Source organism: Pseudoxanthomonas suwonensis, from assembly GCF_010093235.1.
GTDB classification, from domain to species: Bacteria; Pseudomonadota; Gammaproteobacteria; order Xanthomonadales; family Xanthomonadaceae; genus Pseudoxanthomonas; species Pseudoxanthomonas suwonensis.
This window is the reverse complement of record NZ_PDWP01000012.1, coordinates 1-56709: the sequence shown is the minus strand read 5'-3', so window position 1 is coordinate 56709 and position 56709 is coordinate 1. Positions and strand designations below refer to the sequence as shown.

Below are 56709 nucleotides of genomic sequence, written 5' to 3'. Positions count from 1 at the left end.
CATCTACGAGCGCCGCGGCGATCCGCGGATCAAGGGCTACGAATCCGGCCGCTCGATCAACCTCGCCCTGGCCGAACGCGGCCGCCACGCCCTGCGCGCGGCCGGCGTGGAGGAGGCGGTGATGCGCCAGGCGGTGATGATGCGCGGGCGCATGGTCCATGCCCTCGACGGCAGCACCACCCTGCACCGCTACGGCCGCGACGATTCGGAGGTGATCTGGTCGGTGCACCGCGCGGACCTCAACATGACCCTGCTGGAAGCGGCAGAGCGCGCCGGCGCCACCATCCACTTCCACCGCCGCCTGCACACCGTGGACTTCGATGCCGGCTACGCCCGCCTGATCGACGACCGCGACGACCAGCCTCACGACATCCGCTTCGACACCCTGATCGGCACCGACGGGGCCGGCTCGGCCCTGCGCGCGGAGATGGTGCACCGGGCGGGCATCGGCGAACGCACCGAGTTCCTGGACCACTCGTACAAGGAGCTGACCATCCCGCCGGCGCCGGATGGGGGCTTCATGATCGAGCCGCATGCGCTGCACATCTGGCCGCGCGGGCGCTACATGTGCATCGCCCTGCCCAACGACGAACGCACCTTCACCGTCACCCTGTTCCTCCCCAACCAGGCCGCGCCGGGCAGCGGCGACCCCTGCTTCGCCAGCGTGCGCAGCGGCGCCGAGGTGCGCGCCCTGTTCGCGCGCGACTTCCCGGACGCGCTGCCGCTGATCCCGGACCTGGAGCGCGACTGGGAGAACCACCCGCCGGGCCTGCTCGGTACGCTGTACCTCGATACCTGGCACATGGGCGGCCGCGCGGTGGTCCTGGGCGACGCCGCGCATGCCATGGTCCCGTTCCATGGCCAGGGCATGAACTGCGCCTTCGAGGACTGCGTGGCCCTGGCCGATGCAATGGACCGCCACGGCTCGCTGGCCGAGGCCTTCGCCGCGTTCGAGGCCGAGCGCAAGCCCAATGCCGCCGCGATCCAGGCCATGGCGCTGGAGAACTACATCGAGATGCGCGACCTGGTCGACGACCCGGACTTCCTGCTGCAGCGCGAACTGGAGCAGGCGCTGCAGGCGCGGCATCCGACCCGCTTCGTGCCCCACTACACCATGGTGACCTTCATGCGCGTGCCGTACGCGGTCGCGCACGAACGCAGCCAGGTGCAGCGGCGCATCCTGGTCGACGCCACCCGCGACCGCAGCGACCTGTCCTGCATCGACTGGGATTCGCTGGCGCGGCGCATCCACGCCGAGCTGGACGAACTGGAAGGCGCGCATTGAACCGCCGCACTGCATGCATGGGCTTGCGGCGATCGCGCGCGCCACGTCCAATACCGGCATGACCGAAAGCTTCCTGTTCTACGACCTGGAGACCTTCGGCGCCGATCCGCGCCGCAGCCGCATCGCCCAGTTCGCCGCCGTGCGCACCGACCGCGAACTGCAGGTCGTGGACGAGCCGATCAGCCTGTTCGTGAAGCCGGCCGACGACCTGCTGCCCTCGCCCGTCGCCACCCTAATCACCGGCATCGCCCCGCAGCACGCATTGCGCGAGGGCATCAGCGAGGCCGAGGCGGCCGCGCGCATGGTCGAGGAAATGGCGCGTCCGGGCACCTGCACCCTGGGCTACAACTCGCTGCGCTTCGACGACGAGTACGTCCGCCACACCCTGTTCCGCAATTTCTTCGACCCCTACGAGCGCGAGTGGCGCGGAGGCAATTCGCGCTGGGACCTGCTGGACGTGCTGCGGCTGGCCCACGCCCTGCGCCCCGAAGGCATCGCCTGGCCGAAGCGCGAGGACGGCGCGACCTCCTTCAGGCTCGAGCAGCTGGCGCTTGCCAACGACGTGCGCGAAGGCGATGCGCACGAGGCGCTTTCGGACGTGTACGCGACCATCGGCATGGCCCGGCTGCTGCGCCGCGCCCAGCCGCGGCTGTGGGACTACGCCCTGCGCCTGCGCGACAAGCGCCACGCCGCCAGCCTGCTGGACACCTTCGCCATGCAGCCGGTGCTGCACGTCTCGCAGCGCTACCCGGCCTCGCGCCTGTGCGCCGCGGCGGTGCTGCCGCTGGCCGTGCATCCGCAGATCGGCAACCGGGTGATCGTCTTCGACCTGGATGGCGACGTCGACACGCTGCTGGAGCAGACGCCCGCGGAGATCGCCGACCGCCTGTACACGCCGGTGGCCGACCTGCCGCCGGGCGTGTCGCGGGTGCCGCTCAAGGAGGTCCACCTCAACCGCTCGCCGATGCTGGTGCCGTGGGCGCACCTGCGCGCGCCGGACTTCGAGCGCCTGGGCATCGATCCGGACCAGGTGCTGGCGCGCGCCGAACGCCTCCGTGCGCACGGCCCCGAGCTGGCCGAGAAGGCGCGCCAGGTCTATGCCGGCGCCCGCGAAGGCGGCCAGGACGACGTGGACGCGTCGCTGTACTCGGGCTTCTGCGGCGACGGCGACCGCCGCCTGTGCACCCAGGTGCGCGCCACCGCCCCGGCCGAGCTGGGCCGCCGCGCCTTCGATTTCCGCGATCCGCGCCTGCCGGAGCTGCTGTTCCGCTACCGCGCCCGCAACTGGCCGGAAACCCTCGGCGCGGACGAGCGCGGCCGCTGGGACGATTACCGGCGCAGGCGCCTGCAGGCCGACAGCGGCCTGTCCGAGTACACCTTCGACACCTTCTTTGCCGAGATTGCGACGCTGCGCGCGACCCATGCCGGCGATGGCCAGCGGCTGGTGCTGCTGGACCAGCTGGAGGCCTGGGGCCGCGGGCTGCAGGACGGACTATGACTGCCTACTTCAGCGAGGCCAGCCTGCGTTTCCTGCGCGGCCTGGCGCGACACAACGACAAGGCCTGGTTCCAGGCACACCGCGCCGACTACGAGGCGCACGTACGCCAGCCATTCCTGCGCCTGGTCGGCGACCTGCAGCCGGCGGTGGCCGCGATCAGCCCGCACTTCCGCGCCGATCCGCGGCCGGTGGGCGGCTCGCTGTTCCGCATCCACCGCGATGCGCGCTTCTCCAACGACAAGTCGCCGTACAAGACCTGGCAGGGTGCGCGCCTGTTCCACGAGCGCCGGCGCGAAGTGGCCGCGCCCTCGTTCTATATCCATCTGCAGCCCGGCGGGAGCTTCGTCGGTGCCGGCCTGTGGCATCCGGAGTCCGACACCCAGCGCAAGGTCCGCCAGTTCATCTTCGACAACCCGGAAAGCTGGCGCCGCTCGGCGCACGCGCCGGCATTCCGCCGCCGCTTCGACCTGGACGCCACCGAGGTGCTGGTACGCACGCCGCGCGGTTTCCCGGCCGATTTCGAGTTCATCGACGACCTGCGCCACCGCAACTGGGTGTTCTGGCGACCGCTGGACGATGCCACCATGACCGGCCCGCGCCTGCGCACGACGCTGGAGAAGGACCTGGCCGCGCTGGCCCCGTTCGTCGACTACCTCTGCGCCGCCCTGGACCTGGAGTTCTGAGCATGGCCGCAATGCCCGTTCCTTCCCGAAAGAGCCGCTGGCGCCTGCCGCTGGTTGGCGCCGGCCTGCTCCTGGTCCTGCTGGCCGCCTGGATCGCCGCGGGCCCGTGGCTGGCGGTGCGTGGCATCGCCGACGCGCTGGAACGGCGCGACAGCACTGCCCTCGCCCGCCATGTCGATTTCCCGCGGCTGCAGGCCAACCTGCGGGCGCAGGTGCAGGACCGCATGGTGCGCGCGGCCGGTGCGGACGTGGCCTCGCATCCACTGGGGGCGCTGGCGCTGGCTGCCGCAGGCAGCGTCGCAGGCGCCGGGGTCGAGCTGGCGGCTACTCCGCAGGGCGTGGCCGCCCTGCTGCAGGGCCACGTGCTGTGGCAGCGGGTGCGCGGCCGCGACCGTGGCTCCAGCGAGGGCTGGAGCGTTGAACCGGCACGTCCGTTGCGGGATGCACGGCTGAGCTATGAATCGCTTTCCCGGGCCACCGTGACCGTTCAGCATGCGCCCGGCAATACCAGCGTCTGGGTGCTGCAGCGCCAGGGCCTGCGCTGGCGCCTGGTCGATGTCCGCCTGCCGGGCGACCCGGCCGCGCCGCCACCGGCCTGACGCAGCCCTGTCCGTCCGGTAGTTTTTGCAGGACCCGGAGCATCCGCCGTCCAGCCTGGAGGATCGGAATGGAACAGAAGGAACTGGAGCGCGACGTCACCCCGCAGATGTGGGAGCGCCTGGCCGCGCGGCTGGACGTCGAACTGGCGGCGTTGCGCGCGGTGGCCGAGGTCGAGTCGGCTGGCAGCGGCTTCCTTCCGGCGCCGGACCGCCGGCCCAAGGTCCTGTTCGAGGGCCATGTCTTCCATCGCCTGACGGCAGGCCGCTACGGCGCCTCGCATCCCAACCTCAGCCATCCGCAATGGGACCGTAGGAAGTATTCCGGGTCGCTGGCCGGGGAATGGAAGCGGCTGGACCGCGCCGCCGCGCTGGATGCCGCCGCGGCGATGCAGTCGGCCAGCTGGGGCGCGTTCCAGATCATGGGCTTCAACTACGCGCTGTGCGGCTTCGACTGCGTCGGGGCCTTCGTTGAGGCCCAGTCCTCCGGGGCCGATGGCCAGCTGGAGGCCTTCGCCAGTTTCATCGCCCGCCCGGGTTCGCCTCTGCTGCTGCCGTTGCGGCGCAAGGACTGGGCGCGCTTCGCGCGTCTCTACAACGGCCCCGGATACCGTCAGAACGATTACGACGGCAAGCTCGCCGCGGCCTATGCCCGCCATGCCGGCAGTGCGGGCGGCCGCGCCGCCGGTCGCGGCACGCGCCAGCTGCCGCCCGGGCGGCCGGAGCCGGCGGCGCCGGACCTGGCGGCGCGCCCGCCCACCGGATCGGTGCGCAGGCAGCGGCGGCGGGTCCTCAACGTCCGTCCCGACAGCGTCGACCTGCGCGACTGGGAGTACCAGCCCCCGGTCTCCTCGGCGCCACGCGACGTGCGTTATCCGCACGACGTGCGCCCGGTCCTGGACCAGGGCGACACCTGCGCCTGCACCGGCTATGCACTGGCCACGGTGATCGAGTACCTGCTGGTGCGCGCTGGCCGCCATGTCGAACCGGTGTCGCCGCACATGCTCTACAGCATGGCCCGCCGCTACGACGAGTGGGCCGACGAGGAGGACGACGGCAGCGGCAACGACAGCGGGATCGGCTCCTCGCTGCGTGGCGCGCTCAAGGGCTGGCTACGCCACGGCGCCGCCAGCGCCCGCCTGTGGCCGAAGCCGGCGATGCCCGAACCGAAGGCCGACGCCTGCGAGGACTGGTGGACCGACGCGCTCAAGCGCCCGCTTGGCGCCTACTACCGCATCGATCCGCGCTCGCTGCGCGACATGCACGTGGCCATCGACCAGGTCGGCGCCGTCTACGCCAGTGCCTGGACCCACGCCGGCTGGGAGGAGCTGCTCGGCGATGAGCCCCTGCCACGGCCCGAGGATCCGTCCGACCTGCCGCTTATCCGGCGGCTGCGCGGCGATCCGGGCGCCGGCCACGCCTTCGCCATCGTCGGCTACACCCGCGACGGCTTCATCGTGCACAACTCCTGGGGAACGCGCTGGGGCAAGGGCGGCCTGGCCGTCCTGCGCTACAGCGACTGGCTGGAGAACGCGATGGACTGCTGGGTCGCGCAGCTGGGCGTGGTGACCTCCGAGCACGAGGCGATCGCCGAAGCCACCTCGCTGCGCACCGATGCCCAGGGCCGCTGCGCGGTGGTGTCGCGCAATCCGATCCTGGCCGCGCACGAGCTCGCCCCCTTCATCATCAACATGGAGAACAACGGCCGCCTGAGCCGGCGCGGCCAGTTCCGCCCCCAGCCCTCGGCCCTGGACGCGCTGCTGCGCATCCACCTGGCCGAGGCCTGCCGCCGCTGGGAAATCGGACCCGACGGCGCAGTGGACGTGGCCATCTACGCCCATGGCGGGCTCACCGACGAGGAAGCGGCGGCCGGCTCGGCGCGGCGCTGGGTGCCGAAGCTGTACGAGGAGCGGATCTTCCCGGTGTTCCTGATGTGGGAGACCGGTGCGGTCAAGACGCTCTCCAACCTGATCGAGGACCGCCTGGCACCGGAACGGGAGCGCGCCGCCGGCACGCTGCGCAAGCTGCGCGAGCGCTGGAAGGAATGGTGGAACCAGCGTGTGGAGTCGGTGGCACGGCCGCTGGGGCGCCCGCTGTGGGGCGAAATGAAGCAGAACGCACTGCGCATCGGCACGAGCCCCGAGTCCGGCATCCGCCAGCTGCTCGCGCTGTACCGGGCCAACGCCCGGGCCTACGGCCTGCCGGCGCTGCGCCTGCACCTGGTCGGGCATTCGGCCGGCGCCATCCTGCACTCGCACCTGGGCGCGACCATGGCGGCCGAGGGCTTCGACCTGCGCACGGCCAGCCTGATCGCCCCGGCGGTACGCATCGACGAGTTCGACCACACCCTGGGCAAGGCCGCGCTGAAGGCAGGCACCCGCATGCTGGTGGCGCACCTGTCGGATGCGGCCGAGCGCGCCGACCCGACCTGCAGGCCGTATGGGCACTCGCTGCTGTACCTGGTATCGCGCGCCTTCGAGGACCGGCGCGAGACGCCGCTGCTGGGCCTGGAGCGGCACCTGGTCCCGGCGCGCGCCACCCTGCCCTGGGGCGCGCGGATGATGGCCGTGGCCAGCCCGGCCAGCGAGATCACCCGCCTGCCCAGCGAACTGGGGCTGGATGGCAGCGCCAGCCGCAGCACCACCGCCGCCACCCACGGCAGCCTGGACGACGATCCGGCGCTGCAGCGGCTGATCATCGAGCTGGTGCGCAAGGCCTGAGCCGCGGGCGGCAGCGCCGCCGGCGGCCGCAGGCGCGATACCAGGTACGCGTAGCCCTGGCGGCGTCCCTGCTCAGGCCACCGCCAGCCCGTCGACCAGGGCGTCCAGGGTCTCCTGCCAGGCCTGGCGGTCGGCGCCCTCGGCCACCGCCCGCGCGGCACGGTCGAACGCTGCCGACAGCAGCGCGGCCAGCGGCTCCGGGGGCAGTCGCCGCAGCAGGCCCTCGTCCATCGCCTGCGCCAGGCCCTCGCGCAGGGTGCGCCCGCCATGGCTGGCGTCGATCGCGTCCAGTGCCGCGACGCCCAGCGCCGCGGGCGCCTCGACCAGGAGCAGACGCGTGCGCCCCGGCACCGCCATCGCCTCGAGAAATGCGGCGCTGCCGGCCTTGAGTGCCTGCAGGGGCGGCAGCGATCGGGGAGTCGCCGCTTCGATCGCTGCGGCCACGGCCGCCTGCTCGGCCTCCACCACGGCCCGGAACAGGTCCAGCTTGTCGGCGAAGTGGTGGTAGAGCGCCCCGCGCGTCATGCCGGCCGCTGCCACGATGTCAGGCGTCCCGGTAGCGGCATAGCCCTGGGCCACGAACCGCCCGCGGGCCGCCTGGATCAGGGCCGCGCGGGTGGCTTCGGTACGTTCGCGATTGGTTCTGGCCATGTCACTTCTTGCATAAACATACAGTCTGTATGTATCGTCGAATTACATACAGACTGTATGTTTATGGGTCAACGGAGGCAAGCCATGAAGGTCAGCAGCTACTACCCCGTCATCCAGGCCAGCGATGTCGCCGCCACCGCCGACTTCTACCAGCGGCACTTCGGCTTCCGTCCACTGTTCACTTCCGACTGGTACGTGCACCTGCAGCTGGAGGGCCAGCCGGAGGTCAACCTGGCCGTACTTGCGGCAGGCCATTCCCCCATCCCCGCCGTGGCACGCGACCGCCACGCAGGTGGCCTGCTGCTCAACTTCGAGGTCGAGGACGTGGACGCCGAGTGCGCCCGGCTGCCCGCTGCAGGCCTGCCGGTGCTGCTGGACCTGCGCGACGAAGCCTTCGGCCAGCGCCACTTCATCACCGCCGCCCCCAACGGCGTGCTGGTCGACGTGATCCAGCCGATCCCGCCTTCCGGGGAATTCGCTTCCGCCTACGCCGACGAGGCCCTGCCCGCCTGACCCGCAAAAGGAAACGCCCGGCGCAAGGCCGGGCGTTCCGTACAGCGGTGCCGGATGGATCAGGCGGCCACGGTCTCGGCCGTCTTCCGGTACTCCTCGATCTGGTCGAAGTTCATGTAGCGGTAGATCTCGGCGCCCTTCTCGTTGATCACGCCGATGTCGGCCATGTACTCCTCGCGGGACGGGATCTTGCCCAGGCGCGAGCAGATCGCCGCCAGCTCCGCCGAACCCAGGAACACGTTGGTGTTGCGGCCCAGGCGGTTCGGGAAGTTGCGGGTGGAGGTGGAGAACACCGTGGCGCCCTCGCGCACCTGGGCCTGGTTGCCCATGCACAGCGAGCAGCCGGGCATTTCCATGCGCGCGCCGGCCACGCCGAAGGTGCCGTAGTGGCCTTCCTTGGTCAGCTCGGAGGCGTCCATCTTGGTCGGCGGCGCGACCCACAGGCGGGTCGGGATGTCGCGCTTGCCTTCCAGCAGCTTGGCCGCGGCGCGGAAGTGGCCGATGTTGGTCATGCACGACCCGATGAAAACCTCGTCGATCTTGGTGCCGGCCACCTCGGACAGGCTCTTCACGTCGTCCGGGTCGTTCGGGCAGGCCACGATCGGCTCGACGATCTCGTTGAGGTCGATCTCGATGACCGCGGCGTACTCAGCGTCGGCATCCGGCTCCAGCAGCTGCGGGTTGGCCAGCCACTCCTCCATCTTCCTGATGCGGCGGGCCAGCGAGCGGGCGTCCTGGTAGCCCTCGGCGATCATGTTCTTCAGCAGCACGATGTTGCTGTTGAGGTATTCGATGATCGGCTCCTTGTCCAGGCGCACGGTGCAGCCGGCGGCCGAGCGCTCGGCCGAGGCGTCGGACAGCTCGAACGCCTGCTCGACCTTCAGCTGCGGCAGGCCTTCGATCTCGAGGATGCGGCCGGAGAAGATGTTCTTCTTGCCGGCCTTGGCCACGGTCAGCAGGCCGGACTTGATGGCGTACAGCGGGATCGCGTTGACCAGGTCGCGCAGGGTGACGCCCGGCTGCATCTGGCCCTTGAAGCGGACCAGCACCGACTCCGGCATGTCCAGCGGCATCACGCCGGTGGCCGCGGCGAAGGCGACCAGGCCCGAGCCGGCCGGGAACGAGATGCCCACCGGGAAGCGGGTGTGGGAGTCGCCGCCGGTGCCGACGGTGTCGGGCAGCAGCATGCGGTTGAGCCAGCTGTGGATCACGCCGTCGCCCGGACGCAGGGAGATGCCACCGCGGGTGGAGATGAACTCCGGCAGGGTGTGGTGGGTCTTGACGTCGACCGGCTTCGGATAAGCCGCGGTGTGGCAGAACGACTGCATCACCAGGTCGGCCGAGAAGCCCAGGCAGGCCAGGTCCTTCAGCTCGTCGCGGGTCATCGGGCCGGTGGTGTCCTGGGAACCGACCGAGGTCATCTTCGGCTCGCAGTAGGTGCCCGGGCGCACGCCCTTGCCTTCCGGCAGGCCGCAGGCGCGACCGACCATCTTCTGCGCCAGCGAGTAGCCCTTGCCGGAATCGGCCGGCTGCTGCGGCAGGCGGAACAGGTCCGAGGCCGGCAGGCCCAGCGACTCGCGGGCCTTGGTGGTCAGGCCGCGGCCGATGATCAGCGGGATGCGGCCACCGGCGCGCACCTCGTCGAACAGCACGTCGGACTTGACCTTGAACTCGGCGATCACCTCGCCGTTCTTCAGCGCCTTGCCCTCGTACGGGCGCAGCTCGACCACGTCGCCGTGGTCCATCTTCGACACGTCAAGCTCGATCGGCAGGGCGCCGGCGTCTTCCATGGTGTTGTAGAAGATCGGGGCGATCTTGCCGCCCAGGCACACGCCGCCGGCGCGCTTGTTCGGGATGAACGGGATGTCGTCGCCGGTCCACCACAGCACCGAGTTGGTGGCGGACTTGCGCGAGGAGCCGGTGCCGACCACGTCGCCGACATAGGCGACCAGGTGGCCCTTCTCCTTGAGCTTGAGGATCTCGCCGATCGGGCCGCGCTTGCCGTCCTCTTCCGGCTGGAACGGCGCATCCGGACGCTTGTTCTTCAGCATCGCCAGGGCGTGCATCGGGATATCCGGACGGGTGGTGGCGTCCGGGGCCGGCGACAGGTCGTCGGTGTTGGTCTCGCCCGGCACCTTGAACACGGTGATGGTCAGGCTCTGCGGCACTTCCGGCTTGCTGGTGAACCACTCGGCGTCGGCCCAGCTCTGCAGCACCGCCTTGGCGTTGGCGTTGCCGGCCTTGGCCTTCTCTTCCACGTCGTGGAAGGCATCGAACACCAGCAGGGTCTTCTTCAGGCCCTCGGCGGCGATGGCGCCGACGGTGGCGTCGTCCAGCAGCTCGATCAGCGGCGAGACGTTGTAGCCGCCGAGCATGGTGCCCAGCAGCTCGGTGGCGCGCTCGCGGCTGATCAGCGGGTTCTTCTCGCTGCCGAAGGCCAGCGCGGCCAGGTAGGAAGCCTTGACCTTGGCGGCGTCGTCGACGCCGGCCGGGACGCGGTTGGTGAGCAGGTCGACCAGGAACTGCTCCTCGCCCGCCGGCGGGTTCTTCAGCAGCTCGATGACCTCGGCGGTCTGCTGCGCCGACAGCGGCAGCGGCGGGATGCCGAGGGCTGCGCGCTCGGCGACGTGGTGGCGGTAGGCTTCCAACATGGACAACTCCGGGCTTGGTAACGGAAAACGGTGGGGAATCAGGCCTGCGGCACGATCAGCCGCAGCCCCTTGAAGTAATCTCGGTAGAAGGCGTCGTTCCAGGTGACCAGGCCGTCGCACTGGAGCAGTGCGTGGGCCCCGACCAGGAACGCGCCGATGCCGCGGTGGGCGTCGCCGCGCTGGCGGTGGCGGCGGTGCATCTCGCCGGCGCGCAACGCCGACTTGGCTTCCAGCGGGCTGAAGTGGATGCCCATCTCCTCCAGGGCCTCCTGGACCTCGGCGCCCCCCCGGAGGGCGGCGCACAGCTCGGCCAGGGTGGTGCCGCATACGACCACCCGTCCTCCGACCAGCGCCTGGCGCAGGCAGGCCTCCACCGCGTCGGCGCGGGGGCCGTCGCTGAGCAGCTCGATCAGGACCGGGGAGTCGACGGCGATCATGCCCCGCCTTCGTCGCGCAGGCGCTCGACCGCCTCGGTCGAGGAAGCGAAGCCATCCAGCGCGAACTTGCCGCGGGCGCGGGAAATGGCGTCGTCCACGCTCTTGCGCAGGATGATGCGGCTGCCGTCCAGCTCCACCTTCAGCAGGGTGCCCTTGGTCAGCCCCAGGGCGTCACGGACGGGCTTGGGCAGCGTGATCTGGCCGCGTTCTGCGACGGTCGCTTCCATGGTGGGTCTCCGCCGGATGGTATGCGGGTATGATACATACCATTTCATGCATACTCAATCCGGCGTACCGTCCGCTGGCCTACAGTTGGGCGGGCGAAGACGGACCTGTCATGCGGACGGACCAATAATAGCCAGCTGAAACCTTCAGCCGCCTGATGGCGGCGCCCCCCCAAACCCCAGCCAGAGGAGCCTCGCAATGCGCGATTCCTTCGCCACCCGCAGCCGCCTGGATGTCGGCGGCAAGTCCTACACGTATGCCAGCCTCCCCCGGCTGGGCGAGCGCTTCGACCTGGCCCGCCTGCCCTACTCGATGAAGATCCTGCTGGAGAACCTGCTCCGCCACGAGGACGGAGTGACGGTGCTGCCGGAGCACATCGAGGCCGTGGCCACCTGGGATCCGAAGGCCGAGCCGGACACCGAGATCGCCTTCATGCCGGCGCGCGTGGTCCTGCAGGACTTCACCGGCGTGCCCTGCGTGGTCGACCTGGCCGCCATGCGCGACGCGGTGGTCAAGCTCGGAGGCGACGCCAGCCAGATCAATCCGCTGATCCCCTCCGAGCTAGTGATCGACCACTCGGTGCAGGTCGACGTGTTCGGCAAGCCGGACGCACTGGACATCAATGGCCGCATCGAGTTCGAGCGCAACCGCGAGCGCTACGCCTTCCTGCGCTGGGGCCAGAAGGCCTTCGACGGCTTCCGCGTGGTGCCGCCGAACACCGGCATCGTCCACCAGGTGAACCTGGAGAACCTGGCGCGCGTGGTCATGACCGCGGACAAGGATGGCGAGGCCTGGGCCTACCCGGACACGGTGTTCGGCACCGACTCGCACACCACCATGATCAACGGCATCGGCGTGCTGGGCTGGGGCGTGGGCGGCATCGAGGCCGAGGCCGCGATGCTCGGCCAGCCCTCGTCGATGCTGATCCCGCAGGTGGTGGGCTTCAAGCTCACCGGCAGGCTGCCCGAAGGCTCCACCGCCACCGACCTGGTGCTGACCGTCACCCAGATGCTGCGCAAGCACGGCGTGGTGGGCAAGTTCGTCGAGTTCTTCGGCGACGGCCTGCAGAACCTGCCGCTGGCCGACCGCGCCACCATCGGCAACATGGCCCCGGAATACGGCGCCACCTGCGGCATCTTCCCGATCGACGCCGAGTCGCTGAACTACCTGCGCCTGTCCGGCCGCAGCGAGGAGCAGATCGCACTGGTCGAGGCCTACGCCAAGGCGCAGGGCCTGTGGCACACCCCGGACAGCCCGCACGCCAGCTACAGCTCGGTGCTGGAGCTGGACATGGGCGACGTGCGCCCGTCGCTGGCCGGGCCGAAGCGTCCGCAGGACCGCGTCCTGCTCGGCGACATGAAGAAGAACTACCGCGAGAACGCGGCCCTGCTGACCGCCACGCGGGACCGCCGCGATCCCGAGGTGGCCGACTTCATCGCCGAAGGCGGCACCGCCGCGGTCGGCAACGAGGCGCTGCACAAGGGCGTGGCCCATGTCGAGATCGAGGGCCAGCAGGTCAAGTTGCGCGACGGCGCGGTGGTGATCGCCGCGATCACCTCCTGCACCAACACCTCCAACCCGGCGGTGATGGTCGCCGCCGGCCTGTTGGCGCGCAATGCCGCCGCGCGCGGCCTCAATCGCCAGCCCTGGGTCAAGACTTCGCTCGGCCCGGGCTCGCGCGTGGTCACCGACTACCTGGACAAGGCCGGGCTGCTGAAGGAGCTGGAGAAGGTCGGTTTCTACATCGTCGGCTACGGCTGCACCACCTGCATCGGCAACTCCGGCCCACTGCCGCCGGAAGTCAGCGCCGGCATCGCCGCCGGCGACCTGGTCGTCACCTCGGTGCTGTCGGGCAACCGCAACTTCGAGGGCCGCGTCCACCCCGAGGTCAAGATGAACTACCTGGCCAGCCCGCCGCTGGTGGTGGCCTACGCCCTGGCCGGCACCACCGACATCGACCTGACCTCCGAGCCGATCGGCACCGGCAGCGACGGCCAGCCGGTGTACCTGCGCGACATCTGGCCCAGCAGCAAGGAGATCGGCGACGTCATCGCCTCGACCATCGGCCCGGAGATGTTCAAGCAGAACTACGCCGACGTGTTCAAGGGCGACAACCGCTGGAACACCATCGAATCGCCGGATGGCGAGCTGTACGCCTGGGACGAGGCCTCCACCTACATCAAGAACCCGCCGTACTTCGAGGGCATGACCATGGAGGTCGGCTCGATCGGCGACATCCACGGCGCGCGGGTGCTGGGCCTGTTCGGCGATTCGATCACCACCGACCACATCTCCCCGGCCGGCAACATCAAGAAGGACTCGCCGGCGGGCCGCTTCCTGCAGTCGCGCGGGGTGCAGCCGGCGGACTTCAACAGCTACGGCAGCCGCCGCGGCAACGACGACGTCATGGTCCGCGGCACCTTCGCCAACATCCGCATCAAGAACCTGTTCTTCGGCGGCGAGGAAGGCGGCAACACCCTGTACTTCGGCAGCAACCCGCCGGAGAAGATGTCGATCTACGACGCGGCCATGAAGTACAAGGCCGCCGGCACCCCGCTGCTGGTGATCGCCGGCAAGGAATACGGCACCGGCTCCTCGCGCGACTGGGCGGCCAAGGGCACCAGCCTGCTGGGGGTCAAGGCGGTGATCGCCGAGAGCTTCGAGCGCATCCACCGCTCCAACCTGGTGGGCATGGGCGTGCTGCCGCTGCAGTTCAAGGAGGGCCAGAACGCGCAGTCGCTGGGCCTGGACGGCACCGAGACCTTCGACATCGACGGGCTGCAGGATGGCGCCAGCAAGACCGCGAAGGTCACCGCGCGCAAGGCCGACGGCCGCGTGGTGGAGTTCGATGTCCACGTGCTGCTGCTGACGCCGAAGGAAGTCGAGTACTTCAGGCACGGCGGCCTGCTGCAGTACGTGCTGCGCCAGCTGGCCCAGCGCAAGGCCGCATAAGCCGCCCCGCCCTCGGAATGGAAAGCCCCGCGCAGGCGGGGCTTTCTTTTTGTGCCGACCGGAGACCGCCCCGTCAGCGGCGGTCCCATCGCGCATGGTAGAGGCGCCATTGGCCATCCTCGGCCCGCCAGCCGGTGGTGACCTCCCAGGCGCCTCCCCGTTCCGGCAGCAGGCGCCCGCTGCCTCCGGTCGCGAGCGCGGAAAACCGTACGGTCGCCGTTTCGCCGCGGATGTCGACCTCGGCCGGTCCCAGGGTCAGGCCGATGCGCTGGTTGGCCAGGACCTGCGCGCGCACGGCTTGCTGCAGCGCATCACGATCGATCCCCCCGTTGCCGACGAAATCCTCCGCCACGTGCTCCATGAAGCGCGCCGGGGCACGCTCCTCCAGCGCCTGCTGCATCCGTGCAAGCGTGCCCCGGAGCTGTTCTTCAGGGGAATTGCGCGCGCAAGCGGCTACCAGGGCCAGCACGGCGACGAGCGCGAGAGCCCACTTGACGGGCGCCGCGGGTATGTCCATAGGCAGCATCTCCTTCGACTTTTCCATCCGTAACGGTATGCTCCGCAACCAGACGCCGGCCCTCGCACGGCGTGGCAGAACCGATGCAGACGCAAGATTACTCCTCGGGAGGGAGCTCAATGAATCCGGATCGTCCCTGGCTGCAGAGCTATCCGAAAGGTGTGCCCGCTGAAATCGATCCGGACCAGTACCGGTCCGTGGCCGCGGTCTTCGACGCGACCGTTGCCCGTTATGCCGACCGTCCCGCCTACCGCAACTTCGGCAAGACCATCACCTATCGCGAAGCCGACGTGCTGGCCAACCAGTTCGCGGCCTACCTGCTGGGCGAGCTCGGCCTGAAGAAGGGCGACCGCGTCGCCCTGATGATGCCCAACTGCCTGCAGTACCCGATCGCCACCTTCGGCATCCTGCGCGCAGGCCTGACCGTGGTGAACGTCAACCCGCTGTACACCGCGCGCGAGCTGAAGCACCAGCTGGTCGACGCCGGCGCCGCGGCGATCGTGGTGGTCGACAACTTCGGCCACACCGTGCAGGAAGTGCTGGCCGAGACCCCGCTGAAGCAGGTGATCACCACCGGCCTCGGTGACATGCTGGGCTTCCCCAAGGGCGCGATCGTCAACTTCGTCCTGAAGTACGTGAAGAAGATGGTGCCGGAGTACGACATCCCCGGCGCCGTGCGCTTCAAGGACGCGCTGGCCGCGGGCAAGCGCCACACGCTGCCGCAGGTCGACATCGACCCGTCCGACATCGCCTTCCTGCAGTACACCGGCGGCACCACCGGTGTGGCCAAGGGCGCGATGCTCACCCACCGTAACCTGGTCGCGAACATGCGCCAGGCCTCGGCGTGGCTGAGCCCCAACGACCTGCGCCCCGGCGAGGAGGTGATCATCACCGCCCTGCCGCTGTACCACATCTTCGCGCTGACGGCGAACGGCCTGGTGTTCATGGAGCTCGGTGGCCTCAACCACCTGATCACCAACCCGCGCGACATGCCGAACTTCGTCAAGGAGCTGAAGACCTCCGGCTTCACCGCGATCACCGGCGTCAACACCCTGTTCAATGGCCTGCTCAACACGCCCGGTTTCGAGGAAGTCGACTTCTCGAAGCTCAAGATCGCCCTGGGCGGCGGCATGGCCGTGCAGCGCGCCGTGGCCGAGCGCTGGAAGAAGGTCACCGGCGTGACCCTGGTCGAGGCCTACGGCCTGACCGAGACCTCCCCGGCGGCCTGCATCAACCCGCTGGACATCAAGGAATTCAACGGCGCCATCGGCCTGCCGATTCCCTCCACCGACGTGTGCATCAAGGACGAGGACGGCAAGGTCCTGCCGCTGGGCGAGATCGGCGAGCTGTGCATCAAGGGGCCGCAGGTGATGAAGGGCTACTGGCAGCGTCCGGAGGAGACCGCCAAGACCATCGACGCCGACGGCTGGCTGCACACCGGCGACATGGCGCGGATCGACGAGAAGGGCTTCGTCTACATCGTCGACCGCAAGAAGGACATGATCCTGGTCTCCGGCTTCAACGTGTACCCGAACGAGATCGAGGACGTGGTCGCGGCCATGCCGGGCGTGCTGGAAGTGGCCGCGGTCGGCGTGCCGAACGAGCACTCCGGTGAGGTGGTCAAGCTGTTCGTGGTCAAGAAGGACCCAGCCCTGACCGCCGAGGACATCAAGACCTACTGCCGCCAGGCGCTGACCGGCTACAAGCAGCCGCGCCAAATCGAGTTCCGCGACGAGCTGCCGAAGAGCAACGTCGGCAAGATCCTGCGCAAGGAACTGCGCGAGCCGGCGCAGGCGAAGAAGGACGAGCCGGCGGCCACGCACTGAGGGGTCGCGGCGGAGCGCCGCTCCCCCGCCCTGCCGGATGGAACATGGAGCGCGCCGGGAAACCGGCGCGCTTTTTTCTTGCCGCCGGGGCGGCGTGGACCGGGGTGTAGCATCGGCCGCGTACGAGGACCGTACGCCCCAATGCACGACCACCCCCCTGGCACCCCCGGAGACTGGCCATGAACACCATCGAGACGCTGCGCCTCGCCCGTTACCCCACGATCCGCGTCGAGGGACCTGCGGACGGAAGCGCCCACTGGCTGTACATGCATGCCGACGCCCACACCGGCATCCGCCCCTGCTGCCGGTTCGAGATGCTGGAGGACATGTGGCGCCACATGAGCGCCATGACCCTGCCGCCGGAACAGCGCACTCCAGGCAGGTTGCGCCACTTCGTGCTGGCATCGGCCGCCGGTGCCTACAACCTGGGCGGCGACCTGGAACTGTTCATGCGCCTGATCCGCGCCGGCGACCGCGACCGGCTGCTGGCGTACGCGCGGCGCTGCGTGGAGGGCGTGCACCACCTGCACACCGGCTTCGGCGGCGACGTCCACACCGTGGCCCTGGTCCAGGGCGACGCGCTGGGCGGCGGCCTGGAAATGGCGCTGGCCTGCCACACCATCGTGGCCGAGGAAGGCGTGGGGATGGGCCTGCCCGAGGTCCTGTTCGGGCTGTTCCCGGGCATGGGCGCGTACTCCTTCCTGTGCAGGCGGGTCAGCCCCCGCCTGGCCGAGAGGATGATCCTCGAGGGCGAGGTGTACAGCAGCGAGGAAATGCATCGCCTGGGCGTGGTCGACGTGCTGGTGCCCAGGGGCGAAGGTGAAGCCGCGGTCCACGAGCTGATCCGCAGGCACCAGCGAGCGCCGCATGCCTACCTGGCCATGAACGCGGTGCGCGGCATCGGCCAGCCGGTTTCCTGCGAGGAGCTCCTGCGGATCACCGAGGTCTGGGTCGATACGGCCCTGGCCCTGGACGCGAAGTCGCTGCGGACGATGGAGCGGATCGTCCGCGCGCAGGAGCGATGGGCCGGCCTGGCGGGCTGAGGAGGTGGCCACGTGGCCCGGCGCGGCCGGGCCCGTGGCGCGACCCGGTCAGGAATCGTGTCCGTCGCGCGCCTCGCCGGAAGCGCCGAGCCGCGCCTCCACGGCCTGCCGGCCCTGCGCCAGCGCATCGGCAAGCGCGGCGGCGTGCCCCCGCCACTCGCCGCGCATCTGCCACTCGGGCAGCCGCATCAGTGCTCCACCCAGGTCGGCGACCCGGACCAGACCCATGTTCGCGGCCACGCCCTTGATGGCATGTGCGTGGTCGCGCACGCGCGCCCAGTCGGCCTCCTCGCCGGCCTGCCGGATCGAGTCCAGGCATTCATCCGCGTCGGCCAGGCAGTGGCGGACGAACTCGCGCTCGAAGGCCTCGCCCATGCCCATCGCCGCGAGCTCGTCCAGGACCGACGTATCCAGGACCGACGCCACGGCGGCGCCGGCGGGGGGCGCGGGCCGCGCGGCCGGAGGCCCGGGTTGCCGGCCGCGCTGCAGCGCCACGTCGGCCAGCACGTCGAGCAGGCGCGCGGCAGCCACGGGCTTGGCCAGGAAGGCGTAGGCGCCCGCCTTCTCGCAGGCCTGGATCGCCTCGGGCGTGACATCCGCGCTGAGCACCACCACCGGCGTGCGGGGCCCGCCCCCGGCCTGGATCACACGTAGCTGGCGCAGCAGGTCCAGCCCGCTGACGCCCGGCATGTGCAGGTCCACGACGACCACGTCGTAGTCGCGCGCGGCAATCGCGTCCAGCACCTCCTCGCCTCCCGCCACGCAGGTCACGCGGTGGCCTGCCTTCTGCAACAGGCGCTGCAGGACCATGCGGTTGGCCTCGTAGTCGTCGGCGACCAGCACCTGCATGCTGCGCACCCGCGCACGGTGCCGCAGGAACGGATCGGCGAAGGCGATGACCTTGCCGTGGCCACCGGCGCCATGCTGGCCGGCATCGAGTACCGCCGCGTGCCGCGCGGGCCTGGCCGGCTGGAACGGAACCTCGAACCAGAAGCGGCTGCCACGCGGCTCCAGGTTCTCGTATCCGATGCGGCCACCCATGGCTTCCACCAGGCCGCGCGCGATGGTGGTGCCCAGGCCGGTGCCCCCGTAGCGGCGGGCCAGGCCGGCATCGGCCTGCTCGAAGGCCTCGAACAGGCGGTGGCGCATGGATTCGGGAATGCCGATGCCGGTGTCGCTGCCCACGAAGCGCAGGCGGACCACCTGTCCCTCGCCCGCGCCGACGACCGACACGTCGATCCGCACCCGCCCCGAATCGGTGAACTTCACCGCGTTGCCGACCCGGTTGAGCAGGACCTGGCGCAGGTGCACGGCGTCGCCGCGCACCTGGTCGGGCACCGCGTCCTCGACCACCACCAGGTAGTCGAGCTGCTTCTGCCGCGCCTGCGGCTGCAGGATCAGGCCGACCGAATCCAGGGCCTCGCGCGGCGAGAAGTCCTCCAGGTTGAGCTTGACCTTGCCGGCCTCGATCGCGGAAATGTCCAGCACGTCCTCGACCAGGCCCATCAGGCTGCGGGTCGAGGCCTGGATGGTACGGACGCACTCGCGCTGCTCGCTGTCCAGGTTCGTGGCCGACAGCAGCTCGGTCATGCCCGCCAGCCCGTTGAGCGGCGTGCGGAACTCGTGGCTCATGTTGGCCAGGAAGCGGCTCTTGGCCTCGCTGGCGCGGCGCGCCTCGTCGGTGGCGCGGGTCAGCTGGCGCAGGAGGCTCGACAGGTACATCGGCACCGCCACCAGTCCCACCAGCAGGCCGACGCCCAGTGGCAGCACCTGCTGCCAGAAATCGGTCAGCAGGAGCACCGAGCCGAAACTGGCCACGGCCATCGCCACCGCGGCCACCAGGTAACGGTTGCCGTAGCGCAGGCCGTTGCCGACGGTCACCCACATCACCACGATGTAGACCCAGGCCAGCGGCTCGCCCATGCGGATCATGCCGGCGGCCATCAGGCCGTAGTCGGCCAGCATGCCGGCCACGCGGCGCGCGTCCGAGCGTCCCGGCCACGCCAGCAGCGCGGAGAAGATCCCCAGGCTCAGCACCAGCCCGCCCAGCACGATGGCCAGCACGTCGCGGTACTGCGCCGGGTCCAGCCCGGCGCGCGAGGACGGCAGCAGCACGTAGCAGAGGATCAGCAGGATCAGCGCGACGCGCACCAGCGCCTGGCCGTGCTCGCTGTCCGGGCGGCGCGACAGGCGTTGCTCCAGCCAGGCGGCCAGTTCACGCACGGGTCGCCTCCCCGGCCGGACGGGCGGAGGCCTCGGAGAACCGCTCGCAGATCTCGACCAGGCGGTCGCGCGCGCGCAGCAGCGCGTCAACGCAGGCCGGATCGAACAGCCGTCCGCGCTGGGCGCACAGGTATGCCAGCGCGGCGTCGATGCTCCAGGCTTCCTTGTAGGGGCGACGCGAGATCAGGGCGTCGAACACGTCGGCGACCGCCACGATCCGGGCCTCCAGCGGGATGGCCTCGCCGGCCAGGCCGTCCGGGTAACCGCTGCCATCCCAGCGCTCGTGGTGGCGCAGCGCGATCAGCGCGCCGGCCTGGATGAAGCGGTTGGAGCTGTCGGCGAGCAGTTCGTAGCCGATCCGCGGATGCCGGCGCATGATCGCCATTTCCTCGGGGCTCAGCTGGCCGGCCTTCATCAGCACCGAATCCGGGATGGCGATCTTGCCCATGTCGTGCAGCGGCGCGGCCGCTTCGATCATCCTGACCTCTTCCTCGGGCAGGCCCATCGACTCGGCGATCAAAGAGGCCACGCGCGACATGCGTTCCAGGTGCGCGCTGGTGCCGGCGTCGCGGAACTCGATCGCCCGCGCCAGGCGCGACAGGGTCTCGCGCTCGCGCTCCTCGACCTCGTGCATGCTCGCCAGCAGGCGCTGCTCGAGCGACAGCGCGCGCTGCTTGACGGTCTCGGCCTGCTGCCGCAGCTGCAGCAGGTTGTGGCAGCGCGCCCGCAGCTCGCGCGGGCGCACCGGCTTGACCAGGAAGTCGATCACGCCGGCTTCCAGCGCCGCCTGCCGCACCGGCTCGTCGCCGACCACGGTGATCAGGATGATGGGGATGTCGCGGTGCCTCGGCAACCGCCGGAAGCGGCGCGCGAATTCCAGGCCGTCCATGCCCGGCATCCGGTAGTCCAGCAGCAGCAGGTCGACGGGATGCTCCTCGCACCAGGCCAGGGCCTGGCGTGCGTCGCCGAAGTCGTGGACCTTCAGCTCCGAGGCGATGTCCTCGATGATGTGACGCAGCATCGTGCGCGCCGATGCCTGGTCGTCGACGATGGCGATATCCAAGGCCGTGCCCGTCCCGCCCGTGATCCTTCCCGCAGCATAACGCGCGGGGCCGCTGCGCGGCATCTGCACCGGTTCCATACCGGTGCGACCCCGCGCCGGCACCGAAGTTCCGGCGGGGGCGGCATCCGCGTGTCCGGACGGACACGCCGGTCGGTCAGCCGGGCTGACCCGGACGCATGTACGGGAACAGCAGCACGTCGCGGATGGAGGTGCTGCCGGTCAGCAGCATCACCAGGCGGTCGATGCCGATGCCCAGGCCGCCGGTCGGGGCCATGCCGTACTCCAGCGCGCGGATGTAGTCGGCGTCGTAGTGCATGGCCTCGTCGTCGCCGCCCTCCTTGGCCGCGACCTGCGCCTGGAAGCGCCGGGCCTGGTCCTCGGGGTCGTTGAGCTCGGAGAAGCCGTTGGCCAGCTCCTTGCCGTTGATGAACAGCTCGAAGCGGTCGGTATAGCCCGGTTCGGTGTCCGAGGCGCGCGCCAGCGGGCTGACCTCCACCGGGTGGTCGGTGATGAAGGTCGGCTGCACCAGGTGGTGCTCGACCGTGGCCTCGAAGATCTCCAGCAGCAGCTTGCCCCAGCCCCAGGCCGGCTTGACCTTGATCCCCAGGCGCTCGCAGTGGCGCAGCAGCGCGTCGCGGTCGGTACAATCGGCGGCGCTGATCTCCGGGTTATGGTGGCGCACGGCCTCGTCCATGCGCCAGCGGCGGAACGCCGGGCCCAGGTCGATCCTCTGCCCTTCCCACTCCACTTCGGTGGTGCCGAGCACCGCCTGCGCGGTGTCGCGGATCACGTTCTCGGTCAGGTCCATGATCTCGTGGTACGTGGCGTAGGCCTCGTACAGCTCGAGCATGGTGAACTCGGGATTGTGCCGGGTGGACACGCCCTCGTTGCGGAAATTGCGGTTGATCTCGTACACCCGCTCCAGGCCGCCGACCACCAGGCGCTTGAGGTACAGCTCCGGCGCCACGCGCAGGTACAGCTGCAGGTCCAGGGCGTTGTGGTGGGTGACGAAGGGCCTGGCCGTGGCGCCGCCGGGGATGTAATGCATCATCGGCGTCTCCACTTCCAGGAAGCGGCGCTCGTCCAGCCAGGAGCGGATCGCGCGGATGATCTTGCTGCGCTTGACGAACACCTCGCGCGCTTCCGGGGTCACGATCAGGTCGACGTAGCGCTGGCGGTAGCGCTGCTCCACGTCGGCCAGGCCGTGCCACTTGTCCGGCAGCGGGCGCAGCGACTTGACCAGCAGGCGCAGGCTGGTCGCCTTGACCGACAGTTCGCCGGTGCGGGTGCGGGTCAACCCGCCCTCGACCGCGATGATGTCGCCCACGTCGAAGGACTTGAACGCCTCGTAGGCCTCGCCCAGCACGTTGCCCTGCAGGAACAGCTGGATCTTCCCGGACTCGTCCATCACCTGGGCAAAGCTGGCCTTGCCCATCCCCCGCTTGGCCATCAGGCGGCCGGCGATGGCCACGGTGCGCGGCAGCGCTTCCAGCGCTTCGCCGGTCCACTTTTCCGCGTCGGCGAATTCGGCCTGCAGGTCGCCGGCGTAGTCGGCGCGCTTGAAGTCATTCGGGAAGGCGATGCCGCGCTCGCGCAGCGCGGCAAGCTTGGCGCGACGCTCGGCGATCAGGTGGTTCTCGTCGACGGGCGCGACGGCAGGGGCGGTTTCGTTGGACTGGCTCATGTTCTGGACCGGACGTGGCGCGGGGCGCGCCTGGATTCGGGGCGCCCGGCGCGCTGTCGGCGCCGGGCCTGTCGTCGTGTTTGCGGACGCGGGGGGCGGGCTGGCGGCCGGGGCCGCCGCGCGTCAGGCCGCGTCGGTCCGTTTGGCGCCGACCTGCAGGCCGGCCTTGAGGCTGGCCTCGACGAACTCGTCCAGGTCGCCGTCCAGCACCTTCTGGGTATCGCTGCGCTCGATGCCGGTGCGCAGGTCCTTGATCCGGCTCTGGTCCAGCACGTAGTTGCGGATCTGGCTGCCCCAGCCGATGTCGGACTTGGTGGCCTCCACCGCGTCCTTCTCGGCGTTGCGCTTCTGCAGCTCCAGCTCGTACAGCTTGGCCGCCAGCATCTTCATCGCGCGGTCGCGGTTGGCGTGCTGGCTGCGCTCGGTCTGGCAGGCCACCACGATGCCGCTGGGCACGTGGGTGATGCGCACCGCCGATTCGGTCTTGTTGACGTGCTGGCCGCCGGCGCCCGAGGAGCGGTAGACGTCGGTCTTCAGGTCGGCCGGGTTGATCTCGATGTCGATCTTGTCGTCGACCTCGGGGCTGACGAACACCGAGGTGAAGCTGGTGTGGCGGCGGTTGTCCGAGTCGAACGGGCTCTTGCGCACCAGGCGGTGCACGCCGGTCTCGGTCTTCAGCCAGCCGTAGGCGAACTCGCCCTCCACGCGGAAGGTGGCGGACTTGATGCCGGCCACGTCGCCGCCGGAGACTTCCAGCAGCTCGGTCTTCCAGCCGCGCGATTCGCACCAGCGCAGGTACATCCGCAGCAGCATCTCGGCCCAGTCCTGGGCCTCGGTGCCGCCGGCGCCGGCCTGGATGTCGACGAAGGCGTTGGCGCCGTCCATCTGCCCGGAGAACATGCGCTGGAACTCCAGCTTCTCGATCTCCTTCTCGAAGCGGTCGACGTCGGCCACCACCGCCAGGGCGGTTTCCTCGTCCTGCTCGCTCTCGGCCAGCTCAAGCAGCTCGGTGGAGCCCTCCAGGCCTTCCAGCACCGAGGCGATGCCGCCGACGGTCTTCTCAAGCATGGCGCGCTCGCGGCCCAGGGCCTGCGCCCGTTCCGGGTCGTCCCAGACGTTGGGCAGTTCCAGTTCGCGGTTTACTTCTTCCAGACGCTCTTTCTTGGCGTCGTAGTCAAAGATACCCCCGTAGCGAGACCACGCGACCGGTCAGGTCGGCGATGCGCTGGCGGATGGGATTGAGCTCGATCATGGCGTCGACTGGCAGGTGAAAAGCGGTCGCCGATTCTAGCAGGATGACGGCCCTGCCCACGCGGCTCAGGGCCGGACGCTGCCGTTGTCTTCCTGCAGTTCCGGCTTGAACGGCACCTCCGGCGGCGGACGCGCCTCGGCCGCCTGCTCGTTGAGGTTGGGATCGCTGATCCCGCAGCCGCCGCCCAGCTGCAGCAGCGAGACCACGCAGTTGATCCGCTTGCCGTTGGTGCCCGGGATCGGGATCGCCACCGACTTGATGCCCTTGCGCACCCATTCGGCCAGCAGCGATTCGTTGGGCACCCAGTAGCGGTCGAAGCTGGTGGGCTGGTGGTCGTACGGCGGGCGCTTGAGCCAGGTGCCGGACTGTTCGATCCGCTCGCGCGTCCAGGTGTCGCTGTCGCCACCCGGCGCGCCACGCTCGGCGACGCCCTGGCCCGGGCCGCTGCCCTGCCCCGCGCCGTCGCCGGGCAGGCGCGCCCGCCCCTCGGCATCGAACAGGCCCGGCGCCCGGGCACCCTCCCGCGCCGGCGGGCCCCAGCGGTCGTCGGCCATGGTGTTCGCCCAGGGATCGGATCCGGGCTGCCCTGCCTGCCGGGCGGATGCGCCGCTGGCCTGGCCTGCGCCGGGCGGTGCCGGTCGTGGCGCACCGGCCACGGCGGACGGCGCGGCCCGCGGGGATGGCTGCGACGCTGGCGCTGGATGCACCGTCGGCGGCGTCGCGGCAGGTTCCGCAGGCCCGCTGTCAGGCGTGGCGGCCGCCGACGCTGGCGCTGCAGGCATGCCAATCTCGCGCTGGCGCAGGGTCGGCTCGACCGGGCGTGGCCGCGGCTCCAGCTGCCGCGCAGGCACCTGCGGCGGTGCCACGGCGACCGGCGGCAGCGGTTCGGAGACCTCGCGCTGGCGCAGCTCCGGCAGGCGCGCTTCGGGCGCCCGCGCCTCCACCGGCCGCGTCGCCGTGGCCGCGGGCACCACCGGCGCTTCGACCACGGTGACTTCGCGCTGGCGCAATTCCGGCTCGCGGGCCACCGGCAGCGGGACATCGACCTCGCGCGGACGCGGCGCCTGGATCGCCGGGGCCTGGACCACCGCCACCTCGCGTTCGGGCACCTGCAGGCGCGGCCCGGGCATCGCGACCTCGCGCACGGCAACGGGTACCTGCGGCGCGGGCACCCCGGTGACGTCGACCTCCGGCTCCGGCATCGGCACCTCGCGGCCGCGCCCCTCGGGCATGGCCGGTGCGGGACGCTGCGGGACATCCACCTCCACCGGCGTGATGGCCGCCACCGGCGGCACGTCGAATGCCGCCTCTTCCTCCGCCGCGGCCTCGGCCGGCTGCACCGTGGCGGGCGTTGCCCGGGCCGTCTGCCGGGTCGTCGGGTTCGTCCGGGACGCCTGCCGGCTGGCAGGGCGTTGGACATCCCCGTCCGCCGCCCCCGGCTCCGCCTGCCGTTCCGGCGTGCCGCTGCCGGCGGCGCCTTCGCCGCGCTCGACGAAGCCTACCCCGATGCGGTCGCCCCCGCCACCGCCCGCCTGGCGGGGTGGCGGCAACAGCGACTGCAGGTAGGAGATCCACGCCAGCAGCACCACGAACAGCACGTGCAGTGCCGCGCTGCCCGTCCATGCCACCGCCCGCAGCGGCCTTTCGTCCCGCGGCGCCGGCAGCCAGCCCTGCCGGAACAGCGCCAGCAGGGCCTGCCAGCGGTCCAGCTCCTCGCCGCGCGGCCACGGTGCCGGCGGCCGCGCGGCCAGCAGCGCGACCACCTCGTCCGGCCGCACCACGGAACCTGTAGGCACGGCCCGCACCGCCTTCATCCACAGCGCCCAGCCATACGGCAGGCCGGTGCTACGCTCGAGCGGCACGCGGCCGCGTTCGCGCGCGTTCAACGCCTGGATGATTTCGGCCGCCCGCGTCACCGCAAGGCCGCCGGATCAGCCAGCGCGACCGCGCGGCATGTACGGCGCCGAACCGGAATCGTGGTCGGTGGCGTCGCGTACCGCGGTGACCCCGGGCACCCGCGCCATCAGGGTCTTCTCGATGCCCTGCTTGAGGGTGACGTCGGCCATGCCGCAGCCGTGGCAGCCGCCACCGAAGCGCAGCCACACCGTGCCGTCGGCTGAGACCTCCTCCACGGTGGCCCGGCCGCCATGCGAAGCCAGCTGCGGGTTGATCTCGTTCTCCATCACCCAGCGCACGCGCTCGACCAGGGATGCGGCCTCGCCGGGCGCCTCGCCCTTGATCTTCGGCGCGCGGATGGTCAGTTGCGCGCCGGTGCCCTGGAAGACGTAGTCGATCTCCGCCCCGTCGAGCCAGCGCACGCTGTCGGCCGCCACGTAGAGGGTGAAGCCCTCGCAATCCACCGCCCATTCGTCGCCGGCGAGCTCGGAGGGTTCGGCGAACTCCAGCCGCGCGTCGGCGCGCGGGGTGCCCGGATCGACTGCGGTCAGGCGCACGCCCAGTCCGGGGATGCCCTCGCGCTCGACCAGCTTGCGGAAATGCGACTGCGCGGTGTCTGAGATATTGATCATGCGGGTATTCTAGCCGGGTCCCGGCACCCTCCCGCAGCCGGTGTGCCACGTCCGGCTGCAACGCTGCGTGCACGCCGCCATGCGGATCATCCGCCGGCAGATGGAGAACGGATCGGCATGCCAGACCTCATTCCGCTGTCGCAGGCGCACTGCATCCCCCGCAAGGGCGTCGAGCACCGCCTCGGACAGGCCCGCGTGGCCGAACTGCTGCCGCAGGTTCCCGGCTGGGAGCTGGCCGAGGACGGCCGCGCCCTGGTACGGACCTTCCGCTTCCGCGACTACCACCACACCGTGGCCTTCGTGAACGCGCTGGCCTGGATCGCCCACCGGGAAGACCACCATCCCGACCTCGGCGTGCACTACGACCGCTGCGTGGTGCGTTTCTCCACCCACGACGTGGGCGGACTGAGCGAGAACGACTTCATCTGCGCCGCCAAGGCGGCCGCCCTGATCGAGGACTGAACCATGGACCGTTGGATCCTTCCCGTGACCGGCCTCGCCTGTGCCCTGGCGCTGGCTGCCTGCGGCCGCGACGAGGCACAGCAGGCCACGCCGGTACCGCCGCCCACCGAGATCGCGGCGATCGACACCCCGCCGCCGCAGTACCCGATCGAACTGGGCTGCGCCGGCATCGGTGGGCAGAGCGTGCTGCAGGTCGAGGTGGGGACCGAGGGCGTCCCCACCCGGGTCAGCCTGCTGCGCACCAGCGGCAACGACGATCTGGACCGCCTGGCCCAGGAAGCGGTCCAGGGCTGGAAGTTCCGCCCGGCCACCCGCGGCGGCCAGCCGATCGCGCGCACCATCCAGGTCCCCGTGAACTTCACTCCGCCGCAGGTCCGTCCGGACGAGTGCTTCGCCCTGGACGCCGGCCGCCGTCCCTGAGGCCAGCCCCCTCCCCCTGCAAGGCAACCCTGCATGCTTGAAGTCTCCACTTCGGCGGTGCTCAGCGCGCTGGCGGTGACGCTGGCCGCCGGCCTGGCCACCGGCCTGGGCAGCCTGCTGGTGATCTTCGCCAGGGGACCCAATCCGCGCGTGCTCGCGTTCGGCCTCGCCTTTGCCGGCGGCGCGATGGTCTACGTGTCGCTGTCGGAAATCCTGAACAAGTCGATCGCCTCGTTCACCCTCGCCTACGGCGCCAGGGACGGCTTCACCTTCGCGACGGTCGCCTTCCTGGCCGGCGTGGTGGCGATCATGCTGATCGACGGGCTGGTACCGAACCCGCACGACACCCTGGCCAGCGACGACCCGGCCCTGCGCGAGCAGAACCGCGAATACATCCGCCGGGTGGGCCTGATGACCGCCATCGCGATCACCGCGCACAACTTCCCGGAGGGGCTGGCAACCTTCTTCGCCACCCTGGAGAACCCGGCGGTCGGCCTCCCGCTGGCCTTCGCGATCGCCATCCACAACGTCCCCGAAGGCATCGCCATCGCGGTGCCGGTCTACTTCGCGACCAACAACAAGTGGTACGCCTTCGGCGCCAGCCTGGTCTCCGGCCTGGCCGAGCCGGTCGGCGCGGCCATCGGCTACGGGTTGCTGTCCACCGTGCTGTCGGAGGCGGTATTCGGCGCGGTGTTCGGCGTGATCGCCGGGGTGATGGTGTTCCTGGCGATCGATGAGCTGCTGCCGGCGGCCAAGCGCTACGGCAAGGGCCACGAGACCGTCTACGGCCTGGTCAGCGGCATGGGCGTGCTGGCGGTCAGCCTGGTCCTGTTCAAGTGGTGAACGGGCCGATCGGCCTCATTCCAGCCGATCCAGCACCTCGCGTAGCTCCGGCGGCAGCGGCGCATTGAGGGTGTACGGGGTGCGGCCGGCGTCCAGGGCGAATTCCAGCGAGGCCGCGTGCAGGAACAGCCTGCGCAGCCCGGCCTTGTCGCGCAGGCGGCGGTTGACCTCCGGATCGCCATACTTGTCGTCGCCAGCCACCGGGTGGCCGATGTGCCGGGCATGGACGCGGATCTGGTGGGTGCGGCCAGTCTCGATCCGCACCTCGCAATAGGACTGCCCGCCGCGCCGCTCCAGCACCCGGAAGTGGCTGACCGAAGGCTTGCCAGCCTGGTTGACCTGGACATGGCGTTCGCCACCCTGGCGCAGTCCCACGTGCAGCGGGGCGTCCACGCTCATGGTGCCGTCGGGCATGCGCCCGGCCAGCAGGGTCAGGTAGCGCTTGCGGATGCCGCCGCCGGAGCCGCCCTCGCGCATCAGTGCCTGCAGCTCGGCCAGCGCCGAGCGCTTCTTGGCCACCACCAGGATGCCGGAGGTGTCCCGGTCCAGGCGGTGCGCCAGCTCCAGGGTCTGGCCCGGGCGCAGGGCGCGCAGGGTCTCGATCGCGCCGAAGCTGATCCCGCTGCCGCCGTGGCTGGCCACGCCGGAAGGCTTGTCAATCACGAGGATGCGCGCATCTTCGAAGACGATCGACGCTTCCATCCGCTGCAGCAGGCCCGGCGCCGGGGTTCCGCGTTCGGCCTCGGTCTCCAGCCGCACGGGAGGGATCCGGACCTCGTCGCCCGCGGCGAGCTTGCGTTCGGCCTTGGCGCGGCCGCCATTCACCCGGACCTGGCCGCTGCGCACGAGCTTGTAGACCAGGCTGCGCGGGGCGCCCTTGAGCTGGCCGAGCAGGAAGTTGTCCAGCCGCTGGCCGTCACGGTCTTCGGGCACGGTAACGGTGCGGGCTCCGGCCCGGGGGGATGCGTCGGTCATCGGGGGCTAATTCTGTTAGACTCGGGGGGCGATGTAAGGGTTTGATTCCGCTGGAAGAAGTCACAGGGCCGAAAGCCCGGGCTTCCCGCGACCCCGGCACAGTACGCGACCACCGCCCCCGGGGCGGCCATGTTAGCGGCTTGCAGGCAGACCCGGCCATGGCCCGGTGGGTCAGAGCACCGGTAGCTGAACATGTCCCGCGTGGCGTCCGCGCCGCCGGCCCGCTGTACCAAAACGAGACAAAGCTAGAGCGCTCCCGCGGCCCGCCGTGGTGTTGCAGCGCTGGAACCAGGATCCGCCCGGCCGCGCGGTTGCGCGAGGGCGGCGAAGCCTGCCATGCCGCCGGAAGGCGGCCGGACAGGATTCCAGTACGGCGAACGCCCGGCGTTCCGCGCGTCAGAGCGCGCGAGGAACGCAACATGAAGCGAATGCTGATCAACGCCACGCAGGCAGAGGAACTGCGCGTGGCCATCGTGGACGGCCAGACCCTGTACGACATCGACATCGAACAGCCGTCCAAGGAACAGAAGAAGTCCAACATCTACAAGGGCCGCATCACCCGGCTCGAACCCTCCCTCGAGGCGGCCTTCGTCGACTATGGCGCCGAGCGCCACGGCTTCCTGCCGCTGAAGGAGATCTCCCGCGACTACTTCCAGGCCGGCGTCGACCCGAACAAGGCCGGCATCCGCGAGCTGTTGCGCGAGGGCCAGGAAGTCGTGGTCCAGGTGGACAAGGACGAGCGCGGCAACAAGGGCGCGGCCCTGACCACGTTCATCTCCCTGGCCGGCCGCTACATGGTGCTGATGCCCAACTCCCCGACCGCCGGCGGCGTCTCGCGCCGGATCGAGGGCGAGGACCGGGCCGAGCTCAAGCGCGCCATGGACGCCCTGAACATACCCGACGAGATGGGCGTGATCATCCGCACCGCCGGCGTGGGCCGCGACGCGGAAGAGCTGCAGTGGGACCTGGACTACCTGCTGGCCGCCTGGCGCGCGATCGCCGAGGCCGCCCTGAGCAAGCCGGCGCCGTTCCTGATCTACCAGGAATCGCGGCTGATCATCCGCGCCCTGCGTGACTACCTGCGCGCCGACATCGGCGAGATCCTGGTCGACACCGAGGAGATGTACAACGACGCGCGGCAGTTCATGGAACAGGTGATGCCGCAGACCCTGCGCAAGCTCAAGCACTACACCGACGACATCCCGCTGTTCAACCGCTTCCAGATCGAGTCGCAGATCGAGAACGCCTACGAGCGCACCGTGCGCCTGCCCTCCGGCGGCGCCCTGGTGATCGACCAGACCGAGGCCCTGACCGCGATCGACGTCAACTCGGCGCGCGCCACCAAGGGCGGCGACATCGAGGAGACCGCGTTCCAGACCAACCTGGAGGCGGCCGAGGAAGTGGCCCGCCAGCTGCGCCTGCGCGACCTGGGCGGCCTGGTGGTGATCGACTTCATCGACATGTCCTCGTCCAAGCACCAGCGTGCCGTCGAGGATCGCCTGCAGAACGCGCTCAAGTACGACCGCGCGCGCGTCCAGATCGGCCGCATCAGCCGCTTCGGCCTGCTGGAGATGAGCCGCCAGCGCCTGCGCGCCAGCCTCGGCGAGTCCAGCCAGATCGTGTGCCCGCGCTGCGAAGGCCACGGCCGCATGCGCAGCATCGAGTCGCTGTCGCTGTCCATCATCCGCGTCGCCGAGGAGCACGCGATGAAGGAGAACACCGGGCAGGTCCTGGTCCAGGCCCCGGTGGAGATCGCCAACTTCCTGCTCAACGAGAAGCGTGGCGCCCTGCGCGAGATCGAGCAGCGCCACGACGCGCCGATCATCATCGTCGCCGACGAGCAGCTGCAGACCCCGCACTACGAAGTCACCCGCCTGCGCGAGAACGAGCTGGGCGAGGAGAGCAACAAGCCGTCCTACCAGCGCGGCACCCCGCGCAAGCTGCCGGTGCATGCCCTGACCAAGGCCCAGCTCAACATCCCGCCGCCGCCGGCGGTCACCCGCGTGGCCCCGCCGCGCCCGGCCCCGGTGCGCGAGGAGCGCGAGGAGGCCCCGGTGCAGCCGGCGCCCGCGCCGGTCGCCGTCCCCGCCCCAAGCACGGGCGGCGGCGTGGTCGGCTTCCTCAAGCGCCTGTTCGGCGCGGCCGACCCGGCCCCGGCGCCGGCCAAGCCCGCGCGCACCCCGGCCGCCGGCAAGGGCGAAGGTCGCGGCAACCGCAACGAGCGTCCGCGCCGTGAACGCGGCGAGCAGGCCGGCAACGGCCAGCCGCAGGGCCAGGGCCGTGGCAAGCGCGGCCAGCAGCAGGCCAAGGGCGGCAACGCCCAGGGCCAGCAGCCGCAGGGCCAGAAGCAGGAACGCCAGGAGAAGCAGGACAAGGGGCAGCAGCAGGGCCGCAACGCCCAGCAGGCCAACGCCGGCAGCAACAAGCAGCAGCCGAAGCAGGACAAGGGCCAGCGCGTGCCGAAGCAGCAGCCGGAGGCCGCCGCGGCCGACGCCGCTGCTGCCCGTCCCGCCCAGCAGCCGCAGCGCCAGCGCACCGAGGAAGCGGCCCAGCCTGCGCGCCTGCCGACGCAGGCCCCTGCCGAGGCCGAAGCCACGCTGACCACCGCAGCTGCCATCGCCGCACCGGCAGCCGTGGCCGCGCTCGAGCCGACCGCCCTGCAGCCGGCCGAAGCCGATACCGAGGCTGCGCAGTCCGCCGCGACCGGCACCGAAGCCCCCTCGACCGAGGAGGCAGCGACCGCCGAGGGCGGCAGCCGCCGTCGTCGCGGCCGCCGTGGTGGCCGTCGCCGCCGTCGTGGCACCGCCGCCGAAGGTGCTGCCGCCGAGGGCGCGCAGGATCTGTCCGACGACGCCGAGGGCGACGAGGACAGCGATGGCGACGTTGCCGCCTCCGCGGCCGCGCCGGTCGTCCCGGCCGACCAGCCGGAGTTCGACTTCGACGATCTGCCGGCACCGGCGGTGGCGACGCCGGCTCCTGCCGCCGCCGCTGACGTGATCCGGGCCGAAACGCCCCCCGCGCCGCAGGCGAAGGCCGATACGGCCACCCCGGTGGCCACCGCTGCGGTTACCGAGGCTCCGGCTGCGGTTGAAACCGCCCAGCCGGCGGTGGAAGCGGAAGCCGAAGCCGTCCCGGCCCCGGTGGCGATCACCACCCCGGACCCGGCCCCGGCCGCCGAGCCGGTCGCCCCGGCCGAGGCTGTCGTCGAGGAGATCGCCACTGCCACGCCGGCCCCGGCCGAAGCCGCCGCCCAGGCCGCGGCCGAGCCGGAAGCCGCGCCGGTGCCGGCGGTGGAAACCACGCCCGCCGACGCGGCCGCGGTCGCCGCCGCGGAAGCCCCGGCCAGCGAATCGCCGGCCGAGACGGTGCAGGCCCAGCCGCAGGTTGCAGAGGAAGCCCCGGCCGCGGACGAGCCGGCGAATCCGGGTCCGTTCACGACTGCCGGTCTGTTCGACCAGCGGCCGGGAGACCCCCAGTCGCAGGACCAGGCCACCGAGGAAGCCGCCAAGGCCGAAGAGCCGGGCGAACAGGAGCAGACGGACGCACCGCGCCCGCAGCCCTGATCCTCCAGTGAGGCGACACGGAAAGGCCCGCCAATGGCGGGCCTTTTTTTGCGTGTCTTCGTGCGAACCGTGGTCGTCGGGGGCGGACGGACAGGACGGCCGCGACCGGGGCACATCCGCGCACCCTGCAGCCGCCGCCCGGCGCCAGATGACCACGCCAGCCAAACGACCTGCCCTCCCGCACCACGCCACGCGCCCGTCCGCATGGACCGGGCGCCCCGCGGGTCGGACCGGCGTCGCTACAGCGCCTGCCCCGGATCCATCAGCCCGTAGCGGGCCGCCAGGCGCGCCAGGGCGATGCTGTCCTGCACGCCGATCTTCTCGAACAGGCGCGACTTATGGGTGTTGACGGTCTTGGCGCTGAGCTTGAGCCGGCGCGCGATCATTTCCTGGCGCAGGCCCTGGACCAGCAGCATCGCCACCTCCAGCTCGCGCGGCGAAAGCACGTCGAACGGCGAGCCACCGCCCTCGACGCCAGCCAGAGCCAGGTTCTGCGCCACGCTGCTGCCCAGGTAGCGCTTGCCCATGGCCACGTCGCGGACCGCGCGCAACAGCTCGCGTGCGTCGCCGGCCTTGCCGATGTAGCCATAGGCGCCCACGTCCAGCAGGCGCTTGGGCAAGGGGCCATCCTCCAGGACCGAGACGATCAGCACGCGGACCGGCAGGCCCTCGTTGACGATGCGTTCGGTCACTTCCAGGCCGCTGATGCCGGGCAGGTGCAGGTCGCACAGCACCACGTCGGTCCTGAGCGTTCGCAGCTGCCGCAGGGCGTCCTCGCCGTTCTCGGCTTCGCCGACGACCTCGATGTCGGTCTCGGCTCCCAGGATCATGCGCAGGCCCGTCCTGACCAGCGCATGGTCGTCGATCAGAAATACGCGAATGGTCATGCCGCTCCCTCGGTATGCCCACGACTGAGCCTAGCGTTCCGTTCTGGGCGGAGCAAGCTTCGGAAACGGGCGAAACGGTTGCTCGCACAACCCTGTTGCAGCCACGCCGCCGGCGGGCAACCAGGCCGCCGGCGGCGCCGGAAAAGTGGCGGAGAGAGTGGGATTCGAACCCACGGAAGGTTTGACCCTTCGCCGGTTTTCAAGACCGGTGCCTTAAACCGCTCGGCCATCTCTCCGAATTGTCGCTCTACTACCACGCCGCTTGCGCGGCGCCGCCGGTTTTGCCTCGACTGCGTCGAGGCGCCCTCCGGCCTGCCGGCCTCCGGGTCAAGACCGGTGCCTTAAACCGCTCGGCCATCTCTCCGAATTGTCGCTCTACTACCACGCCGCTTGCGCGGCGCCGCCGGTCTTGCCTCGGCTGCGTCATCGCAAGCACTGCTTGCGCAGTGCCGGTCGTTCCGCCTCGACCGGGTCGGGCCTGCGGGCCCGGGACGTGCCTGACCCCACGGTCATCACGCCCTGCCGCAAGCGTTGCTTTCGCATCGCACCGGCAAGCCGCATCCGCGGACCGCCCGCCATGATGTACGGCTTCCAACGTTTCCGCCCTGGCGGCGCGCCGGGGTGCGTGCCACCTTGTCGCCCGGGAATGGAACCGGGCCTTGCGCCGGCACGCCGGTCGCGTCGCGGCCGGTTCCCACGCCTGCGGACCCCGGCCGTCGCGACCGGGCGGGATTGTCGCATGCCGCGGGGCGCCTGATCAGCCAGCGCCGACGACTTCGGCGACCTCGGTGATGGCTTCGCGGTTGCCGCAGTTGCCGCAGTCCAGGCGCGAGGCCTCGATCTGCTTCGGCAGGTGCTCGGCCAGGAAGTCGATGAACACCCGCACCGCCGGCAGCAGGCCGCGACGCGATGCGAACACGGCATGGCAGATGCCCTGCGGCAGCGACCACTCCGGCAGCACGACTTCCAGCTCGCCGTTGCGCACGGCCTCGGCGCAGACGGTCTCCGGCAGCATGGTGATGCCAAAGCCGTCCTTGACCATGGCCAGCAGCAGCGGGAAGTCGAAGCCGGCCACCCGCGGCTGCAGGTTGTCGACGCGGCGCACCTCGCCGTTGGGGCCGTGCAGCTCCCAGCGCTGGTGCGCCTCGTCCTCGTGCATGCTCAGGGTCAGGTGCGAGGCCAGGTCCGCCGGATCCTTAGGCCTGCCGGCGCGGTCCAGGTACTTCGGACTGGCCACCATCAGTTCCTGGATCTGGCCGAAGCTGCGCATGACCAGGCTGCCGTCGTCGTCCAGGCGCGTGCGCACGCGCAGGGCCACGTCGAAGCCTTCGTTGATCAGGTCGACGCGGCGATTGTTGACGTGCAGCTGCAGGCGCACCTTCGGGTACTGCTCGAGGAACTTCGGCAGCAGCTTCGGCAGCTGCTGCTGGGCGATGGCCACCGGCACGCTGACCCGCACCAGGCCGCGCGGCTCCGCACTGAGCCGGTCGACCACCTCGCGTGCAGCCTGGGCCTCGGCAAGCATGGTCTGCGCGTGGCGATGCACGCTCATGCCCACGTCGGTAACGGCGAAACGACGGGTGGAACGCTGCAACAGGCGAACGCCGAGGTCGGTCTCCAGCTGGCTGATGCGGCGGCTCAGGCGCGACTTGGGGATGCCCAGTGCGCGCTCGGCGGCGGCGAAGCCGCCGTGCTCGACGACCATGGCGAAGTAGTAGAGGTCGTTCAGGTCCTGCATGGCGCTGCCTCCACAGACGCAACAGATGGTGCCATATAACCACCTTTATTCCATTGGCGCAACGATGGAAGCTGTGCCCGTCCGCGGCGTCGCCGCCTAAAGAGAGAGGAGCACAGCCATGAAACTACTGCATCTGGATTCCAGCGCACTGGGCGCCAACTCGGTCAGCCGCGAGCTGAGCGCTGCCATCGTCGCCCAGTGGCAGGCCCGCCATCCAGGCCTGGAAGTAGAGTACCGCGACCTGGATAGCAATCCCCTGCCCCACCTGACCGGCGCCAGCCTGGCGAAGGCCGATCCGGCCGAGGCGGAGGAGTCCGCGCGCGTCCTGGAACAGTTCCTGTCGGCCACCATCGTGGTGATTGGCGTGCCGATGTACAACTTCGGCATCCCGTCCACGCTGAAGGCCTGGATCGACCGCATCGCGGTGGCCGGGCGCACCTTCCGCTACACCGCCAATGGCCCCGAGGGCCTGGCCGGCGGCCGCAAGGTGATCATCGCCAGCGCCCGCGGCGGCGTGCACAGCAATTCGCCCTCGGATTTCCAGGAGCCCTACCTGCGCCAGGTATTCGCCTTCCTGGGCATCGACGACCTGCAGTTCGTGCGCGCCGAGGGCGTGTCGCTGTCGCCGCAGCACCGCACCGAGGCGCTGGCCGCCGCCCGCGCCGCCATTCCGGCCGCGGTTGGGACCGTGTCCCAAGCCGCCTAGGTGCCACCGCGCGGCACGGGGTCTGCGGGCCCCGTGCCGGCCGGGGCGTGCTGCCGCCAGCCGCCCGTGGGGACCTGCCCGCCTTCAGACTGACGCCCCAGCCAGCGGTACAGCCAGTCCAGGTCGAACAACCAGGGTACACGGCGGCCCACCAGGCAGAAGCAGGCGGCGATCGCCGCCGAGAGCACCAGCAGCACGGCGAAGCGCAGCCCCACGGGCAGTATGCCCAGCGGCTTGAACCAGCCGGCGTACGCCGCGTACTTCACCAGGTACATGTGCAGCAGGTAGGCCGCCATGCTGTACTGGCCCAGCACCACCCAGCGTCCCTCCGTCCGCGCGCACAGCGCCAGCACCGCGGCCACGCCCAACCCAGCCACCGCCAGGTAAACGGCACGCCAGGCGAACCCGTGCCAAGGGTCCGGCCACAGCGTCGCGTAGCCGGCGCCGTTGTAGTACCACTGCAGATGGAAGCCGCGGGTCAGCCACGCCACGACCAGCAGCACGCCCAGCATCATGGCCGCCACTGGCCAGGAGATGCTCGGCAGGCGCATGCCCTGGCCACGCGCCCACAGATGGCCGGCGACGAAGAACGGCAGGAACGCGAGGGTGCGCGACAGCGACCAGCCGTAGCCCGCCGCGGGCCAGACGCCCGCCAGCAGCGCCAGGCCGATGGCCCACAGCAGAGGTTGGCGCAACGTCGCCAGCAACGGCAGCGACAGCCGCCACCACACCAGGCTCATCAGGTACCACAGCGCCCAGTACGGGAGCTCGGGCTGGTAGGCGAATGCCTTGCCCGACAGCCAAGCCTCCAGCGCCCTGGCCAGGGTCTGGTGCAGCAGGTACACGCCGCCGATGCCGAACAGCAGTCTGCGCGCCCGCCATCTGTCCAGTTCATCGGACGCCACCATGCCCGACAGGAACACGAAGGCGGGCATGTGGAAAAGGTAGATGAAGCGGTACAGGACCGCCAGGTGCGGGGCATGGGGCAGCTGTTCGATCAGGTGCCCCGCCACCACCAGCACGATCAGCACGAACCGCGCGGCGTCCAGCCCAGCCGCGCGCGCGCGGTTGGGCGCCTGCGTCGCCTGCACCGCCTTCATGCGATGCGCTCGGCGCCGGCCATGTACGGGCGCAGCACTTCGGGAACGTTGATCGAGCCGTCGGCGTTCTGGTAGTTCTCCATCACCGCGATGAGCGCACGGCCCACCGCGACGCCCGAACCGTTGAGCGTGTGCACCAGCTCCGGCTTGCCGGTGGCCGGGTTGCGCCAGCGCGCCTGCATGCGGCGGGCCTGGAAGTCGCCGCAGTTGGAGCAGGAGGAGATCTCGCGGTAGGTCTGCTGCGACGGCAGCCAGACCTCAAGGTCGTAGGTCTTGCGCGCGGAGAAGCCCATGTCACCGGTGCACAGCAGCACGCGGCGGTACGGCAGCCCCAGCTTTTCCAGCACCACCTCGGCACAGCGGGTCATGCGCTCGTGCTCGGCGTCGCTGTCCTCCGGGCGGGTGATCGAGACCAGCTCCACCTTCTCGAACTGGTGCTGGCGGATCATGCCGCGCACGTCGCGGCCGCCGCTGCCGGCCTCGGAGCGGAAGCACATCGAATGGGCGGTCATGCGCAGCGGCAGCCGCTCCTCGCCCAGGATCTCGTCGCGCACGATGTTGGTCAGCGGCACTTCCGAGGTCGGGATCAGGTAGCGGCGGTGCTCGCCCAGCTGGGTGGAGAACAGGTCCTCCTCGAACTTGGGCAGCTGGCCGGTGCCGTACAGCGCGTCGGCGTTGACGATCACCGGCACGTTGGTTTCCTCGTAGCCGTGCTCGCCGGTATGCAGGTCCAGCATGAACTGGGCCAGGGCGCGATGCAGGCGCGCCAGCTGGCCGCGCAGCACGGTGAAGCGCGCGCCGCTCAGCTTGGCCGCGGTGTCGGCATCCAGCCAGCCGTTGCGCGCACCCAGCTCGACGTGGTCCTTGACCTCGAAGTCGAAGCTGCGCGGCGTGCCGTGGCGGTGCTGCTCGACGTTGCCGGACTCGTCCTCGCCCAGCGGAACCTCGTCGGCCGGCAGGTTCGGGATGCCCTGGGTCAGGGCTTCGAGCTTGCCGCGGATTTCCTCCAGGCGCGCCTCGGACGTCTTCAACTCGTCGCCGAAGCCGGCGACCTCGGCCAGCAGCGCGGACACGTCCTCGCCCTTGGCCTTGGCCTGGCCGATCGCCTTGGAGCGGGTGTTGCGCAGGTTCTGCAGTTCCTGGGTCCGTACCTGGATCGCCTTGCGCTCGGACTCGAGCGACTCCAGCGCCTGCGTGTCGAGGACGAAGCCGCGCGTGGCGAGGCGTTCGGCGGTGGCGGCGATCTGGGAACGGAGCAGGCTGGGGTCGAGCATTGCGGGGGCCAGGAAGGCGGAAGGAGGCGTGCATTATCCCCCAACCGGCAGCGCCCGCGCCCGCCCGTGGCGCGGGGCTGTGCCAGAATCGGGCGCATGAGCCGAACCGACGAACATCCCGCGGGCGCACTGGCGCATCTGGTCCAGGGCCGCTGGGCGGTGGTCGCCGCCGCCTTCGTGCTGGGCTGGGTACTGTTCCTGCTGGTGGTGACCCGCCAGTCGGGCGAACCGGCCCCGGGGGAAGCCGCCCCGGCGGCCGCGCTGGCCGCCCTGCCCTCCGATCCGCTGCCCGCGCCGATGCCTGCCGGCACCAGCGCGCCATTGCCGCAGGCCGACGATGGCGAGGAAGCCAGGCTGGTGGAGGAACCGGCGCCGGCGCCCCCTCCGCAACCCGAACCCCAGGCCGAACTGCCTCCCAGCGTGGAGCCCGCGGCGCCGGTGGCGTCGGCAGGCCCGGTGCAGGCACCGGAGCTGCTGCCCGACCAGCCGGCGCCCCGCTATCCCTCCAGGGCACTGAGGCGCGGCGAACGCGGCACGGTGGTCCTGCGCGTCCAGGTGGATGCGGAAGGCCGCGCCGGCGACGTGGAGATCGTCGAGCGCAGCGGCTCGCGCGACCTCGACCGCGCTGCCGCCGAAGCGGCCCTGCGCTGGCGCTTCCAGCCCGCGCGCGACGCCGAGGGACGCGCAATCCCGGGCTATGCGACCGTCCCGGTGGAATTCGAGACCGAATAGACGCGCCACTCATGGCGATGAACCGTATGGCCATGTCGCGCCAGGTTCATCGCCCGACCACATTCCCGACACACGCCCCTGTCCAGACTCGGTTCGCAGCCAACGAACCGGGGAAAGCCATGGGTACCTACTACGACAGCGGACGTCCGCACGCACCCTCCAGGGCGGCCGCGACCCGGCGCGCTTCGCCTGTGGTCGTTGGCGCGGTCCTGGCGGCCCTGGTTGCGATGGCCATCGCCTGGCATGCAGGCCGCGACGGGCAGACGCGTACGAGCCCCGATGCCATCGCGTCCATGGACGCGGGCGGCGGCGGCATGTCCGCCCTCGCGGATCCCGACGGATCCGGGCAGGCCATGGACCGGGCACCAAGGCCGCTGGCCGGCAACCCCGTGCCCCGCTATCCGCGCGCCGCCCTGCGCAACGGCAGCGAGGGCGATGTCCTGCTGAGCATCCTCATTGGCGTGGACGGGCGCCCCATGGACGTGCAGGTGATCGGGCGTTCCGGCAGCCAGGACCCTGCGTTCGACCGCGCCGCGATCGAAGCGGCGCGACAGTGGCGCTTCGAACCGGCGATGCGCGGGGGCGAGGCGGTGCCGTCCACCGTCCACCTGCCAGTCGAATTCCGCCGCGGCTGATCCCCGCCCCGGCCGGCCTTGGCCCGCCTATCCCTGGAGGCCGAAGCCGCAGCCGCGGGCCAGCTGGTCGAAGCCGGGGAACGAGGTGGCTACCGTGGCCACGTCGTTGATCCGGACCTGGCCGTCCGAGCGCTGCCCCGCCACCGCGAAGGACATGGCGATGCGGTGGTCGTGCAGGCTCTCGATCGTGCCTCCGTGCAGCTGGCCGGGATGGATGGTGGCGCCGTCCGGCGTCTCGTCCACCCGCAGTCCCAGCGTGCGCAGGCCACCGGCCATCGCGGCCAGGCGGTCGGATTCCTTGACCCGCAGCTCGGCGGCGCCGCGCACCACGGTCGGCCCATCGGCGCAGGCTGCAGCGATGAACAGTGCCGGGAACTCGTCGATCATGTCCGGCACGAGGGCTTCGGGCACCTCGATCCCGCGCAGCGGCGCATGCCGCACCACCAGGTCGGCCACCGGCTCGCCGCCATGGGTGGACGGATTCTCCTCGGCGATGTCCGCCCCCATCAGCCGCAACGCGTGCAGCAGGCCGGTGCGACGCGGATTGAGGCCGACCGCCTTCAGCCGCAGCTCCGAGCCGGGCACGATGCTGGCGGCCACCAGGAAGAACGCAGCGGAGGAAAAGTCCGCCGGCACCGCGATGTCGGTGGCGCGCAGGCGCTGGCCACCGCGCAGGCGGGCGTAGCCGGGCGAGAACTCGATGTCCACGCCGAACGCGGCGAGCATGCGTTCGGTGTAGTCGCGGGTCGGGTGCGGTTCGGTGACCAAGGTTTCGCCCTGGGCGTAGAGGCCGGCCAGCAGCAGCGCCGACTTGACCTGGGCGCTGGCCACCGGGAGCGTGTAGTCGATCCCGTGCAGCGCCTGCCCGCCATGGATCTGCAGCGGCGGCCGGCCTTCCTCGCCGGTATCGATCTTCGCGCCCATCTGCGCCAGCGGCACGGTGACCCGGCGCATCGGGCGCCTGGACAGCGACGCATCGCCGACCAGCACGCTGTCGAACGCCTGCCCGGCCAGCAGGCCGGCCAGCAGGCGCATGCCGGTACCGGCGTTGCCGCAGTCCAGCGGCCCGCCGGCGGGCTTCAGCCCGTCCACGCCCACGCCGTGGACGATGCGCCGCGATGGCGTCGGCGTCTCGATGCGCACGCCCAGCCGCTCGAAGATCGCCGCGGTGGCGCGGGTGTCCTCGCCCTCCAGGAAGCCGTCGATGGTGGAGGTGCCGTCGGCCAGCGCGGCGAACATCACCGCGCGGTGCGAAATCGACTTGTCGCCGGGAATCTCCAGCGTGCCGCGCAGCGACTGCCCCGCGCTTGCGATCCAGTGTTGCGAAGACTGCGACATCAGCTCTCCATCGTCTGCACGCCCGGCGCCTTCCAGCACCGCGAACGAATCACCAATCACCAATCACCAATCACCAATCACCAATCACCAATCACGAATCACGAATCACGAATGACGAATCACGAATGAGCCCTTACGGCACCGCGACAGGATACGAACCCAGCACCTTGACCTTGGCCACGTGCCGGTCCAGCTCGGCCAGCGCCTTCTTCATCGCCTCGTCCTCGACATGGCCGGCCAGGTCGATGAAGAACGCGTACTCCCACTTGGCCTGGTGCGAAGGACGCGACTCGATGCGGTTCATGCTGATGCCGTGGCGCGCGAACGGGCTGAGCACGTCGAACAGCGCGCCGGGCTTGTCGTGGATGAACACCAGGATCGAGGTGCGGTCGTGGCCGGACGGCGGGAACAGCCGGCGGCCGATGACCAGGAAGCGCGTGGTGTTGTCCCGGTCGTCCTGGATCGGCTGCATGATGACCTTCTTCAGGCCATACACGTGCGCGGCGCTCTCGCCCGCGATCGCGGCCGCGTCGTCGGCACCGCGCGCGCGGCGCGCGCCCTCGGCATTGCTCGACACCGGGATCTTCTCCACCTTCGGCAGGTTGGCGCGCAGCCAGCCCGCGGTCTGGGCGAAGGCCTGCGGATGGGCGTAGATGCGTTCGATGTCCTCGATCCGGCCACTGCGCGACAGCAGGTACTGGTGCACCTTCAGCTCCACCTCGCCGCAGATCTTCAACGGCGAGGTCAGGAACATGTCCAGCGTCACCTGGATCGTGCCCTGCCCCGAGTTCTCCACCGGCACCACGCCGAAGTCGGCGTTGCCGGCGTCGACTTCCTGGAACACCTCCTCGATGCTGCCCAGCGGCAGCCCGTGCGCCGAGCGGCCGAAGTGCTTGAGCACGGCCTGCTGGCTGAAGGTGCCCTCCGGGCCGAGGTAGCCGATCTTCAGCGGCTCCTGCTGGGCCAGGCAGGCGGACATGATCTCGCGGAACACATGCACCAGGACCTCGTCCGACAGCGGGCCCTCGTTGCGGTCCACCACCATGCGCAGCACCTGGGCCTCGCGCTCGGGACGGTAGTAGTCCACCGCCGCGGCCAGCTTGCCCTTGGCCTTGCCGACCTGCAGGGCGAAGCGCGCGCGCTGCGCGATCAATTCCTGGATCTGGCGGTCGATGCCGTCGATCCGGGCGCGCACGTCGGCCAGCACCGGCGGGGCCGGCTCGCGCGAGGCTGCCGCCCGGGCTGCCTTGCTGCGCGCGGGCTGGACCGGCTTCTTCGCGCTGTCCTTCTTGCTCTTGCTGGTTGCCATCGAAAGTTCCGTTGTCGCGGGCGGCGGCCGGGGCCGTCGCGTGCGTTCGTGGGGATCAGCCGTTGCGGCGCTGGAAGTCGGCCATGAAATCGACCAGTGCCTGGGCACCCTCCAGCGGCATGGCGTTGTACAGCGAGGCGCGCAGGCCGCCGACGGCCTTGTGGCCCTTCAGCGCCAGCAGGCCGGCCGCCTTCGATTCGCTGACGAAGCGCGCGGTCAGCGTTTCGTCCGGCAGGAAGAACGGGATGTTCATGCGCGAACGCACCTCCGGCGCCACCTCGTTGCGGTAGAAGCCGCCGGAGCCGTCGATGGCCCCGTAGACCAGCGCCGACTTGGCCGCGTTGCGGCGGGCGAATTCCTCCACGCCGCCCTGCTCCAGCATCCAGCGCACGGTCAGGCCAAGCAGGTACCAGTTCCAGGTCGGCGGCGTGTTGAGCATCGAGTCGCGCGCCGCGTGGGAGGCGTAGTTGAAGATGTCGGCGCGCGGCTGGCCGGCGCGCTCCAGCAGGTCGCGGCGCACGACCAGCACCGAGATGCCGACCGGGCCCAGGTTCTTCTGCGCGCCGGCGTAGATCAGGCCGTACTTCGAAACATCGATCGGCTCGGAAGCGATCGAGGAGCTGAAGTCGGCGAACAGCGGCACCCCGCCCACGTCCGGAGTGTCGCGGTACTCGACGCCATGGATGGTCTCGTTGGCGGTGATGTGCACGTAGGCCGCGTCACCGCTGAGCTGCCACTGCTCGCGCGGCGGGATGCTGCGGAAGCCGCCGTCCGGGTCCTCGCTGCTGGCGGCCACGTGCACGTTGACGTAGGGCCTGACCTGCCTGATCGCGGTCTTGCTCCAGTGGCCGGTGACCACGTAATCGGCGGCCTGCCCCGGCGCGGCGAAGTTCAGCGCGATCAGCGCCTGCTGGGTGGTCGCGCCACCGGCCAGGAACAGCACGGCGTAGTCGTCCGGGATGGACATCAGGGTGCGCAGGTCGGCCTCGGCCTGGGCCGCCACCGCCATGAACTCGGCGCCGCGGTGGCTGAGCTCGACGATCGACGCGCCCGTCCCGTTCCAGTCCAGCATCTCCGCCTGCGCCTGGCGCAGGACCGCTTCCGGCAACGTCGCAGGGCCGGCACTGAAGTTGTACGCGCGCGTCATGAAGCACCCATAACGAAGGGGCCCGTAGTATGCCGCAGTGCACCAGTTGCGGGCGCAACCAAGCCCGCCCCCGGAAGCGCCGGGGAACCGTCCCGCCGCGACCGTGGTCGTAATCCCCGCACCTGTCTGGAATCGCCCCCATGCGCCTGCGCAACCTGCCCCGGATTCCCGCCAGCGAGATCACCGACGAAGCGGTCTACCGCGACCGCCGCCGGCTCCTGGGAATGCTCGCCGCCAGCCCGCTGCTGGGCCTGTCCGGATGCGCCGAGGCCGAACCGCCGCCTCCTCCGTCGACCCGCACCACCCGCGCCCAGGCCCGCGCCGGGTTCAGTACCAGCGAGGAGCCGACCCGCTACGAGGACATCACCAGCTACAACAACTTCTACGAATTCGGCACCAACAAGGACGATCCGTCGCGTGCGGCGAAGACCCTGCGCACCGCGCCCTGGTCGGTGGCGGTCGATGGCGAGTGCGCGAAGCCGGGCACGATCGGGCTGGAGGACCTGCTGCGCGGCATTGCCCCCGAGGAGCGGATCTACCGCCTGCGCTGCGTGGAAGGCTGGTCCATGGTGATCCCGTGGACCGGCGTGCCGCTGGGCGAGGTGCTGAAGCGCTTCGAGCCGACCTCGAAAGCAAAGTACGTGGCCTTTACCACCCTGGCCGATCCACAGCAGATGCCCGGCATCCGCTACCGCTCGATCGACTGGCCGTACCGCGAGGGCCTGCGCATCGACGAGGCCATGCATCCGCTGACCCTGCTGGCGACGGGCCTGTATGGCAAACCGCTGCCGCAGCAGAACGGCGCGCCGCTGCGCCTGGTGGTGCCGTGGAAATACGGTTTCAAGTCGATCAAGTCGATCGTCGCCATCCGCTTCACCGAACGCATGCCGAAGACGGCGTGGAACGAGCTGCAGCCTTCGGAGTACGGCTTCTTTTCCAACGTCAATCCGGCCGTGGACCATCCCCGCTGGAGCCAGAAGACCGAGCGCCGCATCGCCGGGACGAAGAGCAGGCTGTTCGCCGGCCGCATTCCCACCCAGCCGTTCAACGGCTACGCCGACCAGGTCGCCGCGCTGTACGCCGGCATGGACCTGCGCAAGTGGTTCTGAGCCGGCCGCCGGCCACGCCGGGGCGCAGGCGCACGGGGGCCACGCCCGGGATGCTGGCGGCGAAGGCCACGGTGCATGCCCTGGCCCTGGCACCGGCGGCATGGCTGGCCTGGCAGGTCGCCGAGGTCTGGCGCACGGGCAGCGACGCGCTCGGAGCGGACCCGGTGGCCGAGATCGAACACTTCACGGGCCTGTGGGCCCTGCGCCTGCTGCTGCTCACCCTGGCCATCACCCCGCTGCGCCGGCTCACCGGCCAGGCGGTGCTGCTGCGGTTCCGGCGCATGCTGGGGCTGTACGCGTTCTCCTACGCCTCGCTGCACCTGGCGGCGTACCTGGCCCTGGACCTGGGTGGCTACTGGATGCAGCTGTTCGAGGACATCGCCAAGCGCCCCTTCATCACCGTCGGATTCCTGGCCTGGCTGCTGCTGGTGCCGCTGGCGGTGACCTCGACCCAGGGCTGGATGCGCCGTCTGGGCCGGCGCTGGGGCCAGCTGCACCGCGCCGTCTACGCCATCGGCGTGCTGGCGGTGCTGCATTTCTGGTGGCTGGTGAAATCCGACATCCGCGAACCGGCACTGTATGCCGGCATCCTCGCCGTGCTGCTCGGCTGGCGCGTGGTACTGAAACTCAGGGCGCGCCGAACCACAGCAGCGCGCTGAGCGCGCCCGCGAGCAGGATCGCGGCCAGCAGCAGCCACGGTAGGCGCACGCCGCTGCGGGCCGGCGCCGTCGGCTGCGCCGGAACGGGCCGGCGCGCGGCCTCTTCGTCCGCGACCCGCGGCGCGGCGGCCGGGAACTCGACCACGAACCGATGCTGGCCTTCGACCACCACCTGGTCGCCGTGCGCCAGCACCGCGTCGCGTACCGGGACGCCCTTGACCACGCTGCCCTCGGCCGAGCCCAGGTCGCGCAGCAGCACGGCGCCCCCCTGGCGTTCGAGCACCGCGTGGCGTGGCGCGAACGTGGGCTCGTCGATGCGGATGTCCGCCTCGCGCATCGAACCGACCACCCGGGCCTGGCCCAGGGTGAAGCTGCGGCCGTGGTGCGCACCGCCGACGCCGCGCAACACGGCGCAGGCCTCGTGCACGCTGGCGGCCGCTGCCTGCTGCAACTCCGTCGCCTGGCGCGGCGCCGCGCGCACCAGCAGCTCCACCCCATCGGCGTACACGGCATCGCCGGCGCGCAGCAGCGCCATGCGCCGCACCGGGCGACCGTTGACGTGGATGCCGCGCGCGCCATTGGCCACCTGCAGCCACAACCCCCGCCGGTCCAGGCAGAACTGGGCCAGCAGCGCCCCGGGCGCCTCGCCCAGGCCCAGCGTCCCGTTGGCCTGGCGGACCAGGCGCAGCACCCCCGCGGCGAGCGGGTGGTCGGGCTGCTGGCGATTGCTGAAGTGCAGGTGCAGTGCGTGTTCTTGCATGCGTGGCAGACTATCAGCGCCATCGCGCCAGCCGCCAGTTCCACGTGCGGCCGCGCCCCGTCCCTTGCACCCCGGAGCCCAGGACTTGTCCCGCATCGACATCGAACACGCCCATTCGCGCACGCCCGAACAGGTCCGCCAGGCGGTGGAAGGCATCGCCGCCAAGCTGCAGGAGCGGCACGGCCTGTCCAGCCGCTGGGAGGGCGATGCCCTGGCCCTGGGCGGCCCGGGGATCGACGGGCGGATCGAGATGCTCCCCGGCAAGGTCCGGGTCCAGGCCGAACTGGGCTTCCTGTTCTCGGCGCTCAAGGGCCTGGTCGAGGCCGAGATCCGCCGCGTGCTCGCGGAAAAGCTCGACTGAGGATCACGCCGCCTTTGCGGTGCGGCCGGGACACTGGCGCGTGTTTCCCACACGCGAGGATCCGGCCATGACTGCTGAAAACCGCCACCGCGAAATCCCCAGCGCCGCCGACATCCAGGCCCAGGCCGGGCGGTTTGCCCGCGAACTGGGCGACTCGGCCCAGCAGGTATGGCTGGCCGGGATCGGCGCGCTGGCGCGCGCGCAGGCCGAGGGCAGCCGTATCTTCGAGCAGCTGGCCGAGGAAGGCCGCGCGGTCGGCGAAGGCCAGGACGCCTCCAGCGCCAGCGCCGCGGCGCGCCTGGAAAGCCTGCGCCAGGCCCTGGACGGCGCCCTGGGCCGGGTCACGGCCAAGGCCAACGAGGCCTGGGACAGCGTCGGCCGCTCGTTCGAGCATCGCGTGCAGCAGGCGTTGCGGCAGATGGACGTGCCCACGCGCGAGGACTTCGATGCGCTCGGCGCACGCATCGACGCGCTGACCCGCGAGCTCCGGCTGCGCACCGCCGCGCAGCCGGAGCCGGTGGTGCCTCCGGCGCCGACGGCGGGCAATATCCATACGCATCCGGATGCGAATATCGGCTAACGCAGCATTCTGTTGGTGTTAATACCGCATTGTTGCAAAGCACAAATCGCTTCGGCAGAATCGAAGCCGGCCCGCCAGTCCCCTCGCCGTTTGCTCCCCTCCCCTCTCGGCTTCGGACTGGCGGGCCTTTTCGTGTCCGTAAGCCACCAGCAAGCCGGGCGTGTGTACCATCCGGCAAAAACCATGAAGAAGTAACGGGGAAATATGTCGGCATGGGTGTTGGGGGGCGCTCTTGCCCTGCTCACGGTTTCCGTGGGCCTGCCCTATATCTGGTTCGTGCGCCGTCGTGGCAACGCCACCGTGGCCGGCCTGCATGCGCTTGCCGGGCTGCGCTGGCGCGAGTTCGCCACCCTGGTGGGCCAGGCCATGCAGCAGCGCGGCCTGCGCCACGGTGGCCGCGACGGCGATGATCCCGGCGGCGATGGGCGCGGAAGCCGCCTGGTCATGACCGACGGCAGCCAGCGCTGGCTGCTGTCCTGCAAGCACGGCCTCGCCTACCACCTCGGCGACAACCATGTGCGCGAACTGGCCGAGGAGATGGAAGCCGCCGGCGCGCGACACGGCATCCTGCTGACCGAAGGCCGCGTCCGTGCACGCGCGCTCGCTTCCGCCGCCCGCCATGGCGTGGAGGTGATCGACGGCCGCCGCCTGTGGCCGCTGCTCCGCCCCTACCTGTCGACCGAACTGCGCAGCCAGGTCGAGGCCGGCGCCGACCGCCGCGCGCGCCTGGAAAGCGTCGTCGCGGTCCTGGCGGCGCTGCTGCTGGGCGTCGCGACCGCGCTCTGGGGGCCTGCCCTGGGACAATCGCTGGCCGGGACGCTGGCCGCGCGCAGGGAAGCGGCTGCCGCCGTTCCGGCCCAGCCCCCCACCGAAGCCACCCGCGAGCCGGCGCTTCCGGCCGTTTCCGGCCCGCTGCCCGAGGATGCGGACATCGAAGCGTTCCCGGACGATGAAACCCTGCAGTTCTACCGCAGCGAGGTCGTGCGTGCGGTGTCGCTGCAGCCGGGCATCGGCCGCACCCACTGGATGACCCACAACACCCTGGTGGTGGAGCGCACCGGCAGCATCGACGCGATCTGGCCGCTGATCTGCGCGGAACTGGAGCGCTACCCGGCGCTGCGCACCGTGCGGGTCCAGCTCAATCCCCGCCCCGGCCGCGACGAGCAGGTCCGCTGGCGGCAGTGCCGCACGCAGTAACGCGACCGATCCACCATGACCGGATACGACAAGGGCGGCCCAGGGCCGCCCTTGTCGCATGTGCCGCCGGGAGGAGGTCAGCCCGCCGGCGTCGCCTCGGCCCCGGACGACTGCGCATCCCCGGCCTCGGCCTGGGCGCCCTCGTCCGCGGCATCGTCCAGCGACGCGTCCACGCGCTCGACGGCCTGCAGCGACTCGCCCTCGCCCAGGCGGATCAGGGTCACGCCCTGGGTGTTGCGGCCGACCTGCGAGATCTCCGAGGCGCGGGTGCGCACCAGGGTGCCGCCGTCGGAGATCAGCAGGACCTCGTGCTGCTCGGACAGCTGGATCGCGCCGACCAGCCTGCCGTTGCGCTCGGTGGTCTGGATCGCGATCACGCCCTGGGTGCCGCGGCCCTTCTTCGGGTACTCCGACAGCGGGGTGCGCTTGCCGTAGCCGCGCTCGGAGGCGGTGAGGATGTCGCCCTCGCCGTCCGGCACCACCAGGCTGACCACGTGCTCGCCCTCGGCCAGGCGGATGCCGCGCACGCCGGTGGCGGTACGGCCCATGGCGCGCACCTCCGACTCGTCGAAGCGCACGGCCTTGCCGTTGGAGGCGAACAGCATCACGTCGCGGCCGCCGTCGGTCAGGGCCACGCCGACCAGGTTGTCGCCGTCGTCCAGGTTGATCGCGATCTTGCCGCGCGCCAGGCGGAAGGCGAACTCGGTCAGCGGGGTCTTCTTCACCGTGCCGTTGCGGGTGGCGAAGAACACGTAGAACCCTTCCGCGTACTCGCGCACCGGCAGTACGGCCTGCACCCGCTCGCCTTCCTCCAGCGGGATCCAGTTGATGATCGGACGGCCACGGGCGTTGGAACCGGCCTCCGGCAGCTGGTGCACCGGCAGCCAGAACACCTTGCCGCTGCTGGTGAAGGTCAGCAGGGTGTCGTGGGTGTTGACCAGCCACAGCCGGTCGATGAAATCCTCGTCCTTGGTCGCGGCGGCGGCGCGGCCACGGCCGCCGCGCTTCTGTGCGCGGTAGGCCGACACCGGCTGGCGCTTGGCGTAGCCGGCGTGCGACAGGGTGACCACCACATCCTCCGGCGCGATCAGGTCGAGGATGTCGAGATCCTCCTCGCTGGCGCGGATCTCGCTGCGGCGGTCGTCGCCGTACTCGGCCTTCAGTTCGTTGAGCTCGTTGCGGATCACCTGCAGCAGCACTTCCGGATCCTCGAGGATCTCGATCAGGCCGCGGATGGTCTCCAGCAGCTGGCGGTATTCCTCGGTGAGCTTCTCCTGCTCCAGGCCGGTCAGGCGGTGCAGGCGCATCTCCAGGATCTGCTGGGCCTGGACCTCGGTCAGGCGGTACCTGCCCTCGACCAGGCCGACGCCGGCCGGCAGGTCGTCCGGACGCGAGGCCTCGGCGCCGGTGGCGGCCAGCAGCGCGCCGACCAGGCCCGGCTCCCAGGTGCGGCCGAGCATGCGCTCCTTGGCGACCTGCGGGTTCTCCGACGTCTTGATCAGCTCGATCATCTCGTCGATGTTGGCCAGCGCGACGGTCAGGCCTTCCAGCACGTGGGCACGGGCGCGGGCCTTGCGCAGTTCGAAGATGGTGCGGCGGGTCACCACCTCGCGGCGGTGGCGCAGGAAGGCCTCGAGGATCTGCTTGAGGTTGACCAGCTGCGGGCGGCCGTCGACCAGCGCCACCATGTTGATGCCGAACACCGACTCCAGCTGGGTCTGCTGGTAGAGGTTGTTGAGCACCACCTCGGCGGACTCGCCGCGCTTGACCTCGATGTAGATGCGCATGCCGTCCTTGTCGGACTCGTCGCGCAGCTCCGAGATGCCCTCGATCTTCTTTTCCTTGACCAGCTCGGCGATCTTCTCGATCAGCCGCGCCTTGTTCACCTGGTACGGGATCTCGGTGACGATGATCGACTCGCGGCCGTTGTCGGCCACCTCGATATCGGCCTTGGCGCGGATGCGCACGCGGCCACGGCCGGTGCGGTAGGCCAGCTGGATGCCGGCCACGCCGTTGATGATGCCGGCGGTGGGGAAATCCGGGCCGGGGATGTACTGCATCAGCGCCTCGACATCCAGCTCCGGATCGTCGATCAGCGCCAGCAGGCCGTTCACCACCTCGGTGAGGTTGTGCGGCGGGATGTTGGTGGCCATGCCCACGGCGATACCGGCCGAGCCGTTGACCAGCAGGTTCGGGAACCGGGTCGGCATGACCGTCGGCTCCAGCTCCTTCTCGTCGTAGTTGGGCTGGAAATCGACCGTTTCCTTGTCGATATCCGCCATCAGCTCGTGGGTCAGGCGCGACATGCGCGCCTCGGTGTAACGCATGGCCGCGGCCGAGTCGCCGTCGACCGAACCGAAGTTGCCCTGGCCATCCACCAGCAGGTAGCGCAGCGAGAACGGCTGGGCCATGCGCACCAGGGTGTCGTACACCGACTGGTCGCCGTGCGGGTGGTACTTACCGATCACGTCACCGACGATACGCGCCGACTTGTAGTACGGCTTGTTGCTGTGCGCGCCCAGCTCGTTCATCGCGAAAAGCACGCGGCGATGCACCGGCTTCAGGCCATCCCGCACGTCCGGGAGCGCGCGGCCCACGATCACGCTCATGGCGTAATCGAGGTAGCTGCGACGCATCTCGTCTTCCAGGTTTACCGGGATGATTTCTTTGGCGAGATCGGTCATCTGGACTCTTCAGACTGGTTCGGTCGGCGGAAGCGGCGGCAACCACGCCGGGCGCAACGGACCGCTTCGGGCAAGTGGTCGATTGTAGCACACCAGACCCTCCCGAAGGGCCGGTTTCCACGCATAAACAAGCACTTGCGCGACGGACGGCACCCGTCCGGCAGGCATTTCGCGGCGACAGGCCCCGGCATGGCCCCCTTCCCCGCCGTCGCCCACCCGCTGGCGGGTCCGGGCGGCGGACCGGGGGCACGGATCAGGCGGCGAACAGCGCCCGCAACTTTCCCGGATCGGGACGCTCGACCACGCCACGCTCGGTCACGATGGCGTCGATCAGCTCCGCGGGAGTGACGTCGAACACCGGGTTCCAGGCGGCGATGCCCTCGGCCACGGTGCGCACGCCACCCAGGCCGTGCAGCTCGCCGGGGTCGCGCTGTTCGATCTCGATCGCCTCGCCGCTGGCGGTGTCCAGGTCCACGGTCGAGGACGGCGCCACCACCATGAACTTCACCCCATGGTGGCGGGCGGCGATGGCCAGCTGGTAGGTGCCGATCTTGTTGGCGGTGTCGCCATTGGCGCAGATGCGGTCGGCACCGACGACCACCCACTGCACCGCACCGGTCTTCATCAGGTGGGCAGCGGCCGAGTCGGCGATCAGGGTGGCGTCGATGCCGTCCTGCTGCAGCTCCCACACGGTCAGGCGGGCGCCCTGCAGCCAGGGCCGTGTCTCGCCGGCATAGACCTTCGCGATCCGGCCTTCGGCCATGCCGGCGCGGATCACGCCCAGGGCGGTGCCGAATCCGGCGGTGGCCCGCGAACCGGTGTTGCAATGGGTCAGCACGCCGCTGCCCGGCGCGATCAGGGCCGCGCCCAGCGCGCCCATATGGCGGTTGGCCGCCAGGTCCTCGTCGGCGATGGCCTGGGCCTCGCGGTCGGCGACATCGCGCCAGTCGGCGCCGGCGGCGGCCAGTGCGCGGCGCATGCGCGCCAGCGCCCAGCCCAGGTTGACCGCGGTCGGGCGCGCGGCATTGAGCCGCTGCAGCGCGGGCTCGAGCTTCTGCAGTGCCTGCGCGCCGTCGTCGGCCTCGACCGTACGCGCGGCCAGCACCACGCCCCAGGCCGCGGCGATGCCGATTGCCGGGGCGCCACGCACCGCCAGGTCGCGGATCGCCTGGGCGACCTCGTCGCTGTCGCGGCAGGTGACGTGTTCCACCACGAACGGCAGCTTGCGCTGGTCCAGCAGCTCCAGCGCCTCGCCGGTCCACAGGATCGGGCGGATATGGTCGTAACGGTCGAAGTCGAAGGCGGTATCCATCGCGCCATTCTAGCGGCGCGCGGCTACTCCACCGCGAACTCGGCGCGGCAGCCTTCGTCCACCCAGACGCGCTCGGCGTCCCAGCCCCAGCTGACGCCCTCCACGCACGCGGCCGACGAGAGCTGGCGCACCAGCACGACCTCGCGTTCGACCGTGGTGCCGCAGCTGCGGCGCCGATGGTCGCGCGAGGCGCATTCCAGCAGGCGCGGCCCGGGTGGGAAACCGGTCTCCGGGTCGCCGATCTCGAACTCGCCCTTGCAGCCGCGCGAGACCCGGATCTCGTTGCGCCCCACCTCCCAGCTCTCGCCACGGCGGCATGGCGCCAGGGCCAGCTCGCGCAGCAGCCTCACCGGGGCCCCGCGCAGGATCACCGGGCAGCTCTCCACCCGCGCCCGGCGCGACTCGCAGCGCACGACGTGGCGGGCGCCCGACAGGTCCGCCGGGACGGCGCGGAACTCGGCACGGCAGCCACGGGCCACCCACACGCCACGGGAATCCACGCCCCAGTCCGCCTCGCGGATGCACGCGTTCTGCGAAAGCTGCCGGGACAGGACCACGCCCCGCGAGGTGTCGATCGGGCAATGCACGCGGCGCGCGTCCTGCGATTCGCAACGCACCTGCTCCGGCAGATCCGCCGCACGCGCGGCGGCGGCCGCCGGCCAGGCCGATGCCGCCAGCATGAACAATATCCAGGTGCCGCCAGCACGACTCCCCAGCATCTGCATCCGATTCCCCTCAGGGCATTGCCGGGGGATTCTGGACAGCCTGGCGCAATGCGCGGTGAACGGCATGACGGTCCGTTCAGGCTCGGGCGAAGTCGAACGCAAGGACGTCGGCGATGCGCCCGGTGCCGGCCAGCGCCATCAGCAGACGCTCGATGCCCAGGGCCACGCCGGCGCAGTCCGGCATGCCCGCCTGCAACGCAGCCAGCAGGCGTTCGTCCAGCGGCGGTTGCACCAGCCCGCGCCCGGCCCGGACCCGCCCGTCGCGTTCGAAACGGGCGCGCTGCTCGGCCGCGTCGGTCAGCTCGTGGTAGCCGTTGGCCAGCTCGAGCGGGCCCAGGTACAGCTCGAAGCGCTCGGCCACCGGCGGCTCGCCGGCGCGGATCTTCGCCAGCGCGCACTGGCTGGCCGGCCAGTCGTGGACCACGGTGATGCGGTCCGGCGCGAAGGACGGCTGGATCCGGTGGGTCATCAGCAGGTCCAGCCAGTCGTCGCGGACCAGGCCTCCCGGATCGATGGCGATGCCGTCCAGGCACGCGCGCAGCTGCGCCTCGCCGGCCAGGAACGGGTCGACCCCGGCCACGTCCAGGTAAAGCTGGCGATAGGTCGTGCTGCGCACTTCCGCGTCGCGCCCGACCAGGGCCAGGGCCGCGCGCACCAGCTCCACGGTCTCGTCGGCCAGGCGCAGGTGGTCCCAGCCGACCCGGTACCACTCCAGCATCGAGAACTCGGGGTTGTGGCGGCCGCCAGCCTCGCCGTTGCGGAACACCCGGCCCAGCTCGTAGCAGTCGCCGATGCCGGCGGCGAGCAGGCGCTTGAGCGGGTATTCGGGCGAGGTCCGCAGCCAGCGCACGTCGGCCCCGGCCGAACGGTGGCCTGTAAAGCGGGTGGTGAAGCTCTCGATGTTCGGTTCGGTATTGCCGGCCTCCGAGAGGATCGGCGTCTCCACCTCGAGCACGCCGCGTTCGGCGAAGAACGCGCGGACCATCGCGTACAGCCGCGCGCGCAGGCGCAGCGCCTCGATTCCGGCGGTCGGCATCCAGTCGGCAGCGCTCAAGCGTGCTGCTCCAGGAAGGCCAGCAGGCGCGCCTCGTCCCAGACCTCGACGCCCAGCTCCTCGGCCTTGGCCAGCTTGGAGCCGGCGGCCTCGCCGGCGACCACGAAGCTGGTCTTCTTCGACACGCTGCCGGCGGCCTTGGCGCCCAGCGCCTCGAGCTTCTCCTTGGCCTCGTCGCGGCTCATCGAGGACAGGGTGCCGGTCAGCACCACGGTCATGCCTTCCAGCGGACCGGAAGCCACCGCATCGGCCGCCGGCAGCAGCGCACGCAGCTTCGCCTGGGCCTGCGCCGAGCGCAGCAGCAGCTCTGCGTTGCCGGGCACCTCCAGCCAGCCCACCAGGGCACCGGTGGTTTCCGACGGCAGCCCGGCGGTCACCAGGTTGTGCAGCGGGGCGTCGACCAGGGCCTGGGCATCGAATGCGGAAGCCAGCTGCGCGGCGCGCACCGGGGTGATCTTCGGGATCTCCAGGTCCACCAACAGGTTGGCCAGGTCCAGCACCGGTCCCAGGCGCGGATCCGGCGCATGGCTGTCGCCGATGCGCACCCCGCGCTCGAGCAGGCGGTCGATCACTGCCTGGTTGCCCGGCTGGTCGAAGAAGTGGCCCAGGGCGCGCGCGACCTCGCCACCGATGTCCGGCAGGCGCCGGAACAGCGGCCACGGCAGGTGGCGGATCAGCTCCAGGTCGCCCAGCCACTGCGCAAGCGCCTTGGCCGTGCTCTCGCCCACGTGCTGGATGCCCAGCGCGTAGAGGAAGCGCGCAAGGGTGGTGGTGCGGCTGGCGTCGATCGCGCCGACCAGGTTCTCGGCCCACCTGGTGGCGACCTTGCCGGACTTCACGGTCTCCGGCGTGGTGCCCTCGCGCTCGTCGGCGCGGCGCTTCATCTCCAGCAGGTCGTCAAGCGTGAGCCGGTACAGGTCGGATACGTCGCGCAGGTAGCCGGACTCGGCCAGCGACTCGATGTAGCGCTCGCCAAGCCCGTCGATGTCCATCGCCCGGCGCGAGGCGAAGTGGAACACCGACTGCACCAGCTGCGCCGGGCAACTCAGCTCGCCCGAACAGCGCCACACCGCCGCGCCCTCCTCGCGCACGACCTCCGAACCGCAGGCCGGACAGGTGGCCGGCATCGACCACGGCTGCGCATCCGGCGGGCGCTGGTCGATCACCACCTGGACCACTTCCGGGATCACGTCGCCGGCGCGGCGCACGATCACCGTGTCGCCGTTGCGCACGTCCAGGCGCGCCACGTGGTCGGCGTTGTGCAGGGTGGCGCGGGTCACGGTGACGCCGCCGACCAGCACCGGCTGCATCAGCGCCCACGGCGTGACCGCGCCGGTGCGGCCCACGCTGACCTCGATGGACTCGACCACCGTGGTCTGCTCCTGCGCCGGGAACTTGTGCGCGATCGCCCAGCGCGGCGCGCGCGAGACGAAGCCCATCTCGCGCTGGCCGGCCTGGTCGTCGAGCTTGTAGACCACGCCATCGATGTCGAAGGCCAGGCCGTCGCGGGCCTCGCCGATCTTCCGGTAATAGCCCAGCAGGCCGTCGAGTCCGCGGACCACCTGGACCAGGTCGCTGACCGGGAACCCCCACTCGCGCAGCTGGCGCAGGGTGGCCGAATGCGAAGGCGGCAGTTCGCCGCCCTCGACCAGGCCGACGCCGTAGGCGAAGAAGCTCAGCGGACGCTGCGCGGTCACCTTCGGGTCCTGCTGGCGCAGGGAGCCGGCCGCTCCGTTGCGCGGATTGGCCAGCACCTTGCCGCCGTGCAGGCGCGCCTGCTCGTTCCAGCGCTCGAAGTCGGCGCGGGCCATGTACACCTCGCCACGCACTTCCAGCACCTTCGGCCAGCCGGCGCCGGCCAGCTGGTGCGGGATGTCGCCGATGGTGCGCAGGTTGGCGGTCACGTCCTCGCCGGTGGCGCCGTCGCCGCGGGTGGCGCCCTGGACGAAGCGACCGTCCTCGTAGCGCAGGCTGATCGCCAGGCCATCGAGCTTGGGCTCGGCCGAAAACGCCAGTTCCGCGTCCTCGCGGCCCAGGCGCTGGCGGATGCGGCGCACGAAGTCGGCCACCTCCTCGTCGCTGAAGGCGTTGCCCAGCGACAGCATCGGCACCGCATGGGTCACCGGCGCGAACCGCCCCGAGGGCGCGGCACCGACCCTGCGGGTCGGCGAGTCGACCAGCGCCAGCTCCGGGTGCTCGCGCTCCAGCGCTTCCAGCTCGCGCACCAGCGCGTCGTACTGGGCGTCGGTGATGTCCGGCGCGTCCAGTTCGTGGTAGCGGCGGTTGGCGTCTTCGATCCTGCGCCGCAGTTCGGCGACACGGTCGGCGGGAGCCGGGCTGGAGGTCATCGGGGTGAGGCGTGGTTCGGGGGCACGATCTTACCCGCCGCACGGTAAAGGCAGACAGACGGCGCTTGCCTGGGCGACCGCGCCGGCGCTAGCGTGCAGGCGACGCCACCACCGCTTGCCGCCCATGAGCCCGGTCTCCCGCAGAACCTTCCTCCGCGGCAGCGGCCTGGCGGCCGCGGGCCTGGCGACCGGGGCGCTGCCGTCCGTGTTCGCCGCGCCCTCGCCCGCCGCAGGCGCCGCCGGGGACGCAGCGGCGCCGGTGCTGCTGAACTTCAACGAGTGCCCGCTGGGACCCTGCCCCGCCGCGCAGGAGGCGGTCCGCGCGATCCTGCCGCGCGGCGGCCGTTACCAGTTCGGACTGGTGCCGGAACTGGCCGGCGAGTTCGCCCGCCAGCACGACCTGCCGGTCGACCATGTCGAGGTCTACGCGGATCCCGCGATCCG

Annotated in this window: 47 protein-coding genes and 1 tRNA gene (1 of these 48 only partly in view); 22 read left to right on the top strand and 26 right to left on the bottom strand. The window is 70.7% G+C overall.

Translation table 11 applies throughout. From position 1 onward, the window contains the following. The 5 genes from CSC68_RS07425 to CSC68_RS07405 all read left to right on the top strand — a co-directional run. Positions 1–1285, top strand: partial view of an FAD-dependent oxidoreductase gene (locus CSC68_RS07425; protein ID WP_211365704.1) — the 3' portion only. The gene continues 98 nt to the left of window position 1, outside the view; 1285 of the gene's 1383 nt are visible here — the last part of the coding sequence; the start codon falls outside the window, past its left edge; the stop codon is at positions 1283–1285. A gap of 58 nt (positions 1286–1343) precedes the next feature. Further along, a complete protein-coding gene (sbcB, locus tag CSC68_RS07420; RefSeq protein WP_162202905.1) occupies positions 1344–2783 on the top strand; it encodes an exodeoxyribonuclease I in 1440 nt (479 codons plus the stop codon). Further along, the gene (locus CSC68_RS07415) at positions 2780–3466 is read left to right on the top strand and encodes a DUF2461 domain-containing protein (protein WP_162202903.1); all 687 of its coding nucleotides are present in this window, start codon (positions 2780–2782) and stop codon (positions 3464–3466) included. Before sbcB ends, CSC68_RS07415 begins: the two co-directional genes overlap by 4 nt. 2 nt (positions 3467–3468) lie before the next feature. Next, positions 3469–4065: a DUF2939 domain-containing protein gene (locus CSC68_RS07410; protein ID WP_162202902.1), complete on the top strand. Its 597-nt coding sequence runs from the start codon at positions 3469–3471 to the stop codon at positions 4063–4065. Between the two features lie 68 nt (positions 4066–4133). Continuing rightward, entirely contained in the window at positions 4134–6782 is a 2649-nt protein-coding gene (locus tag CSC68_RS07405; RefSeq protein ID WP_162202900.1) for an N-acetylmuramidase domain-containing protein, read from the top strand. A 72-nt stretch (positions 6783–6854) separates the two neighbouring features. Here the strand turns inward: CSC68_RS07405 and CSC68_RS07400 are convergent, their stop codons facing one another. Beyond that, a complete protein-coding gene (locus tag CSC68_RS07400) occupies positions 6855–7433 on the bottom strand; it encodes a TetR family transcriptional regulator (protein WP_162202899.1) in 579 nt (192 codons plus the stop codon). Between the two features lie 84 nt (positions 7434–7517). Between CSC68_RS07400 and CSC68_RS07395 the strand changes: the two genes are divergently transcribed. Next, positions 7518–7946, top strand: coding sequence for a VOC family protein (locus CSC68_RS07395; protein ID WP_162202897.1), 429 nt, complete (start codon positions 7518–7520; stop codon positions 7944–7946). Between the two features lie 59 nt (positions 7947–8005). Here the strand turns inward: CSC68_RS07395 and acnB are convergent, their stop codons facing one another. Genes acnB through CSC68_RS07380 form a run of 3 tightly spaced genes read right to left on the bottom strand, consistent with a single transcriptional unit; the run spans position 8006 to position 11261 of the window. Further along, positions 8006–10597 (bottom strand): bifunctional aconitate hydratase 2/2-methylisocitrate dehydratase, encoded by a 2592-nt coding sequence (gene acnB, locus CSC68_RS07390; protein WP_162202895.1) that lies wholly within the window; start codon positions 10595–10597, stop codon positions 8006–8008. Between the two features lie 38 nt (positions 10598–10635). Next, positions 10636–11034, bottom strand: coding sequence for a type II toxin-antitoxin system VapC family toxin (locus CSC68_RS07385; protein WP_162202894.1), 399 nt, complete (start codon positions 11032–11034; stop codon positions 10636–10638). Beyond that, positions 11031–11261: an AbrB/MazE/SpoVT family DNA-binding domain-containing protein gene (locus tag CSC68_RS07380; RefSeq protein ID WP_162202892.1), complete on the bottom strand. Its 231-nt coding sequence runs from the start codon at positions 11259–11261 to the stop codon at positions 11031–11033. Before CSC68_RS07380 ends, CSC68_RS07385 begins: the two co-directional genes overlap by 4 nt. A 196-nt stretch (positions 11262–11457) precedes the next feature. On the opposite strand from CSC68_RS07380, the gene acnA reads away from it, so the two are divergent. Then, positions 11458–14211, top strand: coding sequence for an aconitate hydratase AcnA (gene acnA, locus CSC68_RS07375; protein WP_162202891.1), 2754 nt, complete (start codon positions 11458–11460; stop codon positions 14209–14211). Positions 14212–14284: 73 nt separating this feature from the next. On the opposite strand, the gene CSC68_RS07370 is transcribed toward acnA, so the two are convergent. Beyond that, complete coding sequence (locus tag CSC68_RS07370; protein WP_246193483.1) at positions 14285–14755, bottom strand: nuclear transport factor 2 family protein; 471 nt, start codon at positions 14753–14755, stop codon at positions 14285–14287. A 92-nt stretch (positions 14756–14847) separates the two neighbouring features. On the opposite strand from CSC68_RS07370, the gene CSC68_RS07365 reads away from it, so the two are divergent. Together CSC68_RS07365 and CSC68_RS07360 are read left to right on the top strand one after the other, a co-directional pair. Further along, positions 14848–16554 carry a long-chain fatty acid--CoA ligase gene (locus CSC68_RS07365; protein ID WP_162202890.1) on the top strand — a complete coding sequence of 569 codons (1707 nt, stop codon included), beginning with the start codon at positions 14848–14850 and terminating at the stop codon, positions 16552–16554. Between the two features lie 179 nt (positions 16555–16733). Continuing rightward, on the top strand, positions 16734–17597 hold the full coding sequence (locus CSC68_RS07360; protein WP_162202888.1) for a crotonase/enoyl-CoA hydratase family protein: 864 nt from the start codon (positions 16734–16736) through the stop codon (positions 17595–17597). Positions 17598–17645: 48 nt separating this feature from the next. Here the strand turns inward: CSC68_RS07360 and CSC68_RS07355 are convergent, their stop codons facing one another. From CSC68_RS07355 to CSC68_RS07330, 6 genes are all read right to left on the bottom strand, one after another. After that, complete coding sequence (locus CSC68_RS07355; protein WP_162202887.1) at positions 17646–19820, bottom strand: response regulator; 2175 nt, start codon at positions 19818–19820, stop codon at positions 17646–17648. Further along, positions 19813–20946, bottom strand: a complete 1134-nt coding sequence (gene rpfG, locus CSC68_RS07350; protein WP_246193482.1) for a cyclic di-GMP phosphodiesterase response regulator RpfG — start codon at positions 20944–20946, stop codon at positions 19813–19815. Before rpfG ends, CSC68_RS07355 begins: the two co-directional genes overlap by 8 nt. Before the next feature lie 91 nt (positions 20947–21037). After that, positions 21038–22567 carry a lysine--tRNA ligase gene (gene lysS, locus CSC68_RS07345; protein ID WP_162202884.1) on the bottom strand — a complete coding sequence of 510 codons (1530 nt, stop codon included), beginning with the start codon at positions 22565–22567 and terminating at the stop codon, positions 21038–21040. Positions 22568–22690: 123 nt separating this feature from the next. Continuing rightward, positions 22691–23819, bottom strand: a protein-coding gene (gene prfB / locus CSC68_RS07340) for a peptide chain release factor 2 (RefSeq protein ID WP_162202882.1) whose coding sequence is annotated in 2 segments (ribosomal slippage) — positions 22691–23743 and positions 23745–23819 — 1128 coding nt in all. Because the reading frame shifts where the segments join, the coding sequence is not laid out codon by codon here. Positions 23820–23884: 65 nt separating this feature from the next. Then, the gene (locus CSC68_RS07335; RefSeq protein WP_162202880.1) at positions 23885–25705 is read right to left on the bottom strand and encodes a hypothetical protein; all 1821 of its coding nucleotides are present in this window, start codon (positions 25703–25705) and stop codon (positions 23885–23887) included. Positions 25706–25750: 45 nt separating this feature from the next. Beyond that, a complete protein-coding gene (locus CSC68_RS07330; RefSeq protein ID WP_162202879.1) occupies positions 25751–26347 on the bottom strand; it encodes an NfuA family Fe-S biogenesis protein in 597 nt (198 codons plus the stop codon). A gap of 117 nt (positions 26348–26464) precedes the next feature. On the opposite strand from CSC68_RS07330, the gene CSC68_RS07325 reads away from it, so the two are divergent. From CSC68_RS07325 to zupT, 3 genes are read left to right on the top strand one after another with little or no spacing between them, the layout of a single operon-like run. After that, positions 26465–26809 (top strand): 4a-hydroxytetrahydrobiopterin dehydratase, encoded by a 345-nt coding sequence (locus tag CSC68_RS07325; protein ID WP_162202878.1) that lies wholly within the window; start codon positions 26465–26467, stop codon positions 26807–26809. A 3-nt stretch (positions 26810–26812) separates the two neighbouring features. Next, entirely contained in the window at positions 26813–27229 is a 417-nt protein-coding gene (locus tag CSC68_RS07320; protein WP_162202877.1) for an energy transducer TonB, read from the top strand. Between the two features lie 33 nt (positions 27230–27262). Beyond that, positions 27263–28072 carry a zinc transporter ZupT gene (zupT, locus tag CSC68_RS07315; RefSeq protein WP_162202875.1) on the top strand — a complete coding sequence of 270 codons (810 nt, stop codon included), beginning with the start codon at positions 27263–27265 and terminating at the stop codon, positions 28070–28072. 15 nt (positions 28073–28087) lie between these two features. On the opposite strand, the gene CSC68_RS07310 is transcribed toward zupT, so the two are convergent. Further along, on the bottom strand, positions 28088–29047 hold the full coding sequence (locus tag CSC68_RS07310; protein ID WP_162202874.1) for an RluA family pseudouridine synthase: 960 nt from the start codon (positions 29045–29047) through the stop codon (positions 28088–28090). Between the two features lie 419 nt (positions 29048–29466). Here CSC68_RS07310 and rne point away from each other — a divergent pair, with 419 nt between their 5' ends. Further along, positions 29467–32610 carry a ribonuclease E gene (gene rne, locus CSC68_RS07305; RefSeq protein ID WP_162202872.1) on the top strand — a complete coding sequence of 1048 codons (3144 nt, stop codon included), beginning with the start codon at positions 29467–29469 and terminating at the stop codon, positions 32608–32610. 239 nt (positions 32611–32849) lie between these two features. Here the strand turns inward: rne and CSC68_RS07300 are convergent, their stop codons facing one another. The 3 genes from CSC68_RS07300 to CSC68_RS07290 all read right to left on the bottom strand — a co-directional run bounded on the left by CSC68_RS07300 (position 32850) and on the right by CSC68_RS07290 (position 35235). After that, a complete protein-coding gene (locus CSC68_RS07300; protein WP_162202871.1) occupies positions 32850–33497 on the bottom strand; it encodes a response regulator in 648 nt (215 codons plus the stop codon). Positions 33498–33643: 146 nt separating this feature from the next. Beyond that, positions 33644–33733, bottom strand: a tRNA-Ser gene (locus tag CSC68_RS07295). Between the two features lie 521 nt (positions 33734–34254). Next, complete coding sequence (locus CSC68_RS07290; protein WP_162202869.1) at positions 34255–35235, bottom strand: LysR family transcriptional regulator; 981 nt, start codon at positions 35233–35235, stop codon at positions 34255–34257. Positions 35236–35353: 118 nt separating this feature from the next. Between CSC68_RS07290 and CSC68_RS07285 the strand changes: the two genes are divergently transcribed. Further along, positions 35354–35941 carry an FMN-dependent NADH-azoreductase gene (locus tag CSC68_RS07285; RefSeq protein WP_162202867.1) on the top strand — a complete coding sequence of 196 codons (588 nt, stop codon included), beginning with the start codon at positions 35354–35356 and terminating at the stop codon, positions 35939–35941. Here CSC68_RS07285 and CSC68_RS07280 read toward each other — a convergent pair. Continuing rightward, entirely contained in the window at positions 35938–37041 is a 1104-nt protein-coding gene (locus CSC68_RS07280) for an acyltransferase family protein (RefSeq protein ID WP_162202866.1), read from the bottom strand. The genes CSC68_RS07285 and CSC68_RS07280 overlap by 4 nt on opposite strands. Beyond that, a complete protein-coding gene (gene serS / locus CSC68_RS07275; protein ID WP_162202864.1) occupies positions 37038–38315 on the bottom strand; it encodes a serine--tRNA ligase in 1278 nt (425 codons plus the stop codon). The genes CSC68_RS07280 and serS overlap by 4 nt, the downstream gene beginning before the upstream one ends. A gap of 96 nt (positions 38316–38411) precedes the next feature. Between serS and CSC68_RS07270 the strand changes: the two genes are divergently transcribed. Both CSC68_RS07270 and CSC68_RS07265 read left to right on the top strand, forming a co-directional pair. After that, positions 38412–39047: an energy transducer TonB gene (locus tag CSC68_RS07270; RefSeq protein WP_162202863.1), complete on the top strand. Its 636-nt coding sequence runs from the start codon at positions 38412–38414 to the stop codon at positions 39045–39047. A gap of 11 nt (positions 39048–39058) precedes the next feature. Beyond that, the gene (locus tag CSC68_RS07265) at positions 39059–39682 is read left to right on the top strand and encodes an energy transducer TonB (RefSeq protein ID WP_162202862.1); all 624 of its coding nucleotides are present in this window, start codon (positions 39059–39061) and stop codon (positions 39680–39682) included. Between the two features lie 27 nt (positions 39683–39709). On the opposite strand, the gene aroA is transcribed toward CSC68_RS07265, so the two are convergent. From aroA to serC, 3 genes are all read right to left on the bottom strand, one after another. Continuing rightward, positions 39710–41020 (bottom strand): 3-phosphoshikimate 1-carboxyvinyltransferase, encoded by a 1311-nt coding sequence (aroA, locus tag CSC68_RS07260; RefSeq protein WP_162202861.1) that lies wholly within the window; start codon positions 41018–41020, stop codon positions 39710–39712. Positions 41021–41153: 133 nt separating this feature from the next. Further along, the gene (pheA, locus tag CSC68_RS07255) at positions 41154–42329 is read right to left on the bottom strand and encodes a prephenate dehydratase (protein WP_162202859.1); all 1176 of its coding nucleotides are present in this window, start codon (positions 42327–42329) and stop codon (positions 41154–41156) included. 55 nt (positions 42330–42384) lie between these two features. Further along, on the bottom strand, positions 42385–43476 hold the full coding sequence (gene serC / locus CSC68_RS07250) for a 3-phosphoserine/phosphohydroxythreonine transaminase (RefSeq protein WP_162202858.1): 1092 nt from the start codon (positions 43474–43476) through the stop codon (positions 42385–42387). A 140-nt stretch (positions 43477–43616) separates the two neighbouring features. On the opposite strand from serC, the gene msrP reads away from it, so the two are divergent. After that, entirely contained in the window at positions 43617–44585 is a 969-nt protein-coding gene (msrP, locus tag CSC68_RS07245; protein WP_162202856.1) for a protein-methionine-sulfoxide reductase catalytic subunit MsrP, read from the top strand. Positions 44586–44635: 50 nt separating this feature from the next. Continuing rightward, complete coding sequence (msrQ, locus tag CSC68_RS07240) at positions 44636–45244, top strand: protein-methionine-sulfoxide reductase heme-binding subunit MsrQ (protein WP_162202855.1); 609 nt, start codon at positions 44636–44638, stop codon at positions 45242–45244. Here the strand turns inward: msrQ and CSC68_RS07235 are convergent. Continuing rightward, positions 45213–46004: an FHA domain-containing protein gene (locus CSC68_RS07235; protein WP_162202854.1), complete on the bottom strand. Its 792-nt coding sequence runs from the start codon at positions 46002–46004 to the stop codon at positions 45213–45215. The two genes, msrQ and CSC68_RS07235, sit on opposite strands and share 32 nt — an antisense overlap. Positions 46005–46089: 85 nt before the next feature. Between CSC68_RS07235 and CSC68_RS07230 the strand changes: the two genes are divergently transcribed. From CSC68_RS07230 to CSC68_RS07220, 3 genes are all read left to right on the top strand, one after another. Beyond that, a complete protein-coding gene (locus CSC68_RS07230) occupies positions 46090–46365 on the top strand; it encodes a polyhydroxyalkanoic acid system family protein (protein ID WP_162202852.1) in 276 nt (91 codons plus the stop codon). 67 nt (positions 46366–46432) lie between these two features. Continuing rightward, a complete protein-coding gene (locus CSC68_RS07225; protein WP_162202850.1) occupies positions 46433–46945 on the top strand; it encodes a phasin family protein in 513 nt (170 codons plus the stop codon). Between the two features lie 252 nt (positions 46946–47197). Further along, entirely contained in the window at positions 47198–48142 is a 945-nt protein-coding gene (locus CSC68_RS07220; protein WP_246193481.1) for a restriction endonuclease, read from the top strand. A gap of 77 nt (positions 48143–48219) precedes the next feature. Here the strand turns inward: CSC68_RS07220 and gyrA are convergent, their stop codons facing one another. From gyrA to ligA, 5 genes are all read right to left on the bottom strand, one after another. Beyond that, positions 48220–50826, bottom strand: coding sequence for a DNA gyrase subunit A (gene gyrA / locus CSC68_RS07215; RefSeq protein ID WP_162202847.1), 2607 nt, complete (start codon positions 50824–50826; stop codon positions 48220–48222). 253 nt (positions 50827–51079) lie between these two features. Then, a complete protein-coding gene (gene mtnA / locus CSC68_RS07210) occupies positions 51080–52138 on the bottom strand; it encodes an S-methyl-5-thioribose-1-phosphate isomerase (protein ID WP_162202846.1) in 1059 nt (352 codons plus the stop codon). A 23-nt stretch (positions 52139–52161) separates the two neighbouring features. Beyond that, positions 52162–52857: a DUF3011 domain-containing protein gene (locus tag CSC68_RS07205; RefSeq protein ID WP_425501222.1), complete on the bottom strand. Its 696-nt coding sequence runs from the start codon at positions 52855–52857 to the stop codon at positions 52162–52164. 82 nt (positions 52858–52939) lie between these two features. Next, entirely contained in the window at positions 52940–53899 is a 960-nt protein-coding gene (gene epmA / locus CSC68_RS07200) for an EF-P lysine aminoacylase EpmA (protein WP_211365706.1), read from the bottom strand. A 14-nt stretch (positions 53900–53913) separates the two neighbouring features. Beyond that, positions 53914–56265 carry an NAD-dependent DNA ligase LigA gene (gene ligA, locus CSC68_RS07195; RefSeq protein ID WP_162202843.1) on the bottom strand — a complete coding sequence of 784 codons (2352 nt, stop codon included), beginning with the start codon at positions 56263–56265 and terminating at the stop codon, positions 53914–53916. Positions 56266–56389: 124 nt separating this feature from the next. Between ligA and CSC68_RS07190 the strand changes: the two genes are divergently transcribed. Then, the coding region (locus CSC68_RS07190; RefSeq protein WP_211365703.1) for a twin-arginine translocation signal domain-containing protein at positions 56390–56709 on the top strand (320 nt) is incomplete at its 3' end.

Excerpts from the sequence above, each read along its gene's own strand:
- CSC68_RS07385 (WP_162202894.1), bottom strand. The coding sequence starts at position 11,034 with ATGATCGCCGTCGACTCCCCGGTCCTGATCGAGCTGCTCAGCGACGGC.
- serC (WP_162202858.1), bottom strand. The coding sequence starts at position 43,476 with ATGACGCGCGCGTACAACTTCAGTGCCGGCCCTGCGACGTTGCCGGAA.
- mtnA (WP_162202846.1), bottom strand. The coding sequence starts at position 52,138 with ATGGATACCGCCTTCGACTTCGACCGTTACGACCATATCCGCCCGATC.
- lysS (WP_162202884.1), bottom strand. The coding sequence starts at position 22,567 with ATGAGCCAGTCCAACGAAACCGCCCCTGCCGTCGCGCCCGTCGACGAG.
- CSC68_RS07235 (WP_162202854.1), bottom strand. The coding sequence starts at position 46,004 with ATGCAAGAACACGCACTGCACCTGCACTTCAGCAATCGCCAGCAGCCC.
- CSC68_RS07370 (WP_246193483.1), bottom strand. The coding sequence starts at position 14,755 with ATGGAAAAGTCGAAGGAGATGCTGCCTATGGACATACCCGCGGCGCCC.
- CSC68_RS07325 (WP_162202878.1), top strand. The coding sequence starts at position 26,465 with ATGCCAGACCTCATTCCGCTGTCGCAGGCGCACTGCATCCCCCGCAAG.
- CSC68_RS07300 (WP_162202871.1), bottom strand. The coding sequence starts at position 33,497 with ATGACCATTCGCGTATTTCTGATCGACGACCATGCGCTGGTCAGGACG.
- aroA (WP_162202861.1), bottom strand. The coding sequence starts at position 41,020 with ATGTCGCAGTCTTCGCAACACTGGATCGCAAGCGCGGGGCAGTCGCTG.
- CSC68_RS07365 (WP_162202890.1), top strand. The coding sequence starts at position 14,848 with ATGAATCCGGATCGTCCCTGGCTGCAGAGCTATCCGAAAGGTGTGCCC.
- CSC68_RS07310 (WP_162202874.1), bottom strand. The coding sequence starts at position 29,047 with ATGACCGACGCATCCCCCCGGGCCGGAGCCCGCACCGTTACCGTGCCC.
- CSC68_RS07330 (WP_162202879.1), bottom strand. The coding sequence starts at position 26,347 with ATGATCAATATCTCAGACACCGCGCAGTCGCATTTCCGCAAGCTGGTC.
- CSC68_RS07360 (WP_162202888.1), top strand. The coding sequence starts at position 16,734 with ATGAACACCATCGAGACGCTGCGCCTCGCCCGTTACCCCACGATCCGC.
- acnA (WP_162202891.1), top strand. The coding sequence starts at position 11,458 with ATGCGCGATTCCTTCGCCACCCGCAGCCGCCTGGATGTCGGCGGCAAG.
- CSC68_RS07415 (WP_162202903.1), top strand. The coding sequence starts at position 2,780 with ATGACTGCCTACTTCAGCGAGGCCAGCCTGCGTTTCCTGCGCGGCCTG.
- CSC68_RS07290 (WP_162202869.1), bottom strand. The coding sequence starts at position 35,235 with ATGCAGGACCTGAACGACCTCTACTACTTCGCCATGGTCGTCGAGCAC.
- rne (WP_162202872.1), top strand. The coding sequence starts at position 29,467 with ATGAAGCGAATGCTGATCAACGCCACGCAGGCAGAGGAACTGCGCGTG.
- CSC68_RS07280 (WP_162202866.1), bottom strand. The coding sequence starts at position 37,041 with ATGAAGGCGGTGCAGGCGACGCAGGCGCCCAACCGCGCGCGCGCGGCT.
- CSC68_RS07405 (WP_162202900.1), top strand. The coding sequence starts at position 4,134 with ATGGAACAGAAGGAACTGGAGCGCGACGTCACCCCGCAGATGTGGGAG.
- sbcB (WP_162202905.1), top strand. The coding sequence starts at position 1,344 with ATGACCGAAAGCTTCCTGTTCTACGACCTGGAGACCTTCGGCGCCGAT.
- acnB (WP_162202895.1), bottom strand. The coding sequence starts at position 10,597 with ATGTTGGAAGCCTACCGCCACCACGTCGCCGAGCGCGCAGCCCTCGGC.
- CSC68_RS07205 (WP_425501222.1), bottom strand. The coding sequence starts at position 52,857 with ATGCTGGGGAGTCGTGCTGGCGGCACCTGGATATTGTTCATGCTGGCG.
- CSC68_RS07225 (WP_162202850.1), top strand. The coding sequence starts at position 46,433 with ATGACTGCTGAAAACCGCCACCGCGAAATCCCCAGCGCCGCCGACATC.
- msrP (WP_162202856.1), top strand. The coding sequence starts at position 43,617 with ATGCGCCTGCGCAACCTGCCCCGGATTCCCGCCAGCGAGATCACCGAC.
- CSC68_RS07265 (WP_162202862.1), top strand. The coding sequence starts at position 39,059 with ATGGCGATGAACCGTATGGCCATGTCGCGCCAGGTTCATCGCCCGACC.
- pheA (WP_162202859.1), bottom strand. The coding sequence starts at position 42,329 with ATGGCAACCAGCAAGAGCAAGAAGGACAGCGCGAAGAAGCCGGTCCAG.
- ligA (WP_162202843.1), bottom strand. The coding sequence starts at position 56,265 with ATGACCTCCAGCCCGGCTCCCGCCGACCGTGTCGCCGAACTGCGGCGC.
- zupT (WP_162202875.1), top strand. The coding sequence starts at position 27,263 with ATGCTTGAAGTCTCCACTTCGGCGGTGCTCAGCGCGCTGGCGGTGACG.
- CSC68_RS07400 (WP_162202899.1), bottom strand. The coding sequence starts at position 7,433 with ATGGCCAGAACCAATCGCGAACGTACCGAAGCCACCCGCGCGGCCCTG.
- epmA (WP_211365706.1), bottom strand. The coding sequence starts at position 53,899 with ATGCCGACCGCCGGAATCGAGGCGCTGCGCCTGCGCGCGCGGCTGTAC.
- CSC68_RS07270 (WP_162202863.1), top strand. The coding sequence starts at position 38,412 with ATGAGCCGAACCGACGAACATCCCGCGGGCGCACTGGCGCATCTGGTC.
- CSC68_RS07395 (WP_162202897.1), top strand. The coding sequence starts at position 7,518 with ATGAAGGTCAGCAGCTACTACCCCGTCATCCAGGCCAGCGATGTCGCC.
- msrQ (WP_162202855.1), top strand. The coding sequence starts at position 44,636 with ATGCTGGCGGCGAAGGCCACGGTGCATGCCCTGGCCCTGGCACCGGCG.
- CSC68_RS07285 (WP_162202867.1), top strand. The coding sequence starts at position 35,354 with ATGAAACTACTGCATCTGGATTCCAGCGCACTGGGCGCCAACTCGGTC.
- CSC68_RS07410 (WP_162202902.1), top strand. The coding sequence starts at position 3,469 with ATGGCCGCAATGCCCGTTCCTTCCCGAAAGAGCCGCTGGCGCCTGCCG.
- CSC68_RS07380 (WP_162202892.1), bottom strand. The coding sequence starts at position 11,261 with ATGGAAGCGACCGTCGCAGAACGCGGCCAGATCACGCTGCCCAAGCCC.
- CSC68_RS07320 (WP_162202877.1), top strand. The coding sequence starts at position 26,813 with ATGGACCGTTGGATCCTTCCCGTGACCGGCCTCGCCTGTGCCCTGGCG.
- rpfG (WP_246193482.1), bottom strand. The coding sequence starts at position 20,946 with ATGCCGCGCAGCGGCCCCGCGCGTTATGCTGCGGGAAGGATCACGGGC.
- gyrA (WP_162202847.1), bottom strand. The coding sequence starts at position 50,826 with ATGACCGATCTCGCCAAAGAAATCATCCCGGTAAACCTGGAAGACGAG.
- serS (WP_162202864.1), bottom strand. The coding sequence starts at position 38,315 with ATGCTCGACCCCAGCCTGCTCCGTTCCCAGATCGCCGCCACCGCCGAA.